This window comes from Halococcus sp. PRR34 (genome assembly GCF_028617175.1).
GTDB classification, from domain to species: Archaea; Halobacteriota; Halobacteria; order Halobacteriales; family Halococcaceae; genus Halococcus; species Halococcus salifodinae.
This window is the reverse complement of record NZ_JAQJDA010000001.1, coordinates 55,027-112,697: the sequence shown is the minus strand read 5'-3', so window position 1 is coordinate 112,697 and position 57,671 is coordinate 55,027. Positions and strand designations below refer to the sequence as shown.

Sequence of the window (57,671 nt, the reverse complement as noted above, 5' to 3'; positions counted from 1 at the left end):
ATCAGTACGTCTGGTCGTCGATACGGGGGCCGCTCGCAAACGACCTCGGCATCTCCCTGCCGGCGCTCGGGCTCGTGTTCACGCTGTACGTCGTCTTCCAGTCGGGATCGCAGTTTCCGGTGGGGTGGGTCCGCGATCGCCACGGGCCACGCGGCCTGACGGTGCTCGCGGGCGTGCTCGCCGGCGGTGGCTACGTCGGGCTCGCCCACGCGACCCAGCTCTGGCACGTCTACCTCCTCTACATCCTCGGCGCGATCGGCGTCGGGATCGTCTACACCGTCGCGGTCAACACCGCCGTCAAGTGGTTCCCCGACCGGCGCGGCCTCACGACCGGTGCGGGGACGATGGCCTTCGCCGCCGGGAGCGCGCTGTTCGTTCCCTACGTCCGGGCGAACGCGACGATCGACGCGTTCTCGGGGGTCTTGCAGAACATCGGCCTGCTGATCGCCGTCGGAGTCGTCGTCGGGGCGCTCGTGCTCCGTGATCCGCCAGCCGACTTCGTGAACGGCGACGAGAGGTCGGCGGCGTCCGGCGACGCGGACACGGCGACCGACGGCGCGGAAACGGAGGCCGACGGCGGAACGAGCGCGCACTCGGGGACGGACGACGGTTCGGATGCCACGACGGACGGCACGGCATCCGGTACTCGCCAGTACACCTGGCGGGAGGTCGTCGGGACGTGGCAGTTCTGGCTGCTGTACGCGATGTTCGTCGGCATCTCCGGCGCGAACCTCATGCTCGCGGCGAACCTGATCCCGTTCGCGGAGAACGTCGGCCTGTCGGCGGTGATCGCGACGGCATCGGCGACGCTGCTCCCGATCGCCGACGGAGTGGGGCGGCTGAGCGTTGGCGGCATCTCGGATCGACTCGGACGGAAACGATCGATGATGGTGGCGTTCGCGCTCTGTGGGATCGGGCTGTTCGCGCTCGTCGGGATGGGTGCGGTCGGAACGTCCGTCGGCTTTCTCGGTGCGGTCGCCGTCGCCGCGTTCTTCGAGGGCACCCAGTACACGCTGTTCCCGAGCCTCGTGGCCGATTACTACGGTCACGAACACTCCTCGACGAACTACGCGGTGCTCTACTCCGCGAAGATGATCGGCGGCGTGTTCGGCGGCACCGCCGTGGGCTGGCTCGTCGCCGCGACCGACTGGTCGGTGGCGTTCCTCGTCGGCGGGGCGCTGGCGATCTGTGCCAGCCTCGGCGCGATCGTGTTGCGCCCGCCCGACGATGCGGCGGCCAGCTGAGAGTCGCCTGGATCGAACTGGAGGTGTTCTCTCGATCGCGGTCGATGTCGGCCGACGGGTTATTCGAGCCACCGGACGACGAACGGTCGTGAGCGATTCGAACTTCGACGACTTCGATCACGAGTCGCACATGCGACGGGCGTTCGAACTCGCCCGCGAGGCCACGGACCGTGGCGACCGCCCGTATGGCTCGGTGCTGGTCCGTGACGATACGGTCGTGATGGTCGACTCGAATCGCGTACTCACCGAGGACGACGTCCGTCGTCATCCCGAACTCAACCTCGCGTATCGCGCGTGTCGGGAGTTCGATCCAGACGAACGCGCAGGGATGGCGATGTACACTAGCACGGAGCCATGTCCGATGTGCGCCGGCGGGATGCGTACCGCGGAGCTCGGCCGGGTGGTTTACAGCGTCGGTGGCGACGAGCTCCCCGACTTCGGCGGCAACGAGCCGTCGGTCCGGTCGGCGACGATCCTCGACGGCGTTACCGACGTCGTCGGCCCCGTCCTGAACGACGAAGGACGACGGATCCACCACGAGTCCGACTGACGAATCCCGACCGCTGCCGACAGCCGGCGGCTGCCGGCGGCCGTCGTCGTGGTTCAACTGGCGCGCTGGTCGTCGTCGATCGTCGTCGGCGTGTCGACGCCGGTTGCCGAGCCAACGCTCATGCGATCCAGCATCGGTCGGCCGAGCCTCGGCCTACGGCGATCGGACGATTCGGAGGCGTCCGGGGTGGTACCATCCCGAGCGAACAGTTCGACGAGGACTTTCAACGTTCCCAGCACGACCGGGCCGAAGAACACACCAAGGAAGCCGAACACGAACAGTCCGCCGGAGATGCCGAGGACGAACAGGCCGGGGTTGAGACCCGCCTCGCGACCGCCGATCATCGGCCGGAGGTAGTTGTCGGCGATGCTCACGAGCGTGGCTCCGTAGACGAACAGCACGACGGCGGCGAGAGGTCGACCGAGGACGAACAGGTAGATCGATGCGGGGAGCCAGACGATCGACGCACCGATCAGCGGCAGAAGTCCGAGCACGACGGTGACGACCGTCCAGAAGACGGTGTTCGGGAAGCCGACCACAACGAACCCGATACCGGTGAGCACGCCCTGGACGGTCGCCACGGCGACGTTGCCGACGATCACCGCCCAGAGCAGGCGGTCGACGCGTGCCACGAGTTCATCCCAGTCGTCCCCGGGGACCGGGGCGACGTCCCGAAGCCACCGAACGAACCCTACACCGTCGGTGAGGAGGTAGTACGAGAGGAACACCAGCACGGTGAGGCCGATGACCACGTTCGAGAGGCCGCCGAACAGACTCGCCGCACGACCGAACAGCGCCGCACCGCTCTGCCCCTCGACCACGCCGAGCACCGCGTCGGGTGTGAGTGTGCTGCCGATCGCGCCACCGATATCGATCGTGACGCCGACCTGTTCGCGGAGGAAGCGTTCGATCGTGTCGATCCCCAACCGGCCGGTCCGGAGGGCCGTCAGCACCTGGACGGCCTGGTTCGCCGCAACGGCGATCACTGCGCCGATCGGCAGCAAGACCACGAGCGCCGTGCCGGCGACGAGCCCGCCCGCAGAGAGTCGTGACCCGATCCGCGGTGCGAGTCGCTCGTGGACCGGGTGGAGAACGTAGCCCAACAACACCGCGAGCAGGACGTACTGGAGCAACGGGAGGACCAACAACAGCGAAAGCGTCCCGAGACCCAGGATCGCCGCGACGAACACCCCTCGTTCGAGGTTCATACCCGCATTCCAGCCGGAGGGATACTAAACTGCGGGGCCGTTCCGAGCGATGTAGCGGTGGTCGCGATACCACGACGATAGCGCACCCGCCGTTCCGGTACGGCGAATCTCGGGCTCAGTCGTCGGCGGACGCGCCGGTCGCCGAACCCTCGCCGATCGCTTCCGGAGCGGCTGTTGGATCCTGATCGAACGTGACCGTCTCCTCGACCTGGGTGTAGACGAGTACCGCGCCGAGGGCGGCCGCCGCGGCACTGGCCGCAAAGGGCGCGGCGAGATCACCCGCGAGCGCGAGGATGACGTCTATCGAGATCGAACAGCCCCACGTTCACAAACTTCCCGCCGAAACGCGAACACCCCACGACCGAGCCACGTCGTCGCGCTGCCTGTCGTTTTGCCGCTCGTCACCGCGGCCGCCGTTGCCTCCTGCTGCGAGCCGATCGAGACGATCGGAACGACCGGACGCCACCGCTTCGTTCGTCCGTCGCTAGTCCATGCTACCTTTTTAACTAACCAGTCAGTCAGTGTTTGATGAGTGCTCCAGCCATCCGTGATTTGAGAGAAAGTAACAGCCTTACGTCCTCTCCGGGACGCGGAGATCACGGAGTACCTGTGCTTCGAGGGCGTCGCGCACTTCGACGGCCATGTTCTCGTGGTCGAGCGTGACGTGATGGACGCGGCCGCCGAGCATGGTCGCGAGCACGAGCGTTGCCGTCTGCTCGGCGTCGACGTCGTGGAAGACGCCCTGCTCGATACCGTCGTCGATGACTGCCGTCAGCATGTCCACCAGGAGCTCGTAGTTCGTGGTGAGCTGTGCGCGGTACGCGTCGTTGTGCGGGGCCTGCGACCGGAGTTCGAGCAGCGCCGCGTGGAACTCGTGGTTGCTCCGGGTCGCTTCGTCGTCGTCGCCAAGCCCGAGCAACAGCTCGTCGACGAGCGCGTCGAGGCGGTCGTTCGGGTCGGCGTCCTCGCCGACGGCGAGCCGTTCGGTGAAGCGATCGAGGAGGTAATCGAGAAAGGCGACGAGCAAGTCGTCCTTCGTGTCGAAGTGATAGTGGATGACGGCCTTGGTCTTCTCGAACTCGTCGGCGATCGCCTGCATCGTGAGGTTCGCGTAGCCGTGTTTACTGAGCGCGCGATACGTCGCAACCATGATCTCCTCGCCGGTATCGACCGCCTCACGATCGGTCCCCGAAGTGCTCATCGCCCGCACCGTGGCGTTCCACGGACATCAGGCTTGGCTACGAGGAGCAGCACTTGCCTGCTCGGGGCCTGAGACGTCAGAATCAGCCGTTTCACGCGATCAGTAATGCCAGGGAACGTCCGAGAAATCCGGTTCCCGCCCTTCCATGAACGCCTCGCGTCCCTCCTGGGCTTCGTCGGTCATGTACGCGAGTCGGGTGGCCTCGCCCGCGAAGACCTGCTGACCGACCATCCCATCGTCGGCGGCGTTGAACCCGTATTTCAGCATCCGGATCGCGGTCGGCGACTTGCCGTTGATCGTCTCAGCCCACGAAAGCGCCGTCGATTCGAGTTCGTCATGCGGCACCGCTTCGTTGACCATCCCCATCTCGGTGGCCTCGTCGGCGTCGTAGGTCTTCCCGAGGAAGAACACCTCACGGGCCTTTTTCTGTCCGATCTGTTTCGCGAGATACGCGGAGCCGAACCCGCCGTCGAAGCTCGCCACGTCGGGATCGGTCTGGAGGAACTTCGCGTGCTCGGCGGAGGCGATCGTGAGGTCACAGACCACGTGGAGAGAGTGGCCGCCACCGACCGCCCAGCCCGGCACCACGCAGACCACGGGCTTCGGAATGTGGCGGATCAGCCGCTGGACTTCGAGGATGTGGAGCCGACCCGTCTTCGGTTGGTCGTCGTCGTTCGACTCACGCTCGTCTTCGGTTCCGTCACTGCCGTCACTGTCGCCGTACTCATAGCCAGATCCACCACGGACCGACTGATCGCCGCCCGAACAGAACGCCCAGCCGCCGTCCTTCGGCGACGGCCCGTTCCCCGTGAGGAGAACACAGCCCACGTCCGTCTGGCGTTTCGCGTGATCGAGCGCGTCGTAGAGTTCGTCCACCGTTCCCGGCCGGAAGGCGTTCCGGACCGCGGGTCGGTCGAAGGCGATCCGGACGGTGCCGGACTCGGTGGCGCGGTGGTAGGTGATGTCCGTGAAATCGAATTCGGCGATCGGTTCCCACTTCTCAGGATCGAACAGGGCCGAAACCATGCGTCTCGTCCGAGCCGACAGCCGAAAAAGGTTGGTCGTTCGGCGGCCGTCGGTAGCGGTACGTGAAACCGGAGTGGGCGCGCTTGTACTTCCCCAAGGACGGCCCGGCAGCAGCGCCGCGTCGGGCCGGATCGCTGCCGCGGGCCGCGCGGCTCCCCGGTCCTCACCCACGAGCCCGAAACCGGATCAGGCTCGTTCGAAAACGGTCCCGTTGCAGTTCCCGCACGTCGACGGGTTCCGGTAGTACTCCTTCCCGCACGACCCGCACCGCCAGTTCGCCCCGAAGAGCCTGCTGAGAACGCTCATGCCAGCCGGTAGTACCGCGCGACCGAAGGCCTATCGGTCGTCGGTCCAGCGGCTCCCGGGGAAGAGTTGTCGAGAGTCACCACCGGACCTCACTCGTCGATCGCGTCGCACGCCCGCTCGTGGACCGTCTCGCGGAACTCGTGGCTCGTCCCAGTATCGAACTCGACCTCGATGATCTGGCTGCCGGCGCTTTCGAGCGATGCCTGGTAGGCGTCCCGAAACGCATCGCGTTCGTCGACTCGGACGAACTCGAAGCCGTAGATATCGGCTGTCGGCGCGAAATCGAGACCGTGTGGGGTCTCGAACTGCTCGGTGAAGGGAGGATCGAACTCGGCGATCGGGAGCATCCGGAAGATCCCGCCGCCGTCGTTGTTGACGACGACGATCGTAGCGTCGACCCCGCAGCGCGAGAGCGCGAGCAGGCCGTTCATGTCGTGGTAGTAGGCGAGATCACCCACCACGAGCACGAGCGGGTCGTCGGTCGTGCTCCCCACGCCGAGTCCCGACGACACGATCCCGTCGATCCCGCTCGCCCCCCGATTGCCGAGCACGGTGAGGCCGGCGTCGCGGGGCCGCCCGAACCGGTCGGCGTCGCGTACGGTCATCGAGTTCGAGACGAACACCGTTGCGGGGTCGGGTGCGTTCGCGATCACGTCTCCCGGAATCGTGCCTTCGAAGAACTGGTCGTCGTGTGCAGCCTCAACTGCGTTCCAATAGTCTGTCTCGGCCGTCCGAAATCGCTCGCGCCACGCCTCGCTCGCAGACGAGTCGGTCCGCTCCGCCCGCTCCGCCCGCTCCGCGAGCTTGCGCGCGAGTCTGTTCGGATCGGCGATCACGAGATCGCTCGCCGTGAAGGTGGCCTCGCGCCACTCGCCCGCCGGGTCGACGACGAACTGACGTGTTCCCGACCCCCGTACCGCGTCGCGGAGGTAGTTTCTGAGGGCCTTCGAGGTGGGCGACGCGCCGACCCGGAGGACGACTTCGGGAGCAGGCCAGTCGTCGACCGTGCGCGCGTCGAGATACGAGTCGTAGCCGCCACACACGGGAACGTCGAGCTCGGTGAGATGGGGACCATATCGGAGCCCCGAGAGCGGGTCCGCGAGCACTGGAAAGCCGGTCGCGCTCGCGAGTGCGGCAACCGCCGATGGGTCGAGCGTCGTGCTCGGCCCGGCGACGACGAGGCCGCGCTCGGTTGCGAGCCCCTCACGAACCCGTTCTATGCTGTGATCGTCGAGTTCGGCTCGGCCGGATTCGGTCCGGACGAACGGTCCGTCACGGCCCGTCGCGGCGAGCGGTTCGTCGTCCTCGAACCCGTCCGGCACGTCGCCCGACACGGGGATGGGTTCGAGCGGCTTCCGGAGCGGGAAATTGAGATGCACGGGACCGGACGGCGTCCCAGTGCTGGCCGCGAGTGCGCGGGCAGCGTCGACCCGGAGCGAGCGGAGCTTTCGGCCGTCGGCCGCGGGTTCGGGGAGATCACGATAAAACCGGACCGCCGACCCGTACAGCTTCTCCTGGTCGATGGTTTGATTCGCGCCGCTGTCGCGGAGCTCGGGCGGCCGGTCGGCGGTCAGCACGAGCAGCGGGACGCGCGCCTGGTTCGCCTCGATCACCGCGGGGTGGAAGTTCGCGGTCGCAGTCCCCGAGGTCGAGAGCACGGGGGTGACCTCGCCGGTACGTTTCGCCCGCCCGAGTGCGAAGAAGGCCGCCGAGCGCTCGTCGAGGTGGGAAAAGATTCGAATTTCGGGGTGGTCGGCGAACGCCACGGTGAGCGGCGTCGAGCGGCTGCCCGGCGCGATACAGACCGCCGAAACCTCTCCCTTCGCGAGTTCGTCGACGAACGTCTCGGCCCAGAGCGTGTTGCGGTTCGGCCAGTTCGAATAATTGCTGGAGTCGCGCTCGTCCCCAGTCATTCGCGTTCGAGTTCGTCGAGCACGGGCCGGAACTTCGGCCCGAGTTCGGCCCACTCCTCGTCGGGATCGGAGTCGGCGACGATGCCGTTACCGGCGTAGAGTCGGGCGTGGCGGCCACCGGCGACCGCCGATCGGATCCCGACCGCGAACTCGCCGTCGCCCGCGGCGTCGAACCATCCCATCGGGGCGGCGTACCACCCGCGATCGAACGGTTCGGTCTCGTGGATGACCTCACGCGCGCGCTCGGGCGGCAGCCCGCCGACCGCGGGCGTCGGGTGAAGCGCCTCGACGACGTCGAGAACGTGTGTATCGTCGTCGAGGGTCGCGGTGATCGGTGTCCGGAGGTGTTGGATGTTCGCGAGCTTCCGAACGCCGCGCTCGCCGACCCGAACCTCGCCGAGCGGCGCGAGCCGTTCGCGGATGGCGTCGACCACGACCCCCTGTTCGTGGCGGATCTTCTCGCTGGTTTCGAGCGAGCGCGCGAGTTCGGCGTCCGCTTCGGGCGTGTCGCCGCGCGCGACCGATCCCGCAAGCGCCTCGGTTTCGACCGCCTGACCCGTGATCTTCACGAGGCGCTCTGGCGGCGGACCGAAAAACCCGGACTCGGCCGTGGGTTGGACGAGGAACCGATAGCACTCCGGATAGGTCCGTCGGAGGCGTTCGAGGGTGCCTGGCACGTCGATCGACGAGGCGAGGTCGACGTCGAGGGCGGTTGCGAGCACGACCTTCCGGAGGTCGCCCGCCTGAATCCGCTCGACGACTGCCGCGACGCCGTCGGTCCACTCGTCCTTCGAGGCAGTCCGTCGAGTGGCGGTGACTCCCGGCCCGCCGCCGCTCGGGCGCATCATCGGCAGATCGGTGATCGCGTCGTGAGCGGCATCGAGATCGGCCGTGACCGTCGCTGGATCGAGGTCCGGCCCGGCTGCCGTGACGGTCAGCCACGTCCGATCGTCGGCTCGAGTGAGTTGGACCCGCGGGACGACGAACAAAGCCCCAGGGAACCCGGTCCACGGCGGAGCGGGTTCGTGCGACGGGTCGAACGCGAGCCCGCCGATGGCCCGCGGGCGTGCGGCAGGTGGTCCGTCGGTGTCGCTGTCGGCGAACAGCGCCGCCGCGTCTTCACGGAGCGTGTCGAATCGGTCGGGCCCGGTGGCCGTGAGCGTGGCCGCCGCGTCGCCGCCGACCAGTTCGAACCCATCGGGTGTCGCCCACGACACGCGCGGTGCCGACTGGCTGGCGAGAAATGCTGAAAAGGACAGATCGGAAACCTCCCGCGTGCGGCTTACCAACCGCCCGCCCGCGACGTTCGTCGGTCGGCCTTCGTTCCCTGCCTGTTCCATTACCGGACGTTCGGGTGGCAAGCCCTTGAGCGTGTCCTTCCACCGCTCTCGCCCGGTTTTCGCCATCTCGTCGCGTATCGATCGAACGATCACGAAAGTCAGCACGACGCCGACCGACGAGTTGGTGTAATTGCCGCGTCACCCTGTGAGAACACGTCGCTTCGGTGCCGGCCGACGACCGATGTGCAGTTCGATCCGCCGTCGCCGAATTTCTCACGGATCGCTCCGACGAAACGAGCCATCGATCGGTCTACGGAAACAGTAACGAATGTTTCCGTTTCGATCGGTGTTTTTTCACACAAGCGAACCGATGTTCCCGTCAGAGTTAAATACCCTTCTGTCGAAGCACGATTGCTCCGATGCCCAAGGTAGAGATCACGATCCCGGAACAGCTCGAAATGCGGATCGCTCGGATGGTCGAGGAGGGAGAATTCCTCAACCGCGAGGAAGCCATCGAAGAGCTGATTTCGGCCGGTATGCGCGCGTATCAGACGAGTGGGCCCACGGACGAGGACGAGGAACCGGGCCTCGAAGACGACGGTATGATGGGTCACGAGGACGAGTACGTCTTCTGAACTCCGAGTGGGGTACGTGACCACGCTTGGGACAACGATTAAACCGAGCCCAATCGTACAGACGGGTAATGCACAAAGACGAACTGCTCGAACTCCACGAGCAGATGGTGCTGATCACCGAGTACGTTCAGGACCGCGAGGAGGTCGATCCCGGACTGTTCGACGAGTACGCCGAACTCGACATCTCTCCCGACGACGTCCACAAGTCGAAAAGTGAACACAAACACGCCGTGTTCGTCCTCGGCAACGCCCTCGCGGAGGGGATGAGCGAGGACGAGTTCTCCGACGCCGGTCGGATCGGCAAACGGATGCGCGAGCTCGCCGACGACACCGAACAGAAGCTCTAACAACCCCACTTTTTACTCCGGAGGGTCGTCGTAGGCGACCCTCCGGAGTAAAACCTGTCTTCGTGAGCCGGAGGCGAACGAAGGCTCGGAAGACGAGCGAAGCGAGTCTTCCGGTGGACTAAAAACACCCGCTCACTCGTTCCTCCGGAAGAGCAAGCTCTTCCGTGCTCCGCTCGCCTTCGGCTCGCGGGAACTCCGGCACTCGTTCGCGGCGAACCGCGCTCGCTTCGCTCGCCGTTCGCATCGAGGTGCTCACTCCGCTCGCACCTCGCGCCGCTCGCGCGGATACGACGCTTTCAGCGACCGCACCGCGACTGCAAACCGCACAGCACCGCCGAAGCCCTCGGCCGCGGAGCGGCCTCGCCCTTCATCCGCTGTCAGAGAAACCTCCGACAAGCCTCGTGCTCGTTTCACTCACACGAGACGCCAGGAGAGCGAAGCTCTCCTGAGCCTCGATTCGCTGTGCTCGTCAGGACGCCAGGCCCGCTACCGCACCGCCACCACAACCACACAGCAACCGCAGCGCATCGCCTACTCCGGGCGCTCCATCCGAAAGCGGCCGTCGGTCCGGCAGTAGTAACTCCCGGAAAGCCGGCCGATCGCGTCGAGTTTCTCCACGTCGAGCTTGCCGTCGGTCGTCACGTCCTCGTCGAGATAGACTGAGACGACTTCGCCGAGCACCATCGTGTTCGAGCCGACGTCGATCGACTCGTAGAGCTCGCACTCGAACGCGACCTCGGCCACGGCGACCCGCGGCGGCGCGACCGTTTCGGAGGCTGTCCGTTCGAGACTTGCGTGATCGAACTCGCTTTCCTCCGGTGGAAGCGTCGCGCTCGTGACGTTCATCGCCTCGGCGAGCGGCTCGGTGACGACGTTGACGACGAACTCCTCGGTGTCGAGCGCGTTACGCGCCGTATCCGAGAGGCCCTCGGGCTGATTCGATCGATCGGTCGGCGCGAACATCACGACCGGCGGCGACGTACTGACGACGTTGAAAAACGAGTACGGCGCGAGGTTCTCGACGCCTTCCGGGGAGAGCGAGCTCACCCACGCGATCGGCCGCGGGATCACCGCGCCCGCGAGCGTACGGTACAGCGAGCCGTCGAGCTCGTCGGGATCGATGCGGGTCACGCTGTTGGGCCGCCCCGCTCGTCCGGCGAGTCGATCTTCTCGCTGCCCGGTTCAGCCTCGTCGACGGTGAACCCCGGGCCATGCGTGGCGATCTCGAACACCAGCCCGTCGGGATCGTTGAAGTAGATGCTCTTGAAATAGGTGCGGTCACGAACGCGCGACACGCGAACGTCGTGGTCCATCAGGTGCTCGCGCCACTCTCGAAGGGTCTCCTCGTTCTCGACCCCGATGGCGAAGTGGTGGGACGCCCCCGGACCGGGCTGGCCCTGCGAGTTCGGGTACTCGAAGTACGTCACCGTCATCCCGGGTTCGCCCTCGGGCGTCAGCGAGAAGTAGTAGTGCGGTGTTCCTGGGTCGTCGTAGTTCTCGGTCATTTTGACGGTATGGAACCCGAGCACCTCCTCGTAGAACTCCTTCGTCCGTTCCATGTCGGTACAGATGTTCGTCACGTGGTGCAGGCCGGTGGTGGGTGGTGTGTCTGGCATAAATCGAAAATTCGGGGTGGCTTCGCGAGCTATTCGTCGGCGGGACCGCGCGAGAGGAAAAAGAGCGCACCGCCGAGCAGCGCGGTGTTCTTCAGGAAGTGGATCACCTGCTGTTCGCGCTCCCCGTCCTCCCGGTTCCAGAAGTCGTGCATCGTGGGCGTCACGCCGACGAGAAACGCCGCGATCGCGCCGGCGGACAGCCGCGGGGCACGACCGAGGACGACCCCGAGACTGCCGGCCAGCAACATGCCGCTCGAAAGCGGCACGAGTCGGTCGGCCGCGGGCACGCCGTTCGACTCGGCGTACGCGGCCATCCCGTCGATGTCCCGGAGGTTGTCGATCGCGGTGAACGCGAGTACGCCGCCGAACAGCGCGCGCCCGAGTGTCGAGAGTCGTCCCATCAGACACTCACCGTCCCGTGAGCCGGCGATCGATTCGCGATGCGTCGTCGGAGAGTAGTAGTCGGTATCACTTCGATACCGGGTTAGCGTCGGGCACGTATATCACTTCCCGGACGCCGATGTAACGAGGTGACATCGATGCCATCGCACCGATTATCTCGATCCGTTTCCACGGGGCAAAACCGCGATCAGAACGCGCCGATGCCGAGCGCGAACGGCCAGTCGACGCCGCCGGCCGCGAGGAAGGCCAGCGCCCCGCCGGTCATGGCGACGTTCTTGAGGAAGTCGGTCAGCTCTGACTGCTGTTCCTCCTCGGAAACCGCCCAGAAATCGTGCATCATGACCGCCGCGATCGGGAGGAACACGGCGATCGCGCCTCCCCCGAGCACGGGATAGATCCCGAAGACGATTGCGAGGCCGCCGAAGAGCAGCTGGCCGCCGCTGAACGGAACCAGCAGACTTGCGGCCGGGATGCCCTTCGCGTCCGCGTAGGGAACCATCTGGTCGGCGTTCATGAAGTGGTTCATACCCATGAACGCGAGCACGCCACCGAACAGGAGCCGCGCGACCAGGAAGACGATTCCAGCGCCCGACGCATCGAAAATGCCAGCCTGGAGCGCGATCACGGATGATTTCCCGTGGAGACCGGCCGATCGATCGTCGAACGATTCCGGGTGTCGTCGGAGTATCCGCAAGTCGGTATCACAACGTTACCTAGTTGGAATCCGAACTTATATATTCTCTCGCGGACACGTATGTAATCAGGTATCACCGATGTCATCCCAGCAATCACGCCACGGCGAGGAGGCGTGCGCCGTCGTGGATTCGCTCGACCAGATCGGGTCGCAGTGGCGTCTAGTGGTCCTCCACGACCTCCAAGACGGCGAGAAGCGGTTCAACGAGCTCAAGCGCTCGACCGACGCGAGCTCACGCACCCTCTCGCGGGTGCTCGATGATCTCCAGACGGCGGACCTCGTGCATCGCCGGATCGAAGAGGACGCCCCGATCGCCACGTATTATCGACTCACCGAGAAGGGCGAGGCGCTGTGTCCCGTTTTCGACGAGATCGAGGCGTGGGCCGACGAGTGGCTCAATGGCGCGGGTCGCTCGTAGCCAGGACTCCGATCAGTCGTAGTTCTCGGGGTACGCGTCGGCCAGCAGGTCGGGCCGATCGGCGAAGCGCTGGCGGATCGGATCGATAGCCGACGAGATGGATTCGGCGGCAGCGTTTTTGAGGTCCTGGGGGTGGAGCTCCTCGCTCACGAAGTCCGCTTCGAGGTCGTCGTAGCTCTCGTAGACGAGATCGCCGCCGTACTCCTCGGGGCGCTCGATGCGAAAGGCCTCCCCACGCTCGTCGAGGATCGGGAAGACGAGGTATTCGACGTACTCGAGCACGCCGTTGTCCTCGACCTCGCCCTGCGGGCAGTACGCCCCTTGGAGTTTCTCGACCACGGTGTCGGGATCGTCGGTGAGGTTGACCTTTGATTGCTCGTCGGAAGCGCTCATCTTCCCACCCGCGAGACCGGAAAGCAGCGGGGCGAACACACAGATTGGCGGGTCCTCGCCGCGGTCGTCGAACAGTTCACGGCTGAGCATGTAGATGCCGCGCTGGTCGATCCCGCCGTAGGCGATGTCGGCGTCGAGCGCGTCGACATCGAGAGTCTGCATCAGCGGGTAGAGCAGCCCGCCGAGGTTGGGGTTCTCCGCCTGGCGAACCACCTCGCTGCCGGCGCGTTGGACCCGCGAGATCGTGGTGTCGGCCGCCATTCGAAGGAGTTCGAGCGAGTAGTCCGCATCGAGTTCGAACTCGCGTCCGCGGACGAACTCGATGTCGTCGGGGTCAGCCCCAGCGGCCTCAACCATCCCCTCGATCGCCTCGCGGTAGTACGCAGAGCGGGCGTCGAGCAGGTCGAACGGGCTCTTCTCGTCGTCGAGGTGGGCGTGGAGGTCCGCGATCAGCACCGTGACGTCGAGATCGGCGCGGAGGAAGTCGGCGAGCTTGCGGATCGTGGTGAAGTGACCGATATGCATCTCGCCGGTCGGCGCGTAGCCGATGTACACCGTGGGATCGTCGTCGGCCAGCAGTCCGTCGAGCTCCTCGTTGGTGACGACCTCGGCCGTGTTCCGCGCCACGAGCCGCTTTCGCTCCGCGTGGTCCATACGCTCTCTGCCCCGTGAGTGCGGTTAAGCGATTCCCTTCGATCCCCGGTAGTAACCAACGGCACCGATAGACACACTATACACTATACTTTAGAACTGAAAACTCAAAAATCGACTGTGAGAAGATGCCGTCGGGAACACCGAGACCGATCGTAGAAATACGTTTTTTGCACGCAATATCCACTTATAGCCGATTTCTGGCTCCATGTCTCCCTCCACCACGTTCGACAAATAAAATTGAATATTCGCTGAGGGAACTTCCACACTTCATCGACTTTAGTTGCTTCCCTGTCGCCTCAGAGTCTTGGCTTCACGATCCAATCGGCAAATCTGCTCTTCAAAAAGATACAAACTAATATATTGCTCTCTAAAGCGATCAGTCGCTTTCGATGAGTGGTTGACGAGCATAGTGAAATTACTTATAATTATCCTGATTCTCCGGCCGCGATCGGCCTCACTTCTCGTCGGGACGAATCTCGAACGACGACTCGAGATCGTTCACCAGGACACGGTACCTGCCGCTTTCGATGACGTGTCCTTCACCCGGTTTGTGGAACCCGAAGTTGGTCACAGGGATCGAGAGGCGTACATCCGCCGACTCGCTGGCGTCGAGATCGACGCGCTCGAACCCCACCAGAAAGCGCCGCGGGCGAACGCGCGAACTCGTCTCCTGGGTGGCGAAGACCTGAACCGTTTCGGTGCCGCGCCGGTCGCCGGTGTTCGAGACCGTCACCGTCACGTCCACGTCGTCCGCCGGGCCAATGTCGTCCGATCGAACCCGGAGATCGTCGACCGCGAACTCGGTGTAGCTCAGTCCGTGACCGAACGGATAGAGTGGATCGTAGGAGTCGGGATGCTCGTCGTCGCCGATGGGAGTGGGATGTGCGAGGTGGTCGTGGTGCTGCGGCAGGTCGCCCATCGAGCGCGGGATCGAGACCGGGAGTCGTCCGCTGGGGTCGTTGTCGCCGAACAGGGTCTCGGCGATCGCGGTGCCGCCCTCGGTTCCGGGGTAGTACGCCATGAGGATCGATGGGACGTTCTGGGCCATCCAGTCGACAATTAGCGGCCGACCAGTCACGAGAACACCGACGACCGGCGTGCCGGTGTCGTGGACTCGTCGCACCAGGTCACGCTGAGCGTCCGAGAGATGGAGATCCGAGCGTGTCGGCCACGAACCAGTCTCGACACCCGCCTGCGCGGACGGCCCGAACTCGTGGAGATACCACCCCTCGCCGAGTGCGAGCACCGCCACGTCGGCCGCCGCTGCTTTCTCTACTGCGGCGTCGATATCGCGGTTCTCGTTCAGTGTCGCCCCTTGCTCGTAAGTCACGCTTCCCTCGCTTTGGTCTTCGATGGCGTCGAGTACCGTATCGCCAGGCACGCCCGCGGACTGGGGAACGCTCCAGCCGCCGAGCTGGTGGACGATGTCGTCGGCGTTCGGCCCCCCGACGAACACGTCCTTGTCCCCGTCGAGCGGAAGGAGCCCGTCGTTTTTCAGCAGGGTCATGCTGTCGCGGGCGGCCTCGCGCGCGATCTGCCGGTGGTCGGCGCTGCCGAGGGTCTCGTGGGCTGCGTCCGCGTCGACGAACGGATCCTCGAACAGCCCCATCTCGAACTTCACGCGAAGGATCCGACGAACGCTCTCGTCGAGTCGCTCTTCGTCGATCTCGCCCGTTTCGACCAGGTCGACGAGGTGGTCGGCGTGCTCGACGTGGCCCACGGAGGCGATATCGAGCCCGGCGGCGTGGGACTGGCGCACGCCGTCACGCTGGTCTGTGGCCGTCCGGTGGTCGTCGGCGAGGTGGCGGACGCCGTTCCAGTCCGAGACGACGTGGCCCTCGAACCCGAGGTCGTCACGGAGGAGATCGCTGAGAAACGACTCGGAGCCGTGAACGGGTTCGCCGTTGATCGAGTTGTACGATGGCATCACCGATTCGACACCCGCGTCGAGCGCCGCCTCGAAGCCGGGGAGGAAGGTGTTCCGGAGCTTGTACGCCGAGACGTCGACCGGCGAGGCGTCCTCACCGCGCTCGGGCTCGCTGTACGCCGGGAAGTGTTTGGCGGTGGCGATGACCGAATCCCCGTGATCGATCCCGTCGCTCTGGTAGCCGCGCACTTTCGCCGCGGCCAGGTCGGCACACAGCCGCGGACTCTCGCCGAACGTCTCGAAGATCCGGCCCCACCGCGGATCACGGCCCACGTCACAGGTCGGCGAGTAGTTCTGGTGAGCGCCCATTCGGCGCACCTCGGTCGCCGTGATTCCCGCGACGGTTTCGGCGGTTGCGGTGTCCCACGTCGCCCCCGTCCCGAGCGCGTTCGGGAACACCGTCGCGCCGGCGACGTACGCGTTTCCGTGGACCGCGTCGACGTTCAACAGGAGCGGGATCCCCAAGTCGGTTTCCTCCATCGCGAACCGCTGGAGGTCGTTGACCGTCTCGACCGTCTCCTCGATCCCCGTACACAGCGCACCGGCCCAGCCGAACGGCGCGGCGACGCCGATGTGGTGGTCGCGGATCGCGGCCTTCGCGTCCTCGCTGTCGTTTTCGTGACGGAGCTGTCCACACCACGTTCCGACGAGCTGGCCGGCCTTTTCGGCCGTGTTCATCCGATCGAGAAGGTCGTCGACACGCACCGACGTGGATTGCTCCGACTGACGGTACGGGACGTTCGCGTCGTTCGAACCCATGGCCCGAAATTCACTCAAATAAGTAAAAACGTTCCGGCGATGTTCCGTCGTCCCGAAATCGGTCCCTGATGGCACCGTTCGGTGTCGGGTCATCGCCCCGGTGGCTTTATCAACGAGAGCCGTGAGTGGCTCGAACATGGAACGTGGACTAGTCGTTGCCGAGCGAACCGACGAACACCGGGCACTCCTTCGGGAGGCCGGGGAGCACGCGAACGGGGCGAACGCCGAACTCGTCCTCCTCCGATTGATGACCGAGGCGGAGTACGAGACCGACGCCGAGACGCTCGCGTCGATCGGTTCGGTCGAGAACGTCAGCTACGACAGTCGAGCCGTCCTCGACGCCGCTGCGAACGACCTCCAGGAGATGGCACGCGACGTCCTCCCCGAGAACGTCGGTGTCGATATCGTCGCCAAAGCGACCGACGAGGACGATATCGCCACCGCCGTCCTCGACACCGTAGCCGATCACGACTGCGATCACGTCTTCGTCCTCGGCCGTCATCGCTCGCCCGCCGGCAAAGCGCTGTTCGGCGACGTCGCCCAGCGAATCGTGCTCGACTTCGATGGGTACGTCACGCTGAACACCGGCTGAAACGAAAAGGGATCCTCGTGGTTCACAGTTGATCTGTTCCAACGCTCGATCGTTCGTCCCGAACGCCGCTCGCGTCAGACGGAATCCGATTCCGCCGTACGGTCGAGGGAGCCTTTCGCGTCCCAGATCGACGTCATGAGGTCCGCAAACACGGCTGCGCGGCGGGGAACCCCCTTGACGTCGGTCTCGTCGCGGTCGATCGCTTCGAGGGTAGCGACGAACTCCCGCTCGAAATCCATTCCTGCGACCGTCTCGTCGACCTCGAAGCTGAGCGTCCCGTCGGAATCGGTGTCGAGCCACCCGACGGCGCGCTGTCGTTCGTCGTATTCGAGGGTATACGTCGCCCCGCCGACGAGACGACGGATGTCGGCCATCGATCCGATTTCGAGCCAGTCGTCGTCGGTCTCGATGTAGAGCACGTCATCCTGAACGTCTGTCTCGTACCGTTTCATGCCCCCTTGTTTGGGATGACAGTAATAAAACCCTCGTCCGATTGTCGGAAGCGAACAAATTCACAGTCCGTGTTCCGATCGGTACCACCTGTATCCCCACGATGATTGGGTGCCGGAATCAGGCGATTTTCCGAGCAGTCGACGCAATCTTTGCCGGTAATCGACGGGGCTATATGATAGATTTCACCACAACGCTTATTGTGAATGATACCCCGAGTGAGGATGGACCATGGCAGACGACGCCAATAGTTACAGCGACATAGTGAGCCGACGCCGGTTCATCGAGATTTCCGGCATCTCCGGTGCCGCCGCACTTGCAGGTTGTTCTGGCGGCGACGGAAGCAACAACGACAGTGGTGGTGGTGGCGGCGGTGGCGGCGGTGGCAGTGGTGGCAACGGAAGCAACGGATCCGAGGGTGGCAGCAGTGGGAGCGGTGGCGGCAGCGGCAACGAAAGCGGTGGAGGTGGCGGCGGCCAAGTGTACGACACGCAGCATCTCACCTACACCAATCAGCAGCCGTCGAACATCCAGTGGAACTCCAGTAACACGTCGGGTCTCGCACAGATTTCGGACGATCTACTGTTCGACCACTTCGCCAAGTACAATTTCGCGCAGAGCGAGTTCGTGCCGTACGCCATCTCGGAGTGGAACTACGGCGGCGACACGTTCGAGATGACGATCCGCGACGGTCTCACGTGGTCGAACGGCGACGACGTGACGTCGGCCGACATCGTCACCCAACTTCGACTCGGGTTGAGTCTTGGCCTCGGGTTCGCGGACTACACCGAATCCATCGAAGCGGTCGACGACAGCACTGTCCGGATGAACTTCGGTTCGGAAGTCAACCAGCAGATCGTTCAGTTCCAGGTACTGAGCGGGAACTGGGTCAACCAGCCGAAAAGCGTCTTCGGCAAGTTCGTCGAACAGATCAACCAGAACGAGGAAGAAGGACTCAGGAGCCTCCAGGAGTTCACGTGGACCGATCCGATCGCCAGTGGCCCGTGGTCGCTTGGTGGCACCAGTCAACAGCAAATACTCCTCGAACGACGCGACGATCATCCGGACTCGGGGAACATCAACTTCAGCGAGTACGCCTGCCGGTTCCTCGACGGGAACCAGGCGGCCCAACAGGCGCTGATCAACCAGCAGATCGATTCGGTGTTCACCCTGTTCACCCCGCCACGGATCGTGAATCAGATGCCCGACGCGATCCAGCAGGTCCAGACGCCATCGGCGTTCGGCTTCGGACTGGTTCCGAACCACAACCATCGGCACGCCGGCGACCGCGCCGTTCGGCAGGCGATCCAGTACGTCATCAACCGACAGCAAGCCGTCAACAACGTCTCGAAACCCTCGAAGCAGCCGACGCCGATCCCGACCGGGATCACACCCGACACCCTCGAACAGTATCTCGGTGACGCGATGGATGACTTCGAGAGCTATGGGATGGACAGTTCACAGACAGAGAAGGCCACGCAGGTTCTCGAAGAGGCCGGCTACTCGAAATCAGGCGGTACGTGGCAGGATTCCGAGGGCAACACGGTCAGTCTTCCGGTCATGGTGCCTGCGGGGTGGAGTGACTGGAACACTGCCGCCCAGACCGTCGCCGACCAGCTCGCTTCGTTCGGCTTCGAGAGCGCCATCGACGCACGCCAGTTCGGCACGCTGCTCGGGAGCACGTGGCCGAACGGTGACTTCGTACTCACTGCAGGTGGGTGGCTCGACGGCGCGCCGTCCGGAGCGTACCCCTACTTCTCGCTGCGCCATCAGTTGGTCTACAACGATCGGGGCTACGGCTACAACTACCCCGCGTCCAACCAGGAACGAGGTGGCTCGAACGCCGACATCACCGTCCCTGCGCGAGGAGGGTCGGGCGAAATGACGGTCAATCCGTCCGACCGAATCGGCGAACTCTCCCAGGCCACCGAGGAGTCCACGATCAACGAGATCACCGTCGAGCAGGCGTGGGTTGCCAATCAGGACCTACCGATGATCCCGGTGATGGAGAAGCTCGAACAGACGTTCCTCACTGGCGGCAACGAGTGGAACATCCCCGAGGAAGGGGCTGAAATCTCACAGGTTCGGTGGGCCAACACGTGGCTCCCCCGACAAGGCGAGATGCAGTACGCTGGCAACTAAGCCGGCTACCAGCGACCGACCACAATTCATATTGCGGATTAGCTGTATCGCGTTACACATGGTCATGGAAAGACCTATACTAGACCGTACGCCGAGTTCGGCACCCGAACGGGTGTCGACGATCGAGGACACGAAACCACCACACACGACTTAATCCATGAACTACTACGTCGAACGGACGATACGTGCACTGTTGACAGTATGGCTCGTCATCACGCTCACTTTCGGCATGATCCGGCTGCTCCCCGGTGGGCCGCTGGTACAACTCCGCGCGGAGTTGAGCCGACAGGGCTACTCGGCCTCGCGAATCAACGCCCTCATCGAGAACTACCAGAACGTCCAACCGGATCAGCCGTTGTACGTCCAGTACTTCGATTACGTCACGTCGCTCTTGCAGGGCGATCTCGGCCAGTCGATCACGAACCCCAATTCGGTCGCCTCTATCATCGGCGACGCGCTTCCGTGGACGATGTTCATCATGATCACGTCGGTGGTCCTCATCTTCGCCATCGCCATCGTCTGGGGGGCGGTCATGGCCTACCGAGAAGGTTCCACGTTCGACGTGGCATCGAGCAGCGTCTCGATCCTCCTCGGGTCGATGCCGTTCTACGTGCTTGCGATCGGCCTCGTCGTGCTCTTCTCGTACAAGTTCCAGATCCTGCCGGCCCGATATCGGACGAGTCCCGGGGTCGAGGCTGGTCTTTCCGTCAAGTTCATCGTTGACGCACTCCGCCACGCCGCCCTGCCGATCGCCTCGCTGGTCATCACTGGCGCGGGGCTCCAGGCGCTCGCGATGCGGGGTAACTCCATCTCGGTGCTCGGTGAGGACTACGTCCGGGTCGCCCGGCTGCGTGGTCTCTCCGACCGACGTATTTCGACGCGATACGTCGCGCGAAACGCCATCCTCCCGATGTACACCGGGTTCCTCACGCTGATCGGGTTTTACTTCGGTGGCTCGCCGATTCTCGAAGAGGTGTTCACCTACCCCGGCATCGGTTACTACCTGTTCCAGGCGCTCGAAAACCGGGACTACCCGCTGATGATGGGGATCTTCCTCGTCATCACGATCGCGCTGGTGCTCTCGGTGTACATCGCCGATCTCACGTACGGCAAGATCGATCCGCGGATCAAATCGGGTGAGTCCAGTGAAACCTACTGAATCCGAATCCGTCAGCGGCGAGTTCTCCTTCGAGACGACCAGCTCGGACGTCGAGGTCACGTGGGGCGAACGCCTTCGTGACTTCTACGAGGAGTTCATCTACAAGCCAGGTCTCGTCGCGTGGAACGACCGGCGAACCAAGATCGGCGGGGCCATTCTCATGGTGTACGTCCTGATGGCGACCGTTGGCGCGTGGTTCTACCGAGTGCCGACGTCGAACCAGGCCACCCGAGGCCTCCGCCCGTTCGAGGTGTGGAGCGCACCGCTCGGATCGACTGCATCGGGTGAGGACATCCTCGCGATGGTGATCCACGCCACACCCTCCATGCTGATCATGATCGCCACCGGCGGGGTGTTCGCCACCGGCGTTGCCGTCCTGATCGGGACCGTCGCCGGCTACAAGGGCGGCATCGTCGATCGAGGACTGACCTCGTTTTCGGACGTGATGATGTCGATCCCCGGTCTTCCGCTGGTGATGGTGCTCGCGGTGGTGTTCAGTCCGACAAATCCTGCAGTTATCGGCATTCTGATCACGATCAACTACTGGGCAGGGCTCGCACGGGCAATTCGGTCGCAGGTGCTCACGCTCCGGGAGAACTCCTACGTCGAAGCCTCGCGGACGATGGGTGCGAGCACGCCGCGGATCCTGTTCAAGGACATCATCCCGAACCTGATGCCGTACGTGTTGGTGAACTTCGCGAACGCCGCCCGCTATGTCGTGTTCACTTCGGTCGGGCTGTACTACCTCGGGATCCTCCCGACCTCGGTGGCGAACTGGGGACTCCAGCTCAACAACGCCTACAAGCAGGCTGGAGCGCTCGTCGGCACCGGCGCGCTCTACCAGCTGATCGTCCCGATGCTCGCGATCATGGGGATCGCGCTGGCGCTCATCCTGCTGTCCCAGGGGCTCGACCGGGTGTTCAACCCCCGAGTCCGGACGCGGCTTGCGGGCGGGTCCGAATCAACCACGAGTAACGAGGACGAAACGACCGCAAGCAACGAGGTGATGACCTGATGTCGATGGAACGAACCCAACAACACGATGCCATCGGTGCGTCCGATCCGATCATCCGGATGAACGACGCGTCGGTGACTTACGACGACGGTGAATCGTACGTGCTCGACGGTGTCTCGCTCGAGATCGAACGGGGCGAGGTCCTCGGTATCGTCGGCGAGAGCGGTTCGGGGAAGTCGATGCTCGCGTCGGCGATGCTCGATGCGGTGCCGAACCCCGGACTCCTCTCGGGCGAGATCGTCCACCGATCGAGCGACGGGACCGAAACCGACGTCCTCGAACTCTCCCAGTCGGAGCTCCGCTCGATGCGGTGGGAGGAGATCTCGATGGTGTTCCAGGGCGCGATGAGCTCGTTCAACCCCACGATGAAGATCCGTGGCCACTTCGTAGAGACGCTCGACGCCCACGACGCCGAGAAGGGAGCGGGGATGGAGCGAGCGCGCGAGCTCCTCTCGGATCTCTACCTCGATCCCGATCGCGTGCTCGACTCGTACCCTCACGAACTCTCGGGTGGGATGACTCAGCGCGCGCTGATCGCGCTCTCGCTCGTGCTCGATCCCGACCTGCTGGTGATGGACGAGCCGACCGCCGCGCTCGATCTCCTGATGCAGCGCTCGATCCTGCAACTGCTGGGAGATCTGCGCGAGAAGTACGATCTCACGATGGTGTTCATCACCCACGACCTGCCGCTGGTCGCGGCGCTCGCCGACCGGCTCGCGGTGATGTACGCGTTCAAGCTGGTCGAGATCGCCGATACGCGCGAGATGATCACGGACGCTGGTCATCCCTACACGCGTGCACTCTTGAACTCGACGCCGAACCTCGACGCACCACTCGAAGAGATGCGACCGATCGACGGGAAGAGTCCGGCCCCGATCAACCTCCCGAGCGGCTGTGCGTACCATCCGCGGTGTCCGCTCGCGACCGAGCAGTGTCGCGAGGAGGTCCCTGGATACCACGAGGTTACAGAAGGACACGGCGCGGCGTGTTTCCACTGGGAGGAGGCGATTGAGGAGATCCCGCTGAACTACGCCGACTCGCTCGGAGACACCGCGGCGACTGGAGGGGGTGCTGCCGATGAGCAGTAACGACGACACTGCGGGCTCGGAGCCAGTGCTCTCGCTGTCCGACGTGGAGGTCCACTTCGAGAACCGACCCGGTCTGCTCGATTTCGGTGACGAGACGGAAACCGTGCGGGCTGTCGACGGCGTGAGCTTCGATCTCGAAGAGCGCGACGTGCTCTCGCTGGTCGGCGAGTCGGGCTGTGGGAAGACCACGCTCGGCAAGACCTCGATCGGGCTCCAGCGCCCGACCGGCGGTAGCGTGAAATATCGTGGTCACGACATCTGGGACGTTCGAGACGGCAACAGCGACGCCGACATCACGTGGGACGAGATCCGCCAGTCACTCCAGATCATCCACCAGGATCCCGGGAGTTCGCTCAATCCGAACCGTCGCCTGGTCTCGATCCTCTCGGAGCCGCTCCGGCTGACGGGTGCGGACCTCAGCCGCGGGGAGCGCCGCGAGCGCATCTACGGGCTCCTCGAACACGTCGGGATGACACCGGCCTCCGATTTCGCCGATCGGTACCCCCACGAGCTCTCGGGCGGGGAGAAACAGCGCGTCGCGCTGTGTCGCGCACTCCTCATGAACCCCGACGTGATCCTCGCCGACGAGGCGATCAGTGCACTCGACGTCTCGCTGCGGGTGGAGATGATGGATCTCATGCTCGATCTCCAAGAGGAGTTCGACACCTCCTACGTGTTCATCAGCCACGACCTCTCGAACGCACGGTACTTCACCCAACACGGCGACGGCAAGATCGGTGTGATGTACCTCGGCGAGCTCGCCGAGATCGGTCCCGCCGAGGACATGGTGAACGACCCACACCACCCATACACCAACGTGTTACGGTGGGCGACGCCGGATCTCTCGCTCCGAGAGGCGGGCGAGCCGCCGATGCGGAAGATCGACATCCCGGATCCGGTGAACCCGCCGTCGGGCTGTCGGTTCCACACCCGGTGTCCGGAGGCCCGCGAGGCCTGTTGGCAGGCATCGCCGCCGGACTACCAGCACGACGGCCAGCGAGTAGCGTGCTTCCGCGAGGACGAGGATCACGAATACTGGGATAGTCCGGAACTCACCGACTGATCTTCTTCGAGTCGTTCTCAGTCGACCTGCGGGCGAAGCTTCTTTGCGACGGCGCGTCGATACGGCGAACATGTCGTGGCGTGACGAGTTCTGGACGCTGGTTTACGAATCACGGGAGTACTTCCGATTGCTCTGGGCGTTTTTGGTGTTGATGATGCTGCTGAGTGCGATCACGTTTGCGTTCGGGCAGCCCGGCACCGAGTCGCGAGCGATCGCGTACGTCAATCTCATCCTGATCGTGGGATTGGGGGTGACCGCGATCGGGACGTACTGGTACGCCGCGCGTCGCCAGCGCGAGCCCTGATCTCAAGCGGCGTCGCGAGCGAGCCAGTCGGCGGTTTCGGCGGCGAGCGCACGGAGATCCTCGTCGGCTTCGGCGTCGTTCGCGACCTCCCGGAGCGGACCGACTGCGCTATCGTCGCCGATGTATCCGAGTGCGGTGACGGCGTTCGCTCTCACGGCACCGTCGTGGGTGTCGAGACACGCACACAGTGGGTCGGTCGCGTCACTCACAGCCTCGGGATAGTCCTCGGCGACGCTCGCGATCACGTCGGCGCTCGTCGTGACCAAGAGGGTATCGTCGCTGTCGAGGAGATCGACGACCGCCGGGACGTGTTCGACCAGCGCACCGCTGTCGGCCTCGGCGACCGCCACGACGACGTTCGCCGCGACCGCCCGCGCAGCGAGCTGTCGCTTCCGTCCCTCCTCGCCGATGGCACGGTACTGCTCGAACGTCGAGAGGCCGCCCATCGGTGGCTCTTCGAGCCCCTCGACGAGATTCGTGATCTCGCTGTCGAGCGTCGCGAGGAGGTCGTCGAGTTCGGTCGCGAACCACTCGGGGTGCTCGGCCGCGAGCGGACGGACGACGCGTGCGGCGAACGTCCGCACTAGCGGGAGGTCGTGATCGAGTAGATCGACGAGGGCTGGCACTCCGTCGGTGAGTTCGGCGGGCCGTTCGTCGGCGACGAGAGCGAGCGCCGTGAGGCTCTCTTTCAGGACGACCGAGTGATCCTCCGCGAGCCGATCGAGAAGCGTCGGCACCACGGGAACCACCACGTCGGGATCCTGGTCCGCGAGCGCGCCAGCGATTTTGGCGGCGTGGGTCCGAACGAGGTTCTCCTCGTCGGTGAGTCCAGCTCGAACGCGTTCGATGTCGATGTCGGCTGGCGTGATTTCGTCGGGATCGAGCTCTCGAACGTCGTCCGCGGTTGCGTGTGTCATTGCCACGAACGGCGGCGGCGAGAGACATATGCGTAACGGTCGGTGGCGTCGATACGACGATTCGACGGCTGGTGGATAGCCCGTGCCGCGACGGTCCTATTCCGCGTCGTCGAGCGTCGGCGAGAGTGCACCCGATTCCACCATCGCTTCGAGCGGACTGTCGTCGACATCGAGTGGGAGGTCGACCCGTCCTCGTTGGCGGACCGACTCGTAGCCGCCGAAGAGGATTTCGGCAGTGTTGAGGCCGATCCGGCCGGCGAGCTGTGACTCCTCGTCGCTCCGGAGCGCGTCGATCGCGTCGCCGATCGAACGGTCGTGGAACCGCGAGCCGAACCGATCGCCGTCGTCGGCCGTACCGTGCATCGTCTCGCCGCCGACGTCGATCGCCTCCCGCCGGCCATCCTGTTTGAGTTCGAGCATTGGACCGTCGTCGACGTCGATCCGGAGCGTCCCGTCGGTCCCTCGAAGCACGATCGCGGCGTCGGTCAGCGACGCGCCAGGGCCGGTCGAGAGCACCCCGTGGATGCCGTTGTCGTAGCGCCACTGGGCGAACATCTGGTTTTCCTGGTGTGCGCCGAACCGGACGTCCTCCTCGCGGTAGTCGAGCTGGGCGATGACCCACTCGGCCGGTCGGTCGTCGTTGAACATCCCCGCGAGATCGACGGTGTGTGCGCCGGTGTCGAAGAAGTCGCCCCACCCGATCTCGATCCGCCGGAGTGCGCCGATCTCACCAGCGTCGAGCAGCCGGTCGGCCTCGGTGAACGGTCGGCCGAACCGACGCTGGCGGTTGAACGTGAGCTGGACGTCGCGCCGCCAGCAGGCCTGGACCATCCGCTCGGCGCTCGGCCACGTCAGTGCCATCGGTTTCTCACAGTGGACGGCGTCGACGACACCGCTCTGCGCACAGTCCACGACGACCTGCTCGTGGATCGCGGGTGGCACGGCGACGCTGACGACGTCGGGTTCGACCGCGGCGAGCATGTCCTCGTAGTCCGCGTAGATACCGTCCTCGTCGACACCGAACTCATCGGCGAACGCCCGAGCGTTCTCGGGAACGAGGTCGGCGCAGGCGACGAGCCGGCAGTTCTCGTTGTTCCGATACGCCTCGGCGTGTCGATACCCCATCGCGAACCCTTCGACAGTGGGGTTTCGCGGGTCTGGGCCAGTACCGACGATGGCGACCGTGTACTGATTCATTTCGTTTGCAGACAGCGAGGACTAGTGACATAGTGCTTTCGTTCGATCGATGCAGGCGATGTGGGCCGGCGATCGACATCGACGGATGCGATCCCGAGATCGCCGAGACGTTTATCCGGACCACGATCGAGGTCGATACGTGCACATCCTTGTCATCGGCGGCACGGGGTTGATCAGCACGGGAATCACGCGCCAGCTCGTCGACGTCGGGCACGACGTGACGGTGTACAACCGTGGCCGCACCGACGCCGACCTCCCGCAAGGCGTCGCGCACGTCACCGGCGACCGAACCGACTACGACCGCTTCGAAGAACAGATGGCGGATCTCGACGTCGACTGCGTGATCGACATGGTGGCCTTCGAGCCGGCGGACGTCGAATCCGCGATCCGTGCGTTCGAGGGCGAAATCGAGCAGTACGTCTTCTGCAGCACGATCGACGTCTACCATCGACCCGTTGCGGACATGCCGATCGTCGAGTCGGCGGCACGCAGTCCCGCGGTCAGCGAGTACGGAGCCGACAAGGCCGCCTGCGAGGACCGGCTGTTCGAAGCCCACAGCGCCCGCGGATTTCCGGTGACGGTGCTCCGGCCGTGGCACACCTACGGTGAAGGTGGAACGCTGATCCACACGCTCGGCGACGGCACCGCCTACATCGACCGGCTTCGGGAGGGAAAACCGATCGTGGTCCACGGCGACGGCACGTCGATCTGGGGGCCGTGTCACCGCGACGACGTCGCGAACGCGTTCGTCGGGGCGCTCGACAACCGAGCGGCGATCGGCGAAGCCTACCACGTGACGTGCGAACGGCCGATGACGTGGAACCAGTACCACCGCCGCGCGGCCGATGCGCTCGACGCGCCCGCCCCCGATCTCGTCCACGTTCCGACTGACGCGCTCACCGCAGCCGTTCCCGACCGGACCGGCGGTCTCGAGGATCATTTCCGGTTCAGCACGGTGTTCGATACGTCGAAAGCCCGCCGTGATCTCGGGTTCGAGCAGACCATCGGCTGGGAGGAAGGCGTCCGTCGCACCGTCGATTGGCTCGACGAGCACGACCGGATCGACGACGCCGAGAACGACCCCGAGTACGATCGGGTGGTTGCGGCGTGGCGCGACGCCGAGGCGTCGTTCGTCGACGCGCTCGACGGCTCTTAAGTGCCACGTCGAGTCGTTCGATTACTCAGTCACTCGACCGAGAGCCCACCGCAAGACCCTCAGAACCGTTCCAGCACGTCCGCACCGTGGGCGACCGACGCCATCTGATCGTCGGGATCGTCGTGCTCGTAGATCGCCCACTCGACGTCGTGCGCCCGAACTGCTGCCGCACAGGCTTCCACGTCGAGCACGCCGTCGCCGACCTCCACGGACGACCGCGTCTCGTCGGCGTCGGAGATGTGGACGAGCGACACTCGGTCACCCCACCGATCGAGGACGGCGGTCGGGTCCACACCCGCGGCCGCGGTCCACCCGCAGTCGAGTTCGAAGCCGAGCGGTTCTCGGGTGGCTTCCGCGAGGTGCTCGAACGCCGGCCGGCCGTTCACCGCGGCGAACTCGTGGTCGTGGTTGTGATAGGACAGCGCCATGTCGTGGTCGTCGACCGTCTCGGCCACCCTCAACAGCCGATCCGCGGTTGCCTCGATGTCACTCTCGGTCTCGAAGCATTCGGGATCGAGCCACGGCACCACGAGGTGGTCACAGCCGAGCGATCGGTAGAATTCGATGGTGGCCTCCGGATCGTCCTCGATCTCGTCGATCCCGACGTGGGCCGCGACCGATTCGAGGCCCGTCTCGTCGAGCGCGGTCCGGACGGCGTCGGCGTCCGCATCGCCGATCCGGTTGGCGTACTCCACGCCCTCGAACCCCGCGTCACGGACTCGGGCGAGCAGTTCGTCGAGCGGTTCGTCGAGCGCGCGCAGCGTGTACAGTTGGATGGCTGATCGTGCCATAGTCCTGCATCTCGGGTCGGCGGTAAAACGGTTTCTCCCGATGGTCAGTTAGTGAAGCGACGGAACCGAGCTACCCGGTGTTCTTCATGCCGGCGGCGATCCCCTTGACCGTCAGGCGCAGTGCCCGCTTTTCGGTCTCGGTCCGGTGCTCACGATCCAACAGGTGGGTCTGGAGCACGTTCAGCGGGTCGACGTAGGGGTTCCGGCGACGGAGGCTCTCGCGGAGCCACCCACGGTTCACGAGGTCGTCACGGTCGCCGATGGTCGTGGCGAGGTCGGCGGCCCGCTCGTACTCCGCCTCGAACACCGGGAAAAAGCGTGCTTCGAGGTCGTCGTCGGCGACCGCGGCGTACTCACCCGCGATCTCCATGTCGGTGCGCGCGAGCGCGAGCGCGGCGTTGTCGATCGTCGTCCGGAAAAAGGCCCAGTCGTCGTACATCGCCTGGAGCGTGTCCGTCGAACCGCCCTCGTCGAGGTAGGCCTCGATCCCCGCCCCGAGGCCGTACCAGCCAGGCAGAATGCACCGCGACTGGGTCCACGAGAACACCCACGGAATCGCCCGGAGGTCCTCAACGGTGCGCTCGCCCGACCGCGACGCCGGCCGCGAGCCCATGTTGAGCTCCTCGATCACCGTGATGGGCGTGGCCTGCTCGAAGTACGAGACGAACCCATCCATGGTGAGCAGGTCCTGATACGCCGTCCGCGCCGCGTCGGCGATCGTCGCGGCCGCGTCGAGCCACTCCTCCGGCACGTCGTCTTTGGGCTGATCGAGCGCCTGCGCCCGTGCGCGAATCTGGGCGTTCAGCATCTGTTCGAGATTGCGCTCGGCGATGCGTGGGTTGGCGTACTTCTCCGCGATCGCCTCGCCCTGCTCGGTGAACTTGACCTGGCCGGTGACGGTCTCGTTCGGCAGCGCAAGCAGCGCCTCGTTCATCGGGCCGCCACCCCGCGAGATCGAGCCACCACGGCCGTGGAACAGCCGGAGGTCGACATCGTGATCGTCCACGATGTCGGCGAGTCGGCGCTGGTTGCGGTAGAGGTCCCAGTTCGCCGCGAAGAAGCCGTTCTCCTTGTTCGAGTCGGAGTAGCCCAACATCACTTCCTGGAGGTTGCCGCGCGCGGCGAGCGCCTGGCCGTACGCCTCGTTGTCGAACAGCGTCTCCATGATCTCGCGCGCGCCGTCGAGGGCGGCCTCGGTTTCGAGCAGCGGCACGACATCGATTCCACAATATTCGGGGAGCTCGACCGCGCCCGCCTGATCGGCGAGGAACAGGACTTCGAGCACGTGACTCGGCTTCTCCGCCATCGAGATGCAGTAGGTGTCGATGGCGTCCGCGCCGTACTCGCGCTGCCAGTCGTTCAGCCGGTCGAACCGTTCGAGCACGCGTGCAGCGGGGTCGAACAATCCCTCGCGATCGGTGACGTCGATCAGCGGCGCGTCCTGGAGGATGGCCTCGGTCAGGAGTTCGACGCGCTCGTCCTCGTCGAGCGATTCATAGGCGATGTCCTCGCGGCCGAGTGCCGCAGTGATCGCCTCGGTGTGTTTTTCCTGGTGATCCCGGAGGTCGAGACCCGCGAGGCAGAATCCAAATGTGTGGGCCTGGCGTTCGAGCGGGTCGACGTGGACCGCGGCGATCCGCTCACCGCCGTTCGCCTGGAGGCTCGTCGCCAGCGCGTCGAGATCGGCGGTGAACTCGGCCACCTCGTCGTACCCGTTCGGGCGGACGTCGCCGATGCGTTCGAGACGCTCGCCCATCAGTCGGAGGTGCTGACGGTAGGGTTCGTCGGGGTAGCGCTCGCGGGCCTGATCGGCGAGCGTGGGGAAGCGCTTGCGGTTCGCGGCGAGCCGATCGTCGAACGCCTCGCCCGTGTCGAGCCGGTCGGCGTCGTGGGCGAGCACGCTCGACAGATCGGCGAGCGCTTCCTGATACTTCTCCAGAACACTGCGGCGCTGTCGCGCGAGGGTCTCGCTCGTCACCTCGGGGGTGACGTAGGGGTTGCCGTCGCGGTCGCTGCCGGCCCACGATCGGAATTCGAAGAGTTTGGGCACTCCGATATCGTCGAACTCCGCCCCGAGCGTGTCCTCGATCTCGCGGTAGACCTCGCCAGTCGTATCGAAGAGAGTGTTCTCGAGATACCAGTGGACGTTTCGCGCCTCATCGAGCGGTTCGGGCTGGCGCTCGCGGATCTGGCGGGTGCCCCAGAGGCTCGTGACCTGGGCTTCGAGTGCGGCCTCGAGCTGTGCGCACTCGGTGTCGGTCAACCGGCGCTCGTCGAGTGCGACGAGGTGGTCGGCGATGGTCCGGAGTTTCGCTTTCACCGTCTTGCGGTGGGCCTCCGTGGGGTGAGCAGTGAAGGTCGGCTCGATCAGCACGTCGCCAAGGATCCGCTCGACGACCTCGGGATCGCGGTCGGCGAGACTCTCGACGGCGGCGCTCAAACTGTCGGCGAGCGATCCCTCTTGGGAGGCGGTCCGGATGGCTCGGACCCGCTCGCGTTCCTCGGCGAGGTTCACCATCTCGAAATAGGTCGTGAACGCGCGCGCGACCGTGACGGCGGTCTCGGGTTCGAGGCCGCCCAGTGTGCGATCGAGGCCGTTGCGCGAGTCGATCTCGCCGTTGCGGTAGTCGATGGCGGTGGTACGGAGCTCTTCGACCGTCTCGAACGCGTCGGTCGAGGTCTGTGTTTCGAGCACCTCGCCAACCAGCGCGCCGAGTTCCCGAACGTCCCGCTCAACCGTGCGATTGTGTAGCGTCATCGTGTTGTTAGAGCACGATACTCTTGTATCGAATGAACCCTTCGATACTCGTCCCGATGCCCTCGCGCCCGATCCCCGAGTCCTCGTTCCCGCCGAACGGGATGTCGCCGAGACCGTGGGAGGGCGCGCCGTTGATCCGGACTGCGCCGGCGTCGATCCGTTCGGCAACCCGGAGCGCGCGGTCGTACTCAGTCGTAAAGACGCAGCCGTCGAGTGCGAGGTCGGTGCCGTTGGCGATCTCGATGGCGTGGTCCTCGTCGGCGAACGTCGTCACCGGGATCACGGGGCCGAACTGCTCCTCGGTGACGAGGCGTGCGGTCTCGGGAACCCCGCCGAGCAGCGTCGGCTCGACGAACTGGCCGTCGCGCCCGCCGCCGCGAACGATCTCGCCACCCCGATCGGTGGCGTCGGTGACGAGCTCCTCGACCCAGTCAGCCTGCTCGTCGCTGATGAGCGGTCCGAGAGCCGTTTCCTCCTCGAACAGATCGCCGGTGGGGTAGGCGTCCATCTCGCTCTCGATCCGCTCGACGAGATCGTCGTGGATCGACTCGTGGACCAGCACGCGGCTGACCGCCGAACACCGCTGGCCGGCGTACTTGAGCCCGCCTTTCGCACACGCCGCGGCGGCTGCATCGAGGTCGGCGTCGGGAAAGACCACGGCGGGCGCGTTGCCCCCGAGCTCCATGTGGAGGTTCACGATCCCACTCTGGCGGGCGACGTGTTCGCCTGCGCCCGACGAGCCGGTCATCGCGATCGCATCGATCTGATCCGAACCAGCGAGCACGTCGCCGATCGTGCTCGCGTGCCCCGGAACGAAGTTGAACCCGCCTGCCGGAACGTCGGTCGCAGCGATGACGTCGGTCAGGATCGCGGCGCTCACGGGGGTTTTGCTCGCAGGTTTGAGCACGACGCTGTTGCCGGCCGCGAGCGCGGGCGCGACCTGGAGCGCGGTCGTCGAAAGCGGGTAGTTGTACGGCGTGATGCAGAGCACGGTTCCGCGGGGTTCGGGCTTGGTGATCGCCTCCCAACCCTCGTGCCCGGCGGTCGTCCCCGGCCGGAACTCGCCCTTTAGCCCTCGGGCCTCCTCGACCGCGCGCTCGAATCGCTCGGCGGCCGACTCGACCTCGCCGCGCGCGCTCGCGATCGGCTTGCCCGCCTCGCGAACGATCACGTCTGCGAGTTCGTCCTTCCGGTCGCGCAGGCCTGCGGCGATGGCTTCGAGCCACGCCACCCGCTCGGGAATCGTCGAGGCGGCCATCGATGGCTGTGCACCCTCTGCCGCATCGAGCGCTGCTTCGGCCTGGAGCGGGCTCGTTGCGGTGATTCGGGCGAATACGCCACCCTCGGCGAGATCATTTACTTCGATGACGCCGTCGCCGCTCTCCCACTGCCCGTCGATGTAGGCCCGTTCGTCGTGCGCCGTTGATGTGGTAGCCATGCACGATGGTTGGGGTCGAATCGGTAAAAGATTTACTTTGGACCGAATAAATGCCGTGGCAATCGACTGACCCGCCGCGACGTTTTTTTGAATCGAGATGTCATGACGGGTGTGTCTGTGTGAGTGGGCTCTATTGAATCCGCCGACGGCGTCGGGGTGAGTCGTCAGAACGATTGAGACGAAGCGGAAGAGGAGTCTTTGTGCAGAAGATTCTCTTCCGCTTCGTCAAACAGGCTGTCTCGATCGCACGAAAACTTACTGATGCAGCGCTGATGCAGATCAGCCATCCCGCCGGCAACGGAGTTGCCGGCTGGAAGCACGCCGTCTTGCACTTTCTCCGCGAACACATGGACGCGACACTCGTCGAAGTCCTCGATTGGGCTGAAGAGATGGAACGCGTACGAGCCGCGCTCGTCCTCGAGCGCGGCGAGTTCCTTGGTCCATCTGCGCTGTGCAGGTCCCTTGATCGAGCGCCGATGACTGTCTGGCGAGAGCTGCTCCGACTCTCGTCGGAGCTGCTCGACCAGTCCGGTCACGCCGCCATCGATGCCACCTACTTCGACCGCAGAGAAGCATCGAGTCACTATCTCAAGCGGTGTGAGCGAGATGTACAGACCGTTCAGGCCACGTTTCTCGTCGATACCGCGCAGGGCGCGGTTATCGACGTTCACTGTAGTGCGAAGTGGCCCAACGGAACGAACGTTGGCCCGCAGGTCGCCCTGCGGAACGCAGGCGACCTGCTCAGTCTGGCCGCCGACAAGGGATACGATGATATGAGCTTCCGCGAGGAGTTGCATGCCGAAGACGTGCGTCCACTGATCAAACACCGTGTCTTCGCGCCGTACGATCACGCACACAACGCGCGGATCGAGGACGAACTCTACAACCAGCGGTCGATCTGTGAGACCGTGAACTCGGTGATCAAGCGCTCGTACGGCTCCGCCGTCCGAGCGCGAGCATGGTACCGCCAGTTCCGCGAGATCACGCTCACCGCCGCGGTCTACAACCTCGAACTAGCCCTCAAACCGTGAATCCCGTTGCCCTCTGCGGATTCAATAGAGCCGTGTGAGTGTGAAGCCCTTCCAGTTCGTTTGATATTGGCAAACAATTTTCGAACCTCGATGGTCGAAACCCGTATTACGCTCGCTCCGGAGGTTCAGCTATGACCGAGGACACGCTCGAAATCGGGGTCGCGGGGCTCGGGACCTACGGTCTCCTCCGGGCGGAAATCCTCACCGAGTTCGGCCACACCGTCTACGGTTCGGACGCGAGCCCGGACGCCCGCAAGGAGTTCGAGCGCCGCGTCGGTACCGGGGTGTTCGAACGCCCCGCCGAACTCTTCGAACGCGACCTCGATGGCGTTCTCGTCACGACACCGAACAAATTCCACGAGCCGGTCGCCACGGCAGCGATGGAGCGCGGGTTCGACGTGTTTGTCGAGAAGCCACTGGCTCACACCCTCGAAAGCGCCGAACGGATCGCCGAGATCGCGCGCGAAACGGACTGTCTCTGCATGGTCGGCTTCCAAAACCGATTTTTGAACGTCTGTAAGGTCCTCAAGTGGTACATCGACGAGGGATACCTCGGAGAGATCAGGCACGTTCAGGCGGCGTACATCCGGCGGCGTGGGGTGCCGGGTCGCGGGTCGTGGTACACCTCCTCGGAGATCGCCGGCGGCGGCGCGGTGATCGATATCGGCATTCACTTGATCGACCTCCTCGACCACTTTCTCGACGCGCCGGTGATCGACGACGTCGCCGCCACGACGCGTCAGGACTTCGGCCACCGCGAATCCTACGCCTACCTCGACATGTGGGGCGAGGACGCCGACGCGAACATGTTCGACGTCGAGGACTCGGCGTCGGGATTTTTGACCTACGAGGACGGGACCACCGCAACGCTCGAAGTCGCGTGGGCGGCCAACGCCGAGTCGGTCCACAGATACCAGCTCTACGGCACCGAGGGTGGCGCGGTACTCGACATCACCGATCGCCTCAACGGTATGGCCGAGGTCGACCAGAGCCTCCGATTTTACGGCGCAAACACGGGCGGCATGGATCACTACCTCGACGCTTCCGTCACGGTGAACTCGAACGATCCGTACCGAGAGCAGTTGCGCGCGTTCACGACGGCGATCACCGAGGACGCTCCACCATCGATGAACACCACCGAACAGGCGCTCGCCGTCCAGCACATCGTCGACTGTATCTATGCCGAAAGCGAGTGAATCACGACCCGCGACGAGGGCCGGATATTTATATCGACACGCACAACCCCCGACATGACCCCGGACGCCGACGGCGCGAAGACGATCAACTCGGTCGACAACGCGGTTCGCATCCTCGACGAACTCCTCGCTCGGGAGACCGCAGGGGTCACGGAGTTGGGCGAGGCGGTCGGTCTCTCGAAGGCCACCGTCCATCACTACTTGACGACCCTCCGGCGACACGGGTTCGTCCAGCAGGTCGATGGAACCTACCGCCTCGGCCTCCGGCCGCTCTCGTATGGCGGCGCGGCCCGCGAGCGCGAGGCGGTGTTTCAGTCCGGAAAGGAAGGCGTCGACAGGCTCGCGGCCACCACCGGCGAGACCGCCCGACTCGTCGTCGAGCGCAACGGGTACGCCGTCACGCTGTATCAGTCCTCGGAACGCCCTCCCGAGGAGATCCCAACCACGCTCGGCACGCGCGAGGATCTCCATAGCACCGCCGCGGGGAAGGCGATGCTCGCCGCCCTTGACGACTCGTCCCTCGATGGGTTCCTCGAACGAGGAGAGCTGACGCGACACACCCGAAACACCATCGTGGACCCGGCGACCCTGCGCGCGGAGATAGCCGACGTCCGTTCCCGGGGGATCGCGTTTGACGATAACGAACAGTTCGAGGGCGTCCGGTGTGTTTCGACCCCCCTCGTCACCGACGCCGGGGGCCTCCTCGGCGCGCTCAGCGTGAGCAGTTCCACCGCGAACATCTCGGACGAAATCTTTGAGGAGGAGTTCCCCCAGGCTCTCCAGAACGTCGCCGGCGTCATCGAGATCAACACCGCCTACCGCGGCTGGGTTGAGTGACGCCACGCGGTCGATGGCGAACCCGTTCACCAGGACCGATCAGCGGAACGCTCGGTGAGGATGTCAGTGATCCAGTAAGTCCGTACCAACTCCGACACGATCCTCGCGGTCACCAGTCGGCGATGCTGCCGTCCTCGTGCCGCCAGATGGGGTTGTGCCAGTCGGTCTCCATCGCGGATTTCTCCGCGACCACCGACTCGTCGATCTCGATACCCAGTCCAGGGCCGTCGAGCGTGTCGAGATAGCCGTCGTCGAACACGAACGGCGACTCTCCCGCGAGGTACTCGTGGGCGGGCCCCCGCGCGTCCGAATGGACGTCGAACCCGTGATCCTGAACGAGGAAGTTCGGGGCGTGGGTCACGACCTGGAGCGAGGACGCGAGCGCGATCGGCCCGAGCGGGCAGTTGGGCGCGACCGCGACATCGTGGGTCTCGGCGGCGCTCGCCAGTCGACGCATCTCGGAGATGCCGCCAGCGTGGGAGACGTCGGGTTGGATCACGTCGATCGCGCCGTCCTCGAACACCGGCTGGTAGTCCCACCGCGAGTAGAGCCGTTCGCCCGCGGCGAGCGGAGTGCCCGACTGGTTCGCGATCACGGGGAGGTATTCGAGGTTCTCCGGCAACACCGGCTCCTCGACGAACAGCAGGTCGAACTCGGTCAGCCGGCGGGTCAACGTCTTCGCCATCGACTTCGAGACCCGACCGCGACAGTCGACCGCCATGTCCACCGCGTCGTCGACCTCGCTCCGAACGTGCTCGATCCGCGAGACGATCCCCTCTAGCACCTCGCGCCCCTCGACGTGGCGGGTCTGGTTGGTTGCGTCCATCTTCAAGGCGGTGTAGCCGGCCTCCGCGAGCCGGGTCGCCTCGCTTGCGACGTCACCCGGTCGATCCCCGCCGATCCACTTGTACACCCGAATCCTCTCCCGGCTCTTGCCACCGAGCAGATCGTAGACCGGAGCCTCGTAGTGACGACCCTTGATGTCCCAGAGCGCCTGGTCGACGCCCGCGATCGCGCTCATCAAGATCGGGCCACCACGGTAGAACCCGCCGCGGTACATCGCCTGCCAGTGGTCCTCGATGCGGAGCGGGTCCTTGCCGACGAGGTAGCTGTCGAGCAGTTCCTCGACCGCCGTTCGTACCGTCTTCGCGCGCCCCTCGACGATCGGCTCGCCCCACCCCACCAGCCCCGTGCTCGTCTCGATCTTGAGGAAGAGCCAGCGCGGCGGGACTTCGTACAGTTCGTAACCGGTGATTTGCATACGGGATGGTCTGCCCATAGTGTCTTAATGCTACGGTGTTCGACCGACATCGCTGCGACGGCCATCGAGTCCGCCCTAGCGTCCGGAAGGAGGTGCGTTCAGCCGAACGGGTTCGGCGGTAGCACAGTCTCACAGTAGCGCGAACCGCAGCGGCGTGCGTGGCGATCCCCGTCGTCAGTCAGGACCGCCGGTTTCGGGGACCGCTGCCATCGCTTCGATCTCGACGTCGATATCGACGGGGAGTTTCACCACTTCGAACGCGCTGCGCGCGGGATACGGCTCCGAGAGGAGCTCGCCGTAGACGTCGTTGACCTCGTCGTAGTAGCGCATGTCCTTGAGATAGACCGTCGTCTTCACGATGTCGTCGAGGCTGGCGTCCGCAGCCCGCAGGACCGCGTCGACGTTTTCGAGCGTGCGTCTGGTCTGTTCACCGGGCGACCCTTCGATCACGTCGCCGGTGTCGGGATCGACTGGTCCCTGTCCCGAAACGTAGATCGTGTCGCCCTCGACGATTCCCTGCGAGAACGGGCCGATACTTGCCGGTGCGTCGTCGGTTTCGAGTTCGTGCATGGTGGGTCTGTCGCGATGCGACAGTGGATACTCTACCAGCGACACGTCCCAAAACGCTACCGATCCGTGGCGGCACGATCGATGACCGGTGGCTCGCACGGAGGCGAGATAGCCGGCGGTTCACACAGGCGTGAGATGGCCGGCAGTTCACCCGAGATACTCGCGCGCACGCTCGTGGAGCGGGGCGAACCCTTCGGCGCTCCCGACGCCGGTCCGTTTGCCGAGCACGACCCCCTCGGCGTAGATCCCGTCGAGGAGGTTGTCGAACTCGGCGTCGATCCCGCCGTGTTCGGCGAGGAAGGCGATCTGGGATTCGTGCTGTTCGATCGCTCTGAGCTTCCGATCGATGTGCTCGCTGATGTCGACGAACGTCGATGGCTCGAACTCGGCAGTGGGTTTCCCGAAGTAGTAGACGTTGTCCGGATCACACGGTTCGTGGTCGGTTTCGGCGAGCGGGAGCGACGCCATGTAGTACGCGTCCGTCACCAGCCGGGAGGTGGCTCGATGATCGGGATGCATATCGTCGCGGAAATGCGTGAGAACCACGTCGGGATCGTACCGTCGGAGCGCGTCGACGATCCGCAGTCGGTTGTCGAGCGAGTAAGTGATACGTCCGTCCTCGAACCCGAGGAACTCCACCGCGTCGGCCCCGAGCACCTCGCCGGACGCGCGAGCCTCCTTCTCGCGGGCGTCGGCGATCTCCGCCTCAGTATCGGTCCCGAGACCGCCGTACTCGCCGCGGGTCATGTGGGCGATCGATACCCGGTCGCCGCGGGCTGCGTGTTTCGCGAGCGTTCCACCACAGAAGATGTCGGCATCGTCTGGATGGGCGACAACTGCTACCACGTGCATACAGTGAATGCGGAAACCGGCACCAAATAGTTTGTGATCGACGAAGCGTTGGGAGAATGGGTTTCGATCGTGGATTGACGCTACTCGACGTTCGCGACGATGCGATCGATCACGTACTCGGCCTCGTTCTGATCGAGACACATCGGATTCACGACGATTTCGCCGTCAGGGAGATCGTCGGTGCCGACGTACACCCGAGGATCTTCGTCGCGGAGCGTGCGTGCGAGTTCCGTGGCGTTCGTCCCGATACCGGTCGCCTCGACGTCGACGACGATCTCCGGGGCGACGCTGGTGCCGTTGGGGCTCGTCACATGCACACCGAGCCCGGTCTCGGCGAGTCGCTCCGCCATCGCCTCGGCGAGATCGATCCACCCCGCTTCGAGCTGGCCGTGATCCTCCGCGACGAACAGTTCGAGTGCGCGGATCGCGCCGACGAGCTCTTCCTTCCCGACCTTCAGCGGTCGGCCGATTCCCTGACGCGGCACGCCGTCGAGCCGTTCCCGGTCGATGAGGTCGGTTGGCGGATCCCAGAGATCGTTCGCGACGTGCATGTCGAGGTGCTGGGCCGCGATCGACGCGACGTACTCGCGCTTGCCCGCGACGAATCCAGTAGTTTGGGGGCCACGGATCCCCTTGCCACCGCTGAACACCACCATGTCCGCACCCGTCTCCACGAACGCCGAGAGGTTCTCGCGCGGCGGGACCTCCGCTGCGGCGTCGACGATCACCGGGACGTCGTTCTCGTGGGCGACCGCGACGACCGACGACAGCGACGGCTGAGTGTAGGATTTCTGCATGTAGCCGACGGCGACGGTTTCGTCGGTGATCGCGCGATCGAGCTGCCACGGCTCGACGTCGGTTGCGCCAGTACCGAGGTGGCGATCGTTGGTCCCGACGTCGACGATCGTCGCGCCAGCGGTCCGGAACGCGTGGTCGTAGCCCGTCCGGTGAGTGCGGGGCATGACGATCTCGCTCGGCACGTCGGCCGTGTCCGGGAGGGCGTTCATCACGCCGACGTCACGGCCCACGATGGCGGCCGCCGCACACAGCAACAGTCCCGCGCTGGCCCCGCTGGTGACGTAGCCGGCCTCCGCACCCGTGACGTCGGCGATCGCCGTTGAGGCTCGTGCTTCGAGATCGCCGATCTCGACGAACTCGTCGGCAGCCCGCCGCATGGCGTCGAGCGCGCCAGGTCGAATCCGGCTCCCACCGATGCGGGTCTTCGTCCCCGCTGCGTTCACGACGGGCGTCACGTCTAGCTCGCGGTAGATGGAATCGTCCTCACTCATTGTTGATTGCGGTGTACACACTCATACTGCCGGTAATCATAATCGTTGTGATTGGGGTAGTCGGCACCGAACGACCCGAAAGCCGCTGCGCTCCGACGACAGTAATCCACCCCACGAGACGTTCGCCATCGTGACCGAGGTCAATCCCATCCCGTCTACGTCCCGATCGTCGATCGGCTCGTTCGATCTCGTCTCCCCCTCCAACCAGTCGGTGGGGCGAACGACCGACCCGTAGACGCGGGTTTCGACACGTTCGTCCACACAGGGTGAACGGTAGTCGATGGCACGAACCCCGATCGTTCACGATCGATGTCGTCCATGAGATAGGGGTTCCCCGAACATCTCCGACACAGGAGCTCCGGCATCCACCAGGGACTACCGTAAACGATCGTTTCTCGATAGTGGACGAGCACCGCCGAGACGGGAACACGGTCGATACAGTACCGTTTCGAACCGTGGATCGTGCGTGTCGCGCCACGACACTCCGATCCGAAGCAGACGCACCCGTTTGAGCGACAAACAAGTCGGCTGGTTCGTCGATGATCGACTCAAATAACAGCTATATCATTGTTACTCTCTGGGTTCGCGTTACGATATCGACCTGCGGAGGGCTCTCGGCCAGTTGTGTGTTGGCACGTCGTACGTTCACACTGTGTGTACGATCGGATCGAGCGCTCCGTTCGCTATCGGAGTTCGCCGTGCTGCTTGAACACGGTCATCGCTGCGTAGTGGTTGGCGATCGGATGATAGCCGGGTTCGACCGCAGTTCCGTGGTTCGGTCCGTCTCGACTCCAGTCGGAGTCCAGGCGCTCGTACCAGTTCCCGAACCGTGGGTTGACGACGTGCTCGGTCGCACACCGCTGGAGACGGTCGTACCACTCGAGATACGTCTCGTCGTGAACCGCGAGACGAGCGGCTGCGCCGATCCCTTCGGCCAGCGCCCACCCGTACTTCTCGGCCACGACCGGTTCGCCGCTCCGATCAACCGTGTAGTGGAACCCGCCGTGGTCGTCGTCCCAACCGATTTCGACGGCGGTGTCGAACAGCTCCATCGCGCGCGGTACGAGCCAGTCGTCGTCGCGGTGTTCGGCGAGGTGACAGAGGAGCTTCGCCCATTCGGCGTGGTGGCCCGGCTGGTACCCCCACGGACGAAACAGGTGGTCGGGCTCGTCGCGGTTGTACGCGAAATCGGGCTCCCACTCCGGGGTGTAATGTTCCCAGACACGGCCGGCCTCGTCCGCACGATCGCAAACGAGCGATCGGGCAACGGTGGTGGCACGATCGAGGTGAGTCTCGTTGCCGGTTGCCTCGTACGCCGCGAGCATCGCCTCGCACGCGTGCATGTTCGCGTTCTGTCCCCTGTAGGACTGGTAGTCGCTCCAGTCCCCGGTCGCCGCGTCCGCGTAGAGCCCGTACTCGGGTTCGAAGAAGCGGCCGTTCAGAACGCCGAGGGCGCGCTCCAGTTCCGCGTCCGCATCGGGGAGTCCGACCTCGACCGCACGCGCGGTCGCGAGGACGGCGAACGCGTGGCCGTAGCAGTGGCGCGTGTCGTCGGCCGTCTCGCGCCCGGAAAGAAGCCAGTCGTACCCCTCGTTGTCGGCGTCCCACAGGACGTGCCGGAGGAAGTGGAGCCCGTGCTCGGCGGCCGCACGACAGTACGTCGGCCCGTCGATCGCGACGCCGATCGCGAAGTTGTGGATGGCGCGGCACGTCGCGACGAGGTGTTTCGAGCGACCATCGTAGACGTGGCCGTCGCGTTCGTCGAGCTGGGCGATGTAGCCGCCGAACCGTCGATCCACGACGTCGGGCCAGTAAAACTGAAGCACTCGACACAGATTGGAACGGATCCGTTCCGGATCACGGTGTGTGCCTATCATACGTCGTGATCGAACGGCCGAGGGATAAGTGCCAGGTCGACGGGAAGCGCGGACGGCCGTCCACTCTTCGTGAACGTTATGCGTCCGGACGAGAAACCACGGTATGGAATCGAACGGGTCGCCAAACACGGTCGGTGCGGTGCGGACAGCGTTTTCGCTGCTGGCGACGGTCGCCGAACGCGGCGGCACCGCCGGCGTGACGGAGGTGGCAACTGCGTGTGAGATGCCGAAAAGCACCGTGTACAAACATCTCAACACGCTCGTGGAGCTCGGATATTTGGAGCGTGACGACGGAACGTACGCACTGGGAGCCCGGATGGTGGATCTCGGGCAGCACTCGCTCGCACGGACCGACCTCTACCCCGCGGCGAAGCCACAGATCGAACGATTGGCGGAGCTAACCGACGAAACGGCCGGTATCGCGGTCGAGAGTCGGGGTCGCGTGGCGGACCTCTACTGGGATTCGCGCAGCGATAGCGCGATCAGCGCGGCCGGCACCTCGAAACACCCACACTGCAGCGCTCCTGGGAAGGCGATACTCTCGCAGTGCTCGGATTCATACGCCGAGTCGATCGTCGCGGAGCTCGGCCTTCCGCCGCGGACCCAGAACACGATCACCGATGTGGAACACCTCATGAACGCCGTCCGACGCGTCAGCGAGCGTGGCGTCGCCATCGAACGCGAAGAACAGTACGAGGGCGTCAACAGCGTCGCCGTACCGCTCACCGATCTCACCCCGAACGTGGCGATCTACGTCGCAGGCAGTGCCGAGCGACTCTCGAGCAAGCGTATCGAGGAGGACATCCCCGGGATTCTCCTGAGCGCGGCCAACGAGGTGACGAAGCGCTTTCTCGCCGCGGAGTAGTTGTCCACTCATAGTGAACAACCGATCGACAGGCGGCCGAAACGCCGAGGCAGTTGTGAACGGGACCGGTTGACGAAGTACGTGTTCGTCGAGCGAGGAAGCAGCGGCGGTGGTCGGGGAAGCCGCCATCGGACCCGTTCACCCTGTCGAAACAGACGCGGTGAACACGACGTTCCGCATCCGTTCGATGGGAGAGTCGGACGTGATCCGTTCATCCCGCCATCGTCAGAGGATTTATTTGTCGGTACGCGGAACTGGGCACGATGGATGGTATCACGCATGCGATGTACCGAGCAGTGTGGGGTCAAGAGTGTGCGAGGAACGGTGACGACGGATGAAGGCCGTCGTCGTCCGGCAGGGCGAAACCGAACCCACGGTCATCGAGGTCGACGAGCCGACGCCCGAGCCGGGGGAAGCGCTGCTTCGGACGCTGCGGGTCGGCATCGACGGGACCGATCACGAGGTCATCGAGGGCAACCACGGGGGGTTCCCCGACGGCGACGAGTATCAGATCCTCGGCCACGAGGCGGTTGCGGTCGTGGCGGACGCGAACGGCACCGATCTCGACGAGGGGCAGCTCGTGGTCCCGACGGTCCGCCGTCCCCGCGAAGATGGCAACGAGTACTTCGAACGTGGCGAGCCCGATATGGCTCCCGACGGCCAGTACGTCGAGCGCGGGATCGTGGGCGCGCACGGCTACATGACCGAGCTCTTCACGAGCGCACCACGATATCTGGTTCCGGTGCCGGATGCGTTCGCCGAATCGGGTTTTCTCGTCGAACCGATCAGTAACACCGAGAAAGCGCTCGAACACGCCCACGCGACGCGGTCGGCGTTCGAGTGGACGCCGGAAACCGGCCTCGTGCTCGGGAACGGCCCGCTCGGACTGCTGACCCTCGCAATGTTGGCGAGTGAACCGACGGATTTCTCCCGGACGTACTGTCTGGGACGGCGGGATCGTCCGGACCCCACGATCGACATCATCGAACGGCTCGGCGCGACCTACGTCGATTCGCGCGAGACGCCGGTGGCGGCGATCCCCGACGCCCACGAACCGATGGATTTCGTGTACGAGGCGACCGGTTATGCGAAACACGCCTTCGAAACCGTCCACGCGCTCCGTTCCAACGGTGTGGGCGCGCTGCTCGGGATTCCCGACGACTGGACGTTCGAGATCGATGGGGGTGCATTCCACCGCGAAATAGTGCTCCAGAACAAGGCCCTGTTCGGCAGCGTCAACTCGAACGTGCGCCATTACGAGGCCGCGATCGACTCGCTTTCGGCGTTTCCCGACTGGCTCGTGGATGATCTCATTACCGGCGTCCACGAACCGGCAGCAGCCCCGGCCGCCTTCGAAACCAGCGACGAGACGATCAAGACCGTCGTCGAGTTCGACACGGTCTGAACGGCAGACCGCAATTTCGGTGGCCCACAGGATGATCGGAAAGCACGAACGGAAATTCGGCGACAGTACCGTAAGCACCAACGTTATACGAGCGATCGCCGGAGACGTGGTATGACGGCTACCGTCGAGCGACTCACGGATCGTGCGGCGATCCGCGATGGCATCTCGCTCTGGAACGACCAGCACCCGGACCTCCGGATCAGCGATCGTCTCACGGCTAACGTTTTCGCGCCGTTTTCCGGGCTCGATGTCCGGTGTTATGGAGGATACGCCGGTGAGGAACTGGTCGCGTTCGGCGTGCTGAAACGGCTCACTCGCTCGGTCGACGGCTACGACGTGACCGATACCGCGTGGCTCTCGCTGTTCGCGTTCGACGCTGATGCCGATCGTGGTCGACCGATCGCCGAGGAGCTGCTGACCACGATCGGCGAGACGGCGATCGAGAGTGGCGCGGCACGACTCCGCTTCGGCGGCGATCCACAGAACTTCGTCGCGGGTGTGCCGAACACCGCCAATCCGACGTATCGCGACGTGCTGACGGCGGCCGGGTTCGCGATCGACACCGACGACGTCGTGTACGACCTCCAGCGGACCATCACCGAATTCACGCCGCCGGACGCCGCTCTGGCGACCGGCCGCGAGTGGCCCGGACTGGGGGTCGAACGGGCGACCGATCACGAGTCGGCGCTGCAGTCCTTCCTCGCCGATCAGTTTCCCGGTCGATGGCACTACGAAGCAGGGAACATCTGTCGGGTTCCAGGTGGCCCCGAGGACTACTGGGTGCTGCTGTACGAGGGCGGCGTGGTCGGTTTCGCCCGCTCGAACCGCCACGACGGCGCGTATCGCGGCGCGAACGTGAACTGGGGGTGGCGACTCGCCGACGCGCACTGCGGTGTCGGCCCACTCGGGGTTCACGCGGACTACCGCGGTCGCGGGTGGGGACTGTACATGATCAGCGAGATCGTCTGTCGGCTGCGGGACGCGGGCTACGAGGCCGCGGTGATCGACTGGACCGATCTCCCCGGCTACTACGAACAGTTCGGTTTCGAGCGGTGGATCGCCTACGATTCCGCCGTTCGCGAACTGTCCGGCACGAACTCCGTCTGATCGCACACGTCATCTCGACTGTATCCTGCCCGGGGCGAACCACTACACACGCATGCTCGGAACACGAAGCAGCGACTGCTGACGGTGGGCACCACACGATACCAGTCACCGTATCTCTCCGTGGTGTACGGCTGAGAGAGGGGGTGTCTTCTCCGCTCCATCGAAACGACAACGATCGACAATCGTTCGGCCGTAAGCACAGCAGTGACAGCAGTGACAGCAGTGGCCGTCTCTCCCTCAAAAATGCAGCCAGTACAGCGATAAACTATCTATCTATCCATGGAAACGATTATATACTAGTCGGTGGTATATCGTACTGTGTTAGCATGTCTGTGCTCGTGGTCACTGGCCGCACGATCAGTGCGGTTCGCCGGTGTAAAGCTTCGGAAGCACCACTGACCGCCACGAGCTACTGTCGGAACCGGAATCGAGCCACCGTAGTTGTTCGTCCTGTGACCGCTGAACGAAGATATAGGACAAGAAAAAATTGATTCTATAGCTAGAAAAACTATTTATTACCTGGCCGTGTACGAAGGATGACGGGGGCAAGCAAGCGGACCGGATGCGAGTTCGGCGATCGTGAATCGGACGACGACCGATCCGATGCCGCCGTCTCGATCGACCACAACCATGTCACGACAACCAATCGAACGAACCAGGCGCAACATCCTTCGGACGACGTCGGCGCTGCTCGCCGCGGCTGCCGGCACAGGTGCGACGGTCGCCGCACAGTCGCAGTACCCCGCATGGGACGCGAGCACTGCGTACAGCGGCGGAGATCGCGTTACCCACAACGGCTCCGTCTGGGAGGCGGAGTGGTGGACCAAAGGTACCGAACCGGCCGAGAGCGCGGACGCGTGGACGAAAACCGATCCCGCCAGCGGTGGAGGGAACGAAAGCAGCGGGACCACGGACTGCAGCAGCGTCTCGGCGTACGACTCGGGGACTGCCTACTCCGGCGGCGATCAGGTGACCTACGAGGGGTCACTCTGGAGCGCCGAGTGGTGGACGAAAGGTACCGCACCTGCCACGAGCGAAAACGTCTGGACCAAACAGGGCGACTGTGGGTCCGGCGGCGGCGGCGGTGGCGGTGGTGGCGGTGGCGGCAACACCGCGCCGAGCGCTACGTTCACCGCATCCGAGTCGTTCCCCACGCCAGGGACGTCGGTCACGTTCGACGCGTCGGGTTCGTCGGATGCGGACGGCTCGATCGGCAGCTACGAGTGGAAGTTCGGTGACGGCGCGACCGCTACCGGTCAGTCCGTGAGTCACACCTACAACTCCGCGGGTGAGTACACGGTGACGCTCACGGTCACCGACGACGCGGGCGCGAGCGCGACGTTCACGAGGACGGTCAACGTCCAATCGAACAGCGGCGGTAGCGGCAAGAAGCGCGTGATCGCGTACTGGCGGCAGTGGGCGCAGTACCAGCGCGAGTACACGCCGGACATGATCCCGTACGACAAGGTCACCGACGTGCAGTACGCATTCTTGCGTCCCGAGAAGGACGGGTCGCTGGAGTTCCTGCACGCCAACGGCGGCCAGGACTTCTACGGCTCGCGGTTCATGCACAACGGCAACGAAGGGAGCTTCCTGAAGCAGGGAGCGGTCGAGGACTGGCAGAACGTCGGTGACAAGGCGTTCAGCGCCCAGGCCCAGATGCGCGACAACACCAACTTCATCGCGTCGGTGGGCGGGTGGGGTGACTCGGAGTACTTCTCCTACGTAGCCCAGGACCCCGACAAGCGCAAGATATTCGCTCAAGACTGCGTCGAGCTCGTGGAGAGCTACGGTCTCGACGGTATCGACCTCGACTGGGAGTACCCCGGCGGAGGTGGCTGCACCTCGGCGTCACCGGTGTGTGACATCGATAACGTCTCCCAGCCCGGCGATCAGAAGGCGTTCACGAAGCTGGTGAAGGCGGTTCGGGACGCACTCGACGAGGCCGCGGCCAACGATCCCAACCGGAGCGAGCCCTACGTGCTCTCGGCGGCGATGAGCGCGAACCCAGAGATCGTGAAGGGGCTCGAGCACGGGAAGCTCTCGAACCTGCTCGACTACACCAGCGTGATGACGTTCGACTACCGGGGCATCTTCAGCCAGTACACGGGCCACCAGTCGCCCCTCAAGGCAAATCCCAACAGTCCGAACAAGAACCCCAGCGAGTTCAACGCCTCGTCCGCGCTCAGTTGGTACGAGGCCCAGGGCTGGAATCCGGCCCAGCTCAACATGGCTGTGCCGTTCTACGGGCGGAGCTGGTCGGGCGTCAAACCACCCAAGGGTGACTTCGGGAACGGGACGGACGACGGGCTGTTCCAGGAGTACACCGGCGAGGGCAAGGACGCCAGCGGCGACGGTTCGTACCCCACGTTCGGCGACGGCGGGACGAACCTCGGCGGGATCTGGGAGGCGTTCGATCTGATCGGCAACGGGCGGACCGGGAGCAATCCGGTCGACCTCGGCAGCAGCGACTGGACGACCTACTACGACGACGTGGCGGTCTCGTCGTGGAGCTACAACCCGAGCAAGGGGCTGATGATCTCGCATCCGACTCAGAAATCCATCCGGAAGAAGATGGAGTGGCTCAGCAGTTCGAGCTACGGCGGCACGATGCTGTGGGCCATCGGTGGGGACACCAAGGACGGGAAACTCATCACGACGCTCTGGAACACGCTCAACAGGTAATCGAACCCGGCCGGGCCTGCCGTCGTCGGCGTGACGGCGGCCGGCCAATGGACGACGTATCACCCGACAAACGACACGACGGCAGGAGACAACGACCATGACACAGACACGACGAAACGTGCTACGCAAGGTAGCGGGGCTGTCGGCGCTGGCGGTCGGTACCAGTGGCGTGGCCTCGGCGGCCGACTGCGCCAGCTATCCATAGTGGGAGTCGGGGGCGACCTACAACGGGGGTAACAGAGTCGTTCACGACGGCGCGCTGTGGGAGGCCGAATGGTGGACAAGAGGTCGGGAGCCGGCGGTGAGCAAGAACGTCTGGACGAAGGTCGGCGACTGTAGCGGTAGCGGTGGTGGTGGCAACGGTAATCAGGCTCCCACCGCCGCGTTCACCACCTCGTCGGCGACGGTGACGCCCAACGAGTCGGTCACGTTCGATGCGGCCGGCTCGTCGGATGCGGACGGCTCGATCACGTCCTACGAGTGGGCGTTTGGCGACGGCGCGACCGCGACCGGCCAGACGGTTTCGCACGCGTACGCGTCAAGCGGTAACTACACCGTCACGCTGACGGTCACCGACGACGCCGGCGCGAGTGCGTCGTCCTCGTCGACGGTCACGGTCGAGACCGCGGGCGGTGGTGGCGGCAGCGAGCCGACCGGCAAGACCGTGTTCGCGCCGTACGGGCACATGACGACCCAGCCGGGCACGAGCCTGGTTGACCACGCGAAACAGGCCGGAAACGACGCTGTGACGGCGGCGTTCGTGCTGTCGGACGGCAACGGGAACGCGGCGTGGGACGGCGCGCCCGACATGCTGGTCGGCGAGGCAGGCATGAAAAGCGAGATCCAGGCCTACCAGGACACCGGCGGCACAGTGATCATCTCCTTCGGCGGCGCGGTCGGCACGCCGATCGCACAGAGTATCACGAGCGTGGGCGCTATCAAGGCCGAGTACCAGACGGTGATCGACACCTACGGCGTGACTCACCTCGACTTCGACGTGGAGTCGGTCAACGAGGCCGCCGTGGATCGGCGCAACCAGGCGCTCGCCGAACTTCAGAAAACCAACCCCGATCTGAAGGTGTCCTACACACTCCGGGCTCGCACGACGGGACTGACCAGCCACGGCACGTACATCGTCGAGAACGCCAAGAGCCACGGGGTCGATCTGGAGTTCGTCAACGTGATGACGATGAACTACGGCTGGGTCGCGCCGACCGCGAGCACCGTCAAGGACACCGCGAACGGCACCCACGACGATCTCATGTCCATCTTCCCCGGCCTCTCGTCGGCGGCGGCCTGGAGCATGGTGGGCATCACCCCGATGATCGGGGTGAACAACGCGGGCGGCACCCACCACCTCGACGACGCGCGCGAGGTAGCGTCGTTCGTGCAGAAAAAGGGGATCGGTCTCGTGTCGTTCTGGTCGCTCGATCGGGACAACGGCGGCTGTGCGGACGGCTCGGTTTCGGCGACCTGTAGCGGGATCTCCCAGAACCCCTACGCGTTCTCGGGGATCTACAACGGCGTCTCGAAATAGTATCGCTCGCCAACCAACCACGACAACCACAAAACACGAACCACGAATCATGAACGATTCACGACGCGATCTGTTGCGAAAAGTATCGACAGTTCCCATCGCGGCATACGGCCTCAGTGGGATCGCAGCGGCGGCCGACTGCAGCGGCATCCCGGCGTACGACTCGGGGACCGCCTATTCGGGTGGTGATCAGGTGACCTACGACGGATCGCTCTGGACCGCCGAATGGTGGACCAAGGGTACCGCACCCGCCGCGAGTGAGAACGCCTGGACCAAACAGGGCGACTGTAGCGCCAACGGTGGCTCCGGCAGTGAGGCGAGCGCCACTGACTGCAGCGGCGTTTCGGCGTACGATGCGAACACTGCCTACTCGGGCGGCGATCAGGTGACCTACGAGGGGTCACTTTGGAGCGCCGAATGGTGGACCAAAGGGACTGCACCCGCCGCCAGCGAGAACGTCTGGACCAAACAGGGCGACTGCGGGCCCGCCAACGAAATGCCGATCGTCTCGTTCACGGTGAGTCCATCCGCACCCGGCCCGGGCGCGTCGGTCACGTTCGACGCGTCGGGCTCCTCGGACGACGGCTCGATCGCGTCCTACGAGTGGACCTTCGGCGACGGCACCTCGGGGACCGGAAAGACCGCGAGCCACACCTACGACGCCGTCGGGAAGTACACCGTCGAACTGACGGTGACCGACGATGGCGGCAAGACCGCATCCACGACTTCGACGCTCACGGTGGGCGATCCCAACGAGGTGCCGACTGCGTCGTTTGCGGTCGATCCATCGATGCCCGCGCCCGGAAAGGCGGCCACGTTCGACGCGTCGGGCTCGTCGGACCCCGACGGCTCGATCAGCAGCTACGAATGGGATTTCGGCGACGGGTCGACGGGCTCGGGGAAGACTGTGAGTCACACCTACAGCTCGAAGGGGACCTACACGGTCTCGCTGACCGTCACGGACGGCGCGGGTGCGAGTGCGACCACCACGAGCGATGTGACGGTCGGGACCGGTCCCTCGGACGAGTTCAAAGTCATCGGTTACTACCCCGGCTGGAAGGCCACGCCGGAGTACGACTACTACCCCAAGGACATCCCGTGGAGCAAGGTCACGGACGTGCAGTACGCCTTCCTCGGCGTCGACGCGAAGAAGGCCGTCCCCACGATCATGAGCGAACAGGATCGGAAGAACCTGAAGCGGTTCAAGAAGCTCAAATCGGGTCCGGCGTCGGACACTCGCGTGAAGGTCTCGATCGGCGGGTGGGCCGACTCGGAGGGGTTCAGCGACATCGCGGCGAGCCAGAGCAAGCGCCAGACGTTCGCCGACCGGAGCGTCGAGATCGTCCGGAAGTACGACCTCGACGGCGTCGACATCGACTGGGAGCATCCCGGTAGCTCCCAGGGCAAGTGCCAGTGTGGTCGCAACGCGGACTACGAGAACCACATCAAGCTGCTGCAGGCGCTGCGCGACGCGCTCGACGCCGCCGGGAAGGAAGACGGTCAGAAGTACTACCTCTCGGTCGCCAACGGTGGCTCGGACTGGAACGCGGGTGGGCTCCGTCACGGCAAGATCGGCGAGATCTGTGACTACACCATGATCATGGCGTACGACTTCACCGGATCGTGGATGGACGTCGCCGGACTGAACGCGCCGCTGTACGGCTCGGGCCATCCGACCGAGAACTCCCAGTACGGCGAGACCTACACCGCTCAGTACTACGTCGAGTACTCCGTGGACAAGCTGTACGCAGGCAATCACGGCGAGACGGGCTACTGGCCCGGCCAGTGGAAGTACCCGCCCGCCGAGCCCGCCGCCCACAACGAGCTCGTGCTCGGGCTGCCGTTCTACGGACGCGGGTTCAACGGCACCGAACTCTACGGCAGCTACAGCGGACTGCCGAAGGGGACGTGGCACGACCAGCTCGAAAAGGGTGCGGATCCGACGGGCGCGTTCGACTTCGGCGATCTGGAAGCGAACTATCAGAACACGAGTGGATGGACGAAGTACCGTCACCAGCCCGGCTCGGTGCCGTACCTCGTCAACGAAGCCGAGAACACGATCATCAGCTACGACGACGAGCAGGCGATCGAGGAGAAGGTCAAGTTCGCGAAGAAGCGCGGCATGCAGGGCGTGATGTTCTGGGAGCTCTCCCAGGACTGGAACGAGACGCTGCTCGACGCGATCCTCGCCACGATCTGATCGCTGGCCGGCGGTCGTCGATCGATCCACCGATGAACCACACACGACGCGACACGCCCGATCGGCGGTCGACGTGCCCGCCGATCCAGCGGGGTGTGCCACCACCCGTGACGAACGACGGACGATCGAGGATCGGGATTGCCGATTCGAGCGGCGTTTCGATCCAACGGACTCGTCGCGACGGGCGTGTGCTCGGCGCACAGCATTCGACGAACGATGCGGAAGACGACACCACGAACACGAACCATGAACCATACACGACGGAACGTACTGCGCAAGGCAGCGGGACTCTCGGCGCTGGCGATCGGCGCGAGCGGAACCGTTTCGGCGGCGACTGACTGTAGCGGCGTGCCACAGTGGAACGCCGATACCGCCTACTCGGGCGGCGATCAGGTGGTCCACGACGGATCACTCTGGACCGCCGAGTGGTGGACTCGTGGGAGCACGCCCGCCGAAAGCAAGAGCGTCTGGACCCGCGAGGGGACGTGCCGCGGCGGAGGCGGAGGCGGCGGTGGCGGGAGCGCCGGTGGGATTTACTCCCTCTACGCGGGTACGTGGATGAATCCGGTCGACGGTGTGACGAGCCGGAACCTCGATCACGTCTACCTGACGGTCCTCGGCGACGCCACGGACGACGGCAAGGTGAACGCCGGGTGGCTCTCGGGCTGCAACACGGGCTCGTGCAGCCAGAAGCCACTCTCGACACAGACCGACACGATCCAAGCGCTTCAGAACAACGGCGTCGAGGTGCGAGTCTCGATCGGCGGCGCGGACGGGCGTGTCGTGGCTCGGGACGCGAGCAGCGCCACCGAACTCAAAAACGCCTACGCCAACATCCTCGACACGCTCGGCGTCAGCACGCTCGACATCGACGACGAGAACGCCGACCAGCGCTCCGAGACGCTCTACGGGATGCGCAACGAGGCGCTGGCGATGCTCAAAGCGGAGCGACCGAACGTCACGGTCGGCTTCACGGTCTCTGCGACCGCGGATGGCATCGTGAGTTACGGCCACTCGCGTGGCAAGACGTGGATCAAGGACGCCGAAAAGAAAGGCGTCGGCCTCGATTACGTCCAGCCGATGACGATGTACTTCCAGGGCGACGAGAACTTCGGTTCGATCTCCCAGTCGCTCGAAGGTACTGTGGACTTCCTGGAGACGGTCTACACCGGGAAGTCCCGGAGCGCGATCTGGTCGATGGTGGGCGTGACGCCCCTGCTCAGCCAGATATCGACCCAGGACGCGACGCAACTGGTCGATTACGCCGAGCGAAAGGGCATGTACAGCATCGCGCCGTGGGCACTGAACAAGGATACCAACGGCAAGTTCTCGGACATCTTCACGCAGTTCGGGTAACTGACGGGGACTGAGCCGCTCGAACGGGATCGAGGACGACCTCGATTTCCCCGGTTGGCTCCCGATGGCTCGCCGAGGAAGTCGCCACGACGATCCCCGATCCCATCACTTGCCGCCGGATCGCACACGAAACGAAAGACGACACGACGAAACAACGATGAAACACACACGACGAAGCCTGCTCCAGAAGGTATCGACAGTACCCATCGCGGCGTACGGCCTCAGTGGAATCGCAGCGGCGGCCGACTGCAGCGGCGTCCCGGCGTACGACTCGGGGACCGCCTATTCGGGCGGTGATCGGGTAACCCACGAGGGGGCGCTCTGGACCGCCGAATGGTGGACCAAAGGCACCGCACCCGCCGCCAGCCAAAACGTCTGGACCCGTGAGGGCGCGTGTGGACCCGTGAACGGAGGGCCGACGGCCTCGTTCACGGCGAGTCCGTCCGCGCCCGACCCGGGTGCGTCGGTCACGTTCGACGCATCGGGCTCGTCGGATGCGGACGGTTCGATCGCGTCCTACGAGTGGACTTTCGGCGACGGCGCAAGCGCGACAGGCAAGACCGCCACGCACGCGTACTCGTCGAACGGGAGCTACACCGTGACGCTGACGGTGACCGACGACGCCGGTGCGAGCGCCGCCACATCGACGACGGTCAGCGTCGGCGGTACCAGCGGCGGAGGCAACGTCTCTGCCAACACCACCCTCTCGGAGTTCTACTCGGCGTACGACAAGGACTTCTACCCGAAGGAGACCGAAGGCGGCGTTCCCGGGCTGCTCAAAAACGAGCTGCCCGCCGACGCCAGCGAGCACGGCGTGGATCTCAAGGCGATCCAGAACAACGCTGACGACGGTTCGATGCAACTCGCTGCGCTCGGTGGCCGGGGGCTCGGGTTGGTCAAGCGGTTCACCGCCGACGGGGTGCCACGGGAGACCACCGCGCGGCTCATGCCGTGGCTGACGTCGCTGCCCGAGAAGACCGAACCGATCCCGTTCAACGACGGGAGCGGACGGGATGGTGGCCTCACGGCCGACACGGGACCAGTTTCGGCAACGAACGATCCACCGGTGTTCGTGCAGGACGCGTGGCCGAGTGGATCACAGTTCGACGACGTCTACCACCAGTCCCAGCGGTCCGACTGGAGCAGCGGTGTCAGCGACAGCCAGTACGAAAACGCCGGCAATCCGATCGTCGACGCCACTACGAAGAAGAACCATCCGGTCACGGGTGCGTCGCTCGGGAGTGGATTCACCGCGAACGCGCCGTTAAAGGGAACTGCCGAACTCCACGGCGATGGCTGGATCTTCGACCAGTCGCTGGTATTCGAAAACACCACCAACGTGCCGCTGCTGATCGATGGCGCGGTCGTCTGGTGGGTCGGTGCGTCGAAAGACGGACGGGGTCTGGATCAGTTCTCCTACGACAACGCACAACGGAAGAACTTCTCGGTGGGCCACCCACAGCGCGACGTCATCGAGGTAAACCTACCGCCAGCGGACAAACCAGGTCCGTTCCAGGGAACCGACGCACCGCTCTCGGCGTACGGGGTCCGTATCGCACAGCACAACAACCCGTACATGTACAGGACGTGCTACCCCAATCAGAAGTTCTCGATGACCTACCACAACGTCACGGGCCCCGGCCAGTACGACTGGCCGCTCACCGACCTGGTCGACGTGATGCTCGACACCTGCCACGTCGAGTTCCGTGAACAGATGTCCAGCATCGACCAGAACACCGAGCTGGTCGCCACGCTCGATATGAAGAATCGCTACGGGAACTAGCGGCCCGTCGGCGGACGTTTTTTGAAGCGTCGATCCCGATTCGCAAGCAGCGCGACGACGAACGGTTACTCCGCCGGAAGCTCGTCGATGTACGCGTTCCAGACCGCCTCGGGGTCCTCGCACGCGATATCGGAGATGATCCGGCAGGCGTCGTAGCCCCACATGAACACGCTGTCGACGTCGCTGTCGGCGACGGTCCGGGTCGCGGTGTGGACGTCCTCGATGGTGGCGTCGCTGCCGTCGAGCCGGAACCCCTGGATCCAGATCTGGCTGCGCTTGTCGTACTCCTCGGCGAGCGACTCCACGAGATCGGTGAAGTAACCGACGAACTCCCCCGCCTCGTCGGGAGCGTGGATCGCCCAGTAGGGATCGGTCGCCAGCACGTCGAGCGCATCGTTCGCGGCGAGGCGTTCCCAGTCGGAGAGCCCGTGATCTGCATCTTCGCTCGGCAGGAGACAGACCGCGTTCTCTGCGCCCTCCTTGTGGGTGAGCGTCATCATCTCGTCGAGGAAGTCGAGTAAGGCGTCCTCGCGGAACGCAGTGACCCGGTCGGTCTGTTCGTCAGGCATCGACTCGCCGTACTCCTCCTCGTAGGCGGCCTGGCAGTGCTCGCATCGGCAGGCCCACGCGTCCTCGGGGTACTCCTCCTCGTGCCAGCTCGCGATGAACCAGTGGGGTTCGTCCCAGAACAGCACGTCGGCTCCGATTCCGGCGGCGTCACGAGTCCAGCCCCGCATATACTCCCGGAACTCGGGCGCGTTGAAGCAGGCTGCGGGGATGCGCTCGCCCGTCGAGAGCACCTGGCACGCATCGGGATGCTTGCCGATGAACGCCGAGAGCGCTTCGCCACCGAACACCCGGCCGACCGACCACGGATTGACGTAGGTCTCGAACCCACGGTCGTGGCTCGCCTCGATGATGTCTCCCATCGTCCCGGTATAATACTCCCGATCGCGCTCACTGAACGTGTGGAGGATCGCATCGAGACCCTCGTCGGCGAATCGATCGAGATCGCTCGTGACGTGATCTACGTCGCGGACGCCGAAGTAGCTCGTTCCGGTCTCCATACCACTCCCACCGAGGGGAGGGGCAAAAACCACGAGGTAGCGGCAATCCCGGTGGAACGAGGGGTTTCGGTCCAACGAACGTGAAGGCGTCAGCACGAACGACGCTCGACCGAGTGAAGCAAACTGTCACGAGGGAGTCTCGTCCGCCGATAGTTTTTTGCTGCCCAACTCCGCAGGGTGAGACGACCTGTCATGAGTAATGTCGATCTCTCGGGGGTCGCAAAGGTGTACGACGACGATCTCCTCGCGGTCGAGGACGTCGATCTCGCGGTCGAGGACGGGGAGTTCCTCGTCATGGTCGGCCCCTCGGGCTGCGGCAAGTCGACGACGCTACGGATGATCGCCGGTCTCGAAACCGCCACCGCGGGCGAGATCGAGATCGGGGATCGGGTCGTCAACGACGTCCGGCCTCAGGACCGCGACATCGCGATGGTGTTCCAGAACTACGCGCTGTACCCCCACATGACCGTGCGGGAGAACATGAGCTTCGGGCTCCGCCTCGCCGAGCACGACGACGGCGAGATCGAATCGCGTGTCGAGGAAGCGGCCGAGCTCCTCGAGATCCCGGAGCTGCTCGATCAGTTGCCCAAACAGCTCTCTGGCGGCCAGCAACAGCGCGTCGCGCTCGGCCGCGCGATCGTCCGCGATCCCGACGTGTTCCTGATGGACGAACCACTCAGCAATCTCGACGCGAAGCTGCGAACCCAGATGCGGACCGAGCTCCAGCGCATCCAGGAAGAGCTGGGCGTGACGACGATCTACGTCACGCACGACCAGACCGAAGCGATGACGATGGGCGACCGGATCGCCATCCTCGACGACGGCGAACTCCAGCAAGTGGCCGCACCCAAGACGTGCTACGACAGGCCGAACAACGAGTTCGTCGCCGGCTTCATCGGCTCGCCGAGCATGAACTTCTTCGACGTGACCGCGACACCGACCGACGACGGCGTAGCGCTCGCGGGAACGGGGTTCGAGACGAACCTTCCGATCGACCTCCCGGCCGGCGAATACACGCTCGGTGTCCGCCCGGAAGACCTCGCCATCGCCACCGGTGACGGCCATATCGATACCGTGGTCGATGTCGTGGAACCGATGGGAGCTGACAACTTCATCTATCTCCAGCCCGCCGAGGGCAGCGGCGAGATCACCGCACGCGTCGACAGCGAGTACCACCCCGAGCCGGGCAGCACGATCTCGCTCGGTTTCGATCCGGCCGACGTGCATTTCTTCGGCGAGGACGGCGAACGTGTCCCGCTCGACGACGAACCGAAGACGGTGACGACGGCCTGAAACGCCCTCGCCGACGATCGACGTGGATCAGTCCTTCACCGCACCGCTGGTCATCCCAGCGACGATGTACTCTTCGAGGAAGGCGAACAGGATCAGGAGAGGGACGATGCCGATGACCGACACCGTGAGCATCATCCGCCAGTCGGTCTGGAGCGCGCCGACCATCGAGAACACGCCCCGTGGGACGTTGTACTTGCCCGCGTCGGTGAGGAAGGTCAGTACGAACAGCAGGCGATTCCACGCGTAGAGGAACGTGTAGGTGATGCTGGCGACGAGCGCCGGCTTCGTCAGCGGCAACACGATCTTCGTCAGGATCTGGAGTTGGCTCGCACCGTCGATCCGCGCCGACTCCTCCAGGGAGACCGGGATCGTCCCGAAGTAGCCGTACAGCATCCAGACGTTGAACGGAAGCGTGAACGCCGCGGCCGGGATGATGACCGCGAGATAGCTGTTGAACAGCCCGAAGCCGGTGACGACATCGAACAGCCCGACGATCAACACCACCGGTGCGAACATCTGCCCCACCAGCACGGCCAGCAGGAACGTCCGCTTGCCCACGAAGTCGTTGCGCGCACACGAGTACGCGGCCGGGATCGCGAGCAGCAGCGTCAGGACGACGGTCCCGCCCGAGATCAGGAAGCTGTTCGCGATCCAGAGCAGCACGTCGGTCTGGCCCCACACTGCGAGATAGCTCTGGATCGTGGGCTCGGTCGGGACGAGGGTTGCAGGGGAGGCGAACAGCCCCGACTCGGGCTTGAGCGTACTCGAAAACATCGTGTAGAACGGGAACATCATGACCCCGAACAGCACGAGCAAC

50 protein-coding genes and 1 pseudogene (2 of these 51 only partly in view) are annotated in these 57,671 nt (G+C 64.7%); 26 read left to right on the top strand and 25 right to left on the bottom strand.

The annotated features are described in order from the left end of the window. Window positions 1-1,244: the 3' portion of an OFA family MFS transporter gene (locus PHA81_RS00565; protein WP_005043335.1), read on the top strand. It extends 139 nt beyond the left edge of the window; only the last 1,244 of its 1,383 coding nucleotides appear in the window; the start codon falls outside the window, past its left edge; its stop codon occupies window positions 1,242-1,244. Between the two features lie 88 nt (window positions 1,245-1,332). Further along, window positions 1,333-1,794 carry a nucleoside deaminase gene (locus PHA81_RS00560; RefSeq protein ID WP_241430341.1) on the top strand — a complete coding sequence of 154 codons (462 nt, stop codon included), beginning with the start codon at window positions 1,333-1,335 and terminating at the stop codon, window positions 1,792-1,794. 53 nt (window positions 1,795-1,847) lie between these two features. Here the strand turns inward: PHA81_RS00560 and PHA81_RS00555 are convergent, their stop codons facing one another. From PHA81_RS00555 to PHA81_RS00535, 5 genes are all read right to left on the bottom strand, one after another. Next, window positions 1,848-3,002 (bottom strand): AI-2E family transporter, encoded by a 1,155-nt coding sequence (locus tag PHA81_RS00555; protein ID WP_005043331.1) that lies wholly within the window; start codon window positions 3,000-3,002, stop codon window positions 1,848-1,850. 571 nt (window positions 3,003-3,573) lie between these two features. After that, complete coding sequence (locus PHA81_RS00550) at window positions 3,574-4,203, bottom strand: TetR/AcrR family transcriptional regulator (RefSeq protein WP_005043330.1); 630 nt, start codon at window positions 4,201-4,203, stop codon at window positions 3,574-3,576. A 99-nt stretch (window positions 4,204-4,302) separates the two neighbouring features. Continuing rightward, window positions 4,303-5,229, bottom strand: coding sequence for a 1,4-dihydroxy-2-naphthoyl-CoA synthase (locus PHA81_RS00545; RefSeq protein WP_005043328.1), 927 nt, complete (start codon window positions 5,227-5,229; stop codon window positions 4,303-4,305). A gap of 395 nt (window positions 5,230-5,624) precedes the next feature. Next, window positions 5,625-7,448 carry a 2-succinyl-5-enolpyruvyl-6-hydroxy-3-cyclohexene-1-carboxylic-acid synthase gene (gene menD / locus PHA81_RS00540; RefSeq protein ID WP_005043326.1) on the bottom strand — a complete coding sequence of 608 codons (1,824 nt, stop codon included), beginning with the start codon at window positions 7,446-7,448 and terminating at the stop codon, window positions 5,625-5,627. Continuing rightward, on the bottom strand, window positions 7,445-8,893 hold the full coding sequence (locus tag PHA81_RS00535) for an isochorismate synthase (protein ID WP_005043325.1): 1,449 nt from the start codon (window positions 8,891-8,893) through the stop codon (window positions 7,445-7,447). The genes menD and PHA81_RS00535 overlap by 4 nt, the downstream gene beginning before the upstream one ends. 254 nt (window positions 8,894-9,147) lie before the next feature. On the opposite strand from PHA81_RS00535, the gene PHA81_RS00530 reads away from it, so the two are divergent. Together PHA81_RS00530 and PHA81_RS00525 are read left to right on the top strand one after the other, a co-directional pair. After that, a complete protein-coding gene (locus PHA81_RS00530; protein WP_005043322.1) occupies window positions 9,148-9,363 on the top strand; it encodes a surface glycoprotein in 216 nt (71 codons plus the stop codon). 68 nt (window positions 9,364-9,431) lie between these two features. Further along, window positions 9,432-9,710 (top strand): UPF0058 family protein, encoded by a 279-nt coding sequence (locus PHA81_RS00525; RefSeq protein ID WP_005043319.1) that lies wholly within the window; start codon window positions 9,432-9,434, stop codon window positions 9,708-9,710. A 531-nt stretch (window positions 9,711-10,241) separates the two neighbouring features. Here PHA81_RS00525 and PHA81_RS00520 read toward each other — a convergent pair. The 4 genes from PHA81_RS00520 to PHA81_RS00505 all read right to left on the bottom strand — a co-directional run bounded on the left by PHA81_RS00520 (window position 10,242) and on the right by PHA81_RS00505 (window position 12,353). Further along, a complete protein-coding gene (locus PHA81_RS00520) occupies window positions 10,242-10,841 on the bottom strand; it encodes a flavin reductase family protein (RefSeq protein WP_005043317.1) in 600 nt (199 codons plus the stop codon). Then, window positions 10,838-11,326: a VOC family protein gene (locus tag PHA81_RS00515; RefSeq protein ID WP_005043316.1), complete on the bottom strand. Its 489-nt coding sequence runs from the start codon at window positions 11,324-11,326 to the stop codon at window positions 10,838-10,840. The genes PHA81_RS00520 and PHA81_RS00515 overlap by 4 nt, the downstream gene beginning before the upstream one ends. 29 nt (window positions 11,327-11,355) lie before the next feature. Then, window positions 11,356-11,727, bottom strand: coding sequence for a DoxX family protein (locus PHA81_RS00510; protein ID WP_005043314.1), 372 nt, complete (start codon window positions 11,725-11,727; stop codon window positions 11,356-11,358). A gap of 188 nt (window positions 11,728-11,915) precedes the next feature. Further along, entirely contained in the window at window positions 11,916-12,353 is a 438-nt protein-coding gene (locus tag PHA81_RS00505; RefSeq protein WP_085945728.1) for a DoxX family protein, read from the bottom strand. A 148-nt stretch (window positions 12,354-12,501) separates the two neighbouring features. Here PHA81_RS00505 and PHA81_RS00500 point away from each other — a divergent pair, with 148 nt between their 5' ends. After that, window positions 12,502-12,840 (top strand): helix-turn-helix domain-containing protein, encoded by a 339-nt coding sequence (locus PHA81_RS00500; RefSeq protein ID WP_005043311.1) that lies wholly within the window; start codon window positions 12,502-12,504, stop codon window positions 12,838-12,840. Window positions 12,841-12,852: 12 nt separating this feature from the next. Here PHA81_RS00500 and PHA81_RS00495 read toward each other — a convergent pair whose 3' ends face one another. Beyond that, a complete protein-coding gene (locus PHA81_RS00495) occupies window positions 12,853-13,887 on the bottom strand; it encodes a tyrosine--tRNA ligase (protein WP_005043310.1) in 1,035 nt (344 codons plus the stop codon). A gap of 454 nt (window positions 13,888-14,341) precedes the next feature. Beyond that, on the bottom strand, window positions 14,342-16,573 hold the full coding sequence (locus PHA81_RS00490) for a glycoside hydrolase family 3 N-terminal domain-containing protein (RefSeq protein WP_005043309.1): 2,232 nt from the start codon (window positions 16,571-16,573) through the stop codon (window positions 14,342-14,344). Window positions 16,574-16,709: 136 nt separating this feature from the next. Here PHA81_RS00490 and PHA81_RS00485 point away from each other — a divergent pair, with 136 nt between their 5' ends. Next, a complete protein-coding gene (locus tag PHA81_RS00485; RefSeq protein ID WP_005043307.1) occupies window positions 16,710-17,165 on the top strand; it encodes a universal stress protein in 456 nt (151 codons plus the stop codon). Window positions 17,166-17,239: 74 nt separating this feature from the next. Here PHA81_RS00485 and PHA81_RS00480 read toward each other — a convergent pair whose 3' ends face one another. Then, complete coding sequence (locus PHA81_RS00480) at window positions 17,240-17,617, bottom strand: hypothetical protein (RefSeq protein ID WP_005043306.1); 378 nt, start codon at window positions 17,615-17,617, stop codon at window positions 17,240-17,242. Window positions 17,618-17,846: 229 nt separating this feature from the next. Between PHA81_RS00480 and PHA81_RS00475 the strand changes: the two genes are divergently transcribed. From PHA81_RS00475 to PHA81_RS00450, 6 genes are all read left to right on the top strand, one after another. Continuing rightward, entirely contained in the window at window positions 17,847-19,757 is a 1,911-nt protein-coding gene (locus PHA81_RS00475; protein WP_005043305.1) for an ABC transporter substrate-binding protein, read from the top strand. A gap of 157 nt (window positions 19,758-19,914) precedes the next feature. After that, the gene (locus tag PHA81_RS00470; RefSeq protein ID WP_005043303.1) at window positions 19,915-20,916 is read left to right on the top strand and encodes an ABC transporter permease; all 1,002 of its coding nucleotides are present in this window, start codon (window positions 19,915-19,917) and stop codon (window positions 20,914-20,916) included. Beyond that, window positions 20,903-21,931 (top strand): ABC transporter permease, encoded by a 1,029-nt coding sequence (locus tag PHA81_RS00465; protein ID WP_005043302.1) that lies wholly within the window; start codon window positions 20,903-20,905, stop codon window positions 21,929-21,931. Before PHA81_RS00470 ends, PHA81_RS00465 begins: the two co-directional genes overlap by 14 nt. Beyond that, window positions 21,931-23,019 carry an ABC transporter ATP-binding protein gene (locus PHA81_RS00460; protein ID WP_005043301.1) on the top strand — a complete coding sequence of 363 codons (1,089 nt, stop codon included), beginning with the start codon at window positions 21,931-21,933 and terminating at the stop codon, window positions 23,017-23,019. The genes PHA81_RS00465 and PHA81_RS00460 overlap by 1 nt, the downstream gene beginning before the upstream one ends. Further along, window positions 23,009-24,082: an oligopeptide/dipeptide ABC transporter ATP-binding protein gene (locus PHA81_RS00455; protein ID WP_005043300.1), complete on the top strand. Its 1,074-nt coding sequence runs from the start codon at window positions 23,009-23,011 to the stop codon at window positions 24,080-24,082. The genes PHA81_RS00460 and PHA81_RS00455 overlap by 11 nt, the downstream gene beginning before the upstream one ends. A 70-nt stretch (window positions 24,083-24,152) precedes the next feature. Further along, window positions 24,153-24,386, top strand: a complete 234-nt coding sequence (locus PHA81_RS00450) for a hypothetical protein (protein WP_005043299.1) — start codon at window positions 24,153-24,155, stop codon at window positions 24,384-24,386. Between the two features lie 2 nt (window positions 24,387-24,388). On the opposite strand, the gene PHA81_RS00445 is transcribed toward PHA81_RS00450, so the two are convergent. Together PHA81_RS00445 and PHA81_RS00440 are read right to left on the bottom strand one after the other, a co-directional pair. Beyond that, a complete protein-coding gene (locus PHA81_RS00445) occupies window positions 24,389-25,303 on the bottom strand; it encodes a HEAT repeat domain-containing protein (protein WP_005043298.1) in 915 nt (304 codons plus the stop codon). A gap of 96 nt (window positions 25,304-25,399) precedes the next feature. Beyond that, the gene (locus PHA81_RS00440; RefSeq protein WP_005043297.1) at window positions 25,400-26,500 is read right to left on the bottom strand and encodes a Gfo/Idh/MocA family oxidoreductase; all 1,101 of its coding nucleotides are present in this window, start codon (window positions 26,498-26,500) and stop codon (window positions 25,400-25,402) included. A 139-nt stretch (window positions 26,501-26,639) separates the two neighbouring features. Between PHA81_RS00440 and PHA81_RS00435 the strand changes: the two genes are divergently transcribed. Next, window positions 26,640-27,656 (top strand): NAD-dependent epimerase/dehydratase family protein, encoded by a 1,017-nt coding sequence (locus PHA81_RS00435; RefSeq protein WP_049910095.1) that lies wholly within the window; start codon window positions 26,640-26,642, stop codon window positions 27,654-27,656. Window positions 27,657-27,715: 59 nt separating this feature from the next. Here PHA81_RS00435 and PHA81_RS00430 read toward each other — a convergent pair whose 3' ends face one another. The 3 genes from PHA81_RS00430 to PHA81_RS00420 all read right to left on the bottom strand — a co-directional run bounded on the left by PHA81_RS00430 (window position 27,716) and on the right by PHA81_RS00420 (window position 32,643). Further along, window positions 27,716-28,447, bottom strand: a complete 732-nt coding sequence (locus PHA81_RS00430) for a sugar phosphate isomerase/epimerase (RefSeq protein WP_005043295.1) — start codon at window positions 28,445-28,447, stop codon at window positions 27,716-27,718. A 70-nt stretch (window positions 28,448-28,517) separates the two neighbouring features. Beyond that, window positions 28,518-31,205 carry a phosphoenolpyruvate carboxylase gene (gene ppc, locus PHA81_RS00425; protein ID WP_005043294.1) on the bottom strand — a complete coding sequence of 896 codons (2,688 nt, stop codon included), beginning with the start codon at window positions 31,203-31,205 and terminating at the stop codon, window positions 28,518-28,520. A 7-nt stretch (window positions 31,206-31,212) separates the two neighbouring features. Next, window positions 31,213-32,643: an aldehyde dehydrogenase family protein gene (locus tag PHA81_RS00420; protein WP_005043293.1), complete on the bottom strand. Its 1,431-nt coding sequence runs from the start codon at window positions 32,641-32,643 to the stop codon at window positions 31,213-31,215. Between the two features lie 200 nt (window positions 32,644-32,843). Between PHA81_RS00420 and PHA81_RS00415 the strand changes: the two genes are divergently transcribed. The 3 genes from PHA81_RS00415 to PHA81_RS00405 all read left to right on the top strand — a co-directional run bounded on the left by PHA81_RS00415 (window position 32,844) and on the right by PHA81_RS00405 (window position 35,707). After that, the gene (locus tag PHA81_RS00415; RefSeq protein WP_005043292.1) at window positions 32,844-33,674 is read left to right on the top strand and encodes an IS5 family transposase; all 831 of its coding nucleotides are present in this window, start codon (window positions 32,844-32,846) and stop codon (window positions 33,672-33,674) included. Window positions 33,675-33,805: 131 nt separating this feature from the next. Continuing rightward, window positions 33,806-34,870, top strand: coding sequence for a Gfo/Idh/MocA family oxidoreductase (locus PHA81_RS00410; protein ID WP_273834621.1), 1,065 nt, complete (start codon window positions 33,806-33,808; stop codon window positions 34,868-34,870). Window positions 34,871-34,924: 54 nt separating this feature from the next. Further along, window positions 34,925-35,707 carry an IclR family transcriptional regulator gene (locus tag PHA81_RS00405; RefSeq protein WP_005043289.1) on the top strand — a complete coding sequence of 261 codons (783 nt, stop codon included), beginning with the start codon at window positions 34,925-34,927 and terminating at the stop codon, window positions 35,705-35,707. Window positions 35,708-35,816: 109 nt separating this feature from the next. Here the strand turns inward: PHA81_RS00405 and dgoD are convergent, their stop codons facing one another. From dgoD to PHA81_RS00375, 6 genes are all read right to left on the bottom strand, one after another. After that, window positions 35,817-36,968 (bottom strand): galactonate dehydratase, encoded by a 1,152-nt coding sequence (gene dgoD / locus PHA81_RS00400; protein ID WP_005043288.1) that lies wholly within the window; start codon window positions 36,966-36,968, stop codon window positions 35,817-35,819. Between the two features lie 174 nt (window positions 36,969-37,142). Continuing rightward, a complete protein-coding gene (locus tag PHA81_RS00395; RefSeq protein WP_005043287.1) occupies window positions 37,143-37,538 on the bottom strand; it encodes a Rid family detoxifying hydrolase in 396 nt (131 codons plus the stop codon). Window positions 37,539-37,685: 147 nt separating this feature from the next. Next, window positions 37,686-38,390, bottom strand: a complete 705-nt coding sequence (locus PHA81_RS00390) for a PIG-L family deacetylase (RefSeq protein ID WP_005043286.1) — start codon at window positions 38,388-38,390, stop codon at window positions 37,686-37,688. A gap of 80 nt (window positions 38,391-38,470) precedes the next feature. Continuing rightward, window positions 38,471-39,679, bottom strand: a complete 1,209-nt coding sequence (locus PHA81_RS00385) for an aminotransferase class V-fold PLP-dependent enzyme (protein ID WP_005043285.1) — start codon at window positions 39,677-39,679, stop codon at window positions 38,471-38,473. Window positions 39,680-39,715: 36 nt separating this feature from the next. Continuing rightward, a complete protein-coding gene (locus tag PHA81_RS00380) occupies window positions 39,716-39,940 on the bottom strand; it encodes a hypothetical protein (protein WP_005043284.1) in 225 nt (74 codons plus the stop codon). A gap of 422 nt (window positions 39,941-40,362) precedes the next feature. Then, complete coding sequence (locus PHA81_RS00375) at window positions 40,363-41,556, bottom strand: AGE family epimerase/isomerase (protein ID WP_049910069.1); 1,194 nt, start codon at window positions 41,554-41,556, stop codon at window positions 40,363-40,365. A 103-nt stretch (window positions 41,557-41,659) separates the two neighbouring features. On the opposite strand from PHA81_RS00375, the gene PHA81_RS00370 reads away from it, so the two are divergent. From PHA81_RS00370 to PHA81_RS00335, 9 genes and pseudogenes are all read left to right on the top strand, one after another. Further along, entirely contained in the window at window positions 41,660-42,421 is a 762-nt protein-coding gene (locus PHA81_RS00370) for an IclR family transcriptional regulator (RefSeq protein ID WP_005043282.1), read from the top strand. 334 nt (window positions 42,422-42,755) lie between these two features. Beyond that, on the top strand, window positions 42,756-43,826 hold the full coding sequence (locus PHA81_RS00365; protein WP_005043281.1) for a glucose 1-dehydrogenase: 1,071 nt from the start codon (window positions 42,756-42,758) through the stop codon (window positions 43,824-43,826). A 111-nt stretch (window positions 43,827-43,937) separates the two neighbouring features. Beyond that, the gene (locus PHA81_RS00360) at window positions 43,938-44,933 is read left to right on the top strand and encodes a GNAT family N-acetyltransferase (protein ID WP_005043280.1); all 996 of its coding nucleotides are present in this window, start codon (window positions 43,938-43,940) and stop codon (window positions 44,931-44,933) included. A gap of 630 nt (window positions 44,934-45,563) precedes the next feature. Continuing rightward, window positions 45,564-47,618: a glycosyl hydrolase family 18 protein gene (locus PHA81_RS00355; protein ID WP_005043279.1), complete on the top strand. Its 2,055-nt coding sequence runs from the start codon at window positions 45,564-45,566 to the stop codon at window positions 47,616-47,618. Between the two features lie 217 nt (window positions 47,619-47,835). Next, window positions 47,836-47,925, top strand: a pseudogene (locus tag PHA81_RS20915) (carbohydrate-binding protein); the annotation flags it as partial. Beyond that, complete coding sequence (locus PHA81_RS00350) at window positions 47,920-49,155, top strand: PKD domain-containing protein (RefSeq protein WP_273834609.1); 1,236 nt, start codon at window positions 47,920-47,922, stop codon at window positions 49,153-49,155. The pseudogene PHA81_RS20915 and the gene PHA81_RS00350, both read left to right, overlap by 6 nt. 49 nt (window positions 49,156-49,204) lie before the next feature. Then, a complete protein-coding gene (locus PHA81_RS00345; RefSeq protein WP_005043277.1) occupies window positions 49,205-51,355 on the top strand; it encodes a glycosyl hydrolase family 18 protein in 2,151 nt (716 codons plus the stop codon). Between the two features lie 246 nt (window positions 51,356-51,601). Then, the gene (locus PHA81_RS00340) at window positions 51,602-52,711 is read left to right on the top strand and encodes a glycosyl hydrolase family 18 protein (protein ID WP_169317818.1); all 1,110 of its coding nucleotides are present in this window, start codon (window positions 51,602-51,604) and stop codon (window positions 52,709-52,711) included. A gap of 157 nt (window positions 52,712-52,868) precedes the next feature. After that, complete coding sequence (locus PHA81_RS00335; RefSeq protein WP_005043274.1) at window positions 52,869-54,494, top strand: PKD domain-containing protein; 1,626 nt, start codon at window positions 52,869-52,871, stop codon at window positions 54,492-54,494. Between the two features lie 65 nt (window positions 54,495-54,559). On the opposite strand, the gene PHA81_RS00330 is transcribed toward PHA81_RS00335, so the two are convergent. Beyond that, window positions 54,560-55,561, bottom strand: coding sequence for a hypothetical protein (locus PHA81_RS00330; RefSeq protein ID WP_005043273.1), 1,002 nt, complete (start codon window positions 55,559-55,561; stop codon window positions 54,560-54,562). 192 nt (window positions 55,562-55,753) lie between these two features. Between PHA81_RS00330 and ugpC the strand changes: the two genes are divergently transcribed. Continuing rightward, window positions 55,754-56,854, top strand: coding sequence for a sn-glycerol-3-phosphate ABC transporter ATP-binding protein UgpC (gene ugpC, locus PHA81_RS00325; RefSeq protein WP_005043272.1), 1,101 nt, complete (start codon window positions 55,754-55,756; stop codon window positions 56,852-56,854). 27 nt (window positions 56,855-56,881) lie between these two features. On the opposite strand, the gene PHA81_RS00320 is transcribed toward ugpC, so the two are convergent. Next, window positions 56,882-57,671 carry the 3' portion of a carbohydrate ABC transporter permease gene (locus PHA81_RS00320; RefSeq protein ID WP_005043271.1) on the bottom strand. It continues 56 nt past the right edge of the window, so only the last 790 of its 846 coding nucleotides appear in the window; its start codon lies beyond the right edge, outside the window; the stop codon is at window positions 56,882-56,884.

Bases quoted from the DNA above. Each gene is read 5' to 3' on its own strand.
- PHA81_RS00430 (WP_005043295.1), bottom strand. From the start codon at position 28,447: ATGGCACGATCAGCCATCCAACTGTACACGCTGCGCGCGCTCGACGAA.
- PHA81_RS00440 (WP_005043297.1), bottom strand. From the start codon at position 26,500: ATGAATCAGTACACGGTCGCCATCGTCGGTACTGGCCCAGACCCGCGA.
- PHA81_RS00335 (WP_005043274.1), top strand. From the start codon at position 52,869: ATGAAACACACACGACGAAGCCTGCTCCAGAAGGTATCGACAGTACCC.
- PHA81_RS00545 (WP_005043328.1), bottom strand. From the start codon at position 5,229: ATGGTTTCGGCCCTGTTCGATCCTGAGAAGTGGGAACCGATCGCCGAA.
- PHA81_RS00555 (WP_005043331.1), bottom strand. From the start codon at position 3,002: ATGAACCTCGAACGAGGGGTGTTCGTCGCGGCGATCCTGGGTCTCGGG.
- ppc (WP_005043294.1), bottom strand. From the start codon at position 31,205: ATGACGCTACACAATCGCACGGTTGAGCGGGACGTTCGGGAACTCGGC.
- PHA81_RS00330 (WP_005043273.1), bottom strand. From the start codon at position 55,561: ATGGAGACCGGAACGAGCTACTTCGGCGTCCGCGACGTAGATCACGTC.
- PHA81_RS00480 (WP_005043306.1), bottom strand. From the start codon at position 17,617: ATGAAACGGTACGAGACAGACGTTCAGGATGACGTGCTCTACATCGAG.
- PHA81_RS00485 (WP_005043307.1), top strand. From the start codon at position 16,710: ATGGAACGTGGACTAGTCGTTGCCGAGCGAACCGACGAACACCGGGCA.
- PHA81_RS00420 (WP_005043293.1), bottom strand. From the start codon at position 32,643: ATGGCTACCACATCAACGGCGCACGACGAACGGGCCTACATCGACGGG.
- dgoD (WP_005043288.1), bottom strand. From the start codon at position 36,968: ATGCAAATCACCGGTTACGAACTGTACGAAGTCCCGCCGCGCTGGCTC.
- PHA81_RS00345 (WP_005043277.1), top strand. From the start codon at position 49,205: ATGAACGATTCACGACGCGATCTGTTGCGAAAAGTATCGACAGTTCCC.
- PHA81_RS00525 (WP_005043319.1), top strand. From the start codon at position 9,432: ATGCACAAAGACGAACTGCTCGAACTCCACGAGCAGATGGTGCTGATC.
- ugpC (WP_005043272.1), top strand. From the start codon at position 55,754: ATGAGTAATGTCGATCTCTCGGGGGTCGCAAAGGTGTACGACGACGAT.
- PHA81_RS00475 (WP_005043305.1), top strand. From the start codon at position 17,847: ATGGCAGACGACGCCAATAGTTACAGCGACATAGTGAGCCGACGCCGG.
- PHA81_RS00450 (WP_005043299.1), top strand. From the start codon at position 24,153: ATGTCGTGGCGTGACGAGTTCTGGACGCTGGTTTACGAATCACGGGAG.
- PHA81_RS00355 (WP_005043279.1), top strand. From the start codon at position 45,564: ATGTCACGACAACCAATCGAACGAACCAGGCGCAACATCCTTCGGACG.
- PHA81_RS00370 (WP_005043282.1), top strand. From the start codon at position 41,660: ATGGAATCGAACGGGTCGCCAAACACGGTCGGTGCGGTGCGGACAGCG.
- PHA81_RS00510 (WP_005043314.1), bottom strand. From the start codon at position 11,727: ATGGGACGACTCTCGACACTCGGGCGCGCGCTGTTCGGCGGCGTACTC.
- PHA81_RS00455 (WP_005043300.1), top strand. From the start codon at position 23,009: ATGAGCAGTAACGACGACACTGCGGGCTCGGAGCCAGTGCTCTCGCTG.
- PHA81_RS00550 (WP_005043330.1), bottom strand. From the start codon at position 4,203: ATGAGCACTTCGGGGACCGATCGTGAGGCGGTCGATACCGGCGAGGAG.
- PHA81_RS00365 (WP_005043281.1), top strand. From the start codon at position 42,756: ATGAAGGCCGTCGTCGTCCGGCAGGGCGAAACCGAACCCACGGTCATC.
- PHA81_RS00385 (WP_005043285.1), bottom strand. From the start codon at position 39,679: ATGAGTGAGGACGATTCCATCTACCGCGAGCTAGACGTGACGCCCGTC.
- PHA81_RS00470 (WP_005043303.1), top strand. From the start codon at position 19,915: ATGAACTACTACGTCGAACGGACGATACGTGCACTGTTGACAGTATGG.
- PHA81_RS00445 (WP_005043298.1), bottom strand. From the start codon at position 25,303: ATGACACACGCAACCGCGGACGACGTTCGAGAGCTCGATCCCGACGAA.
- PHA81_RS00395 (WP_005043287.1), bottom strand. From the start codon at position 37,538: ATGCACGAACTCGAAACCGACGACGCACCGGCAAGTATCGGCCCGTTC.
- PHA81_RS00390 (WP_005043286.1), bottom strand. From the start codon at position 38,390: ATGCACGTGGTAGCAGTTGTCGCCCATCCAGACGATGCCGACATCTTC.
- PHA81_RS00360 (WP_005043280.1), top strand. From the start codon at position 43,938: ATGACGGCTACCGTCGAGCGACTCACGGATCGTGCGGCGATCCGCGAT.
- PHA81_RS00340 (WP_169317818.1), top strand. From the start codon at position 51,602: ATGAACCATACACGACGGAACGTACTGCGCAAGGCAGCGGGACTCTCG.
- PHA81_RS00515 (WP_005043316.1), bottom strand. From the start codon at position 11,326: ATGCCAGACACACCACCCACCACCGGCCTGCACCACGTGACGAACATC.
- PHA81_RS00500 (WP_005043311.1), top strand. From the start codon at position 12,502: ATGTCATCCCAGCAATCACGCCACGGCGAGGAGGCGTGCGCCGTCGTG.
- PHA81_RS00410 (WP_273834621.1), top strand. From the start codon at position 33,806: ATGACCGAGGACACGCTCGAAATCGGGGTCGCGGGGCTCGGGACCTAC.
- PHA81_RS00375 (WP_049910069.1), bottom strand. From the start codon at position 41,556: ATGATAGGCACACACCGTGATCCGGAACGGATCCGTTCCAATCTGTGT.
- PHA81_RS00495 (WP_005043310.1), bottom strand. From the start codon at position 13,887: ATGGACCACGCGGAGCGAAAGCGGCTCGTGGCGCGGAACACGGCCGAG.
- PHA81_RS00530 (WP_005043322.1), top strand. From the start codon at position 9,148: ATGCCCAAGGTAGAGATCACGATCCCGGAACAGCTCGAAATGCGGATC.
- PHA81_RS00405 (WP_005043289.1), top strand. From the start codon at position 34,925: ATGACCCCGGACGCCGACGGCGCGAAGACGATCAACTCGGTCGACAAC.
- menD (WP_005043326.1), bottom strand. From the start codon at position 7,448: ATGACTGGGGACGAGCGCGACTCCAGCAATTATTCGAACTGGCCGAAC.
- PHA81_RS00490 (WP_005043309.1), bottom strand. From the start codon at position 16,573: ATGGGTTCGAACGACGCGAACGTCCCGTACCGTCAGTCGGAGCAATCC.
- PHA81_RS00460 (WP_005043301.1), top strand. From the start codon at position 21,931: ATGTCGATGGAACGAACCCAACAACACGATGCCATCGGTGCGTCCGAT.